We start from the raw sequence: 56,911 nt of genomic DNA, 5'->3' as shown, positions 1-56,911 counted from the left end.
CACCGCTGTCTGCCGCGTGCTCGGCGTCGATGACGCCCGACGACGAATCACCGGAAGCGGTCGTGTACGGGTCGAGCGGCGTGTTGCCGAAGAGATCGTTCCAGTCGACGGCACCGTCGCTCTCCATGTCGCCGTCGATCTCGAAGCTCGTCGAGATCGGGCCCAGGTCGGCCGCCGCCGCCGACGTCGCCGGCGCGACCGCCATGAACACGGCACCGCCGGTCGCGAGCAGGCCGGTGATCGCCAGGGCGCTGATGAGACGCTGTCTCGCTCGCCTCGCCTGCAGCCTGAGTGACCGGATGCCGGTCGCCGGGTCGGTGGAACGGTTGCGGAGAGATCGCGTGGCGTTCATCATCAGCCTTCGGGTTTCGGAAGCGGGTGGCTTCCGGCTGTGTTCCGGCCCGGGCGACCGAGCCTCGGGAGTCGCGGGCACGCCCCCCGTTTCGCCCGCCGAGGCGGGCATGCGAACGCGCAGGTGCGGGTTCGCGCTCATCCTCGCACCGGGATTCCACAGCGAACAGGGGTCCACTGGCACCAAAACGGGGGGATCCTCACTTTTGGGGTACAGATCCTTCACCGTTGCGTCCGAAACGGGGGACAACTCCGATGCGTTCGGATGATTCGGCACCGGACGGGGCCGAATGCGACGGATGTCCCCCGGTGGGCGATCAGACGGATGCCCCGCCGAGATCGCTCCCGACGAGGCATCCGATCATCGACTCAGCTCTCGCGTCGGCGGCGCAGACCTCGCGCGATCGCTGCGGCCCCGAGCAGCACGAGCATCGCGCCGATCGGCAGCATCGCCGAGGTGTCGACGCCGGTCTCGGCGAGCCCGACGGGCTTCGACGGCTGCGACGGCGTCGACGGCTGGTCGGGCGCCGCGTTGCAGTTCGGCGTCGGCGGCGGGTAGACCACGTCGGCGTCGTTCGACGGGTTGATCCGGATCTCGGCGACCGCCTCGGCCCGCAGGTCGTAGAACGGCGCAGCCGGATCGAGGATCCAGGTGCCGTCCGCGAGGAGCGTCCACCCTGGCCAGTCGGTCGGGTTGCCGTCAGCGTCGACCTCCGCCCCAGGCCAGAGCTGCTGACCCGAGATGGTGTCGCCGCTCGCCCACCCGGCCGGGTACGCGATCGGGTCGACCTGCGAGGCGCCATCGGCGAGGAGTGCCGCGACGTCATCGGCCGGGATCGACGGATCACGGTTCGCGAAGGCCTCGGGCGTCCACCAGATCAACGCGATCGGGTTCGCCGCCGGGTCGGTGATGTTGAACGGCGTGATCTCGTACGTGAACCACGGGGTGTCGTTCACGCACTGGGCGAAGCCGACGAGCCCGATCGCCTTGACCGGAGTCTCGGCATCGTCGCAGTTGTTCTCGGGGTTCGAGTCGAACCCCGGTCCGCCCGGTTCCTCGGCCACCGCATCGTCGAGGCCCGCTGCGACGATCGAGGGCACCTGGGGCTCCGGATACTGCTCGCCCGCGACGCACGCACTGTTCACGAGGTCGTCGATCGGCTCATCCGGCGCCGGCTGCGAGAGCCCGCCGACCGTGACCTCGAAGGTGATCGTGATGACGTCGCCCGGGAAGATCCAGCCGTTGTGCTGGGCGCTGAGCACACCGTCCGCGACCTCGACCGGCTCCCATTCTCCCGGGTTCGGCGCAATGACCGCCGAACCGTCGACGTAGCTCACGCCGTCGGGCAGGGTGTCGGTGACGAGGCTGCGATACGCGGGGTCGGTTCCCTCGTTCGTGATCGTCAACGTGTAGGTGATGACGTCGTCCTCGCCCGAGTCGACCGGCTCGTCGCCCTCGGTGGCCTCGTCCTTCACGAGCACGAGGTCGATGTCGATCACCGGGTGGTCGACGACGCACGGGTCGTCCACGACGACCGCGTTCACCGCCGACTTGAGCACGGGGCCCTCGTCGACCGGGCATTCTCCGCCGGGACCGGGCGTGACGACGTTGTGCAGCAGTTCACCGAACACGTCCTCCCCCACCTCGACGGTGTACGTGACGGTCACGTCCTCGCCGGGGTCGAGGTCGGGGATGTCCCACGTGAGCACCTCACCGACCGGGCCCGAGAGGCCCGCGCCGAGGTCGACGATGATGCCGTTGTCGAGCACGTCGCTCACGTCGTCGAACGCCTGCGCTCCGGTCACGACCGCGTCCGAGTCGTTGTGCGCCCGGAGCGTGTAGGTGATCAGGTCACCGGGTTCGACCTTCTCACCGTCGGCGGGCCAAGACCACTTCATGAGCCACCAGTGCGGCACCGGAACCTCGGGGCACTCCCCCACGGTGACCGTCCCGTGCAGGTCGTTCTCCTCGTCGTCACCCGTGCGATGCAGCGTCACGTCGTAATCACCGGGCGGCAGCTCGAAGTCCCGATCCAGGCCTCCAGCGCCCGCAGTGAAGGTATGCGTGCCGACGACGGTGTCTGTGCCCGCCTCGGTCACCGTGATCGTGTACTCGAAGCCGAGCAGCAGCCCGAGCAGTGCGACCTTCAAGGGAGGCGGAGTCCCGCCGACCTCGACGCAGGGCGCCGCGCTCAGCTGGAGCGTCGGCGGAGCCGGATCGCAGTCCTCCTCGGTGATCTCGGTCTTGGTCGTGTTCTGCCCTGGGAAGTGCTGCGGGTCGCCCTCCGCATCCAGGTAGTCGAACACCGGGATGATGTCGCGGTCGTCCTGGTGGTCGGCGTGGGCATGCGAGGGATCGGTCGGGTCGCCCGGGTCGCCGTTCGGATCGATGATCGACCGCACGCTCGGGTTGATGAACACGTACGGGTTCGACTCGCTGCTCGTCGCATGACAGATCGCGACGTGGTCGTTCCACTCGGGCACCTCGACCGGCGGACCGCCGTTCTCGTCGCCATCCGTCGCCGCGACCGTTCGCGCGGCCGGTGCGGGCGCCGTCGCCTCCGCCGCGGGCGGCCCTGAGACCGCGGTCGGCGCGGGCTCCGTGACCGGTTCGGCCGCAGGCTCGGGTTCGGGCACAGCCGCCGGCTCCGGTTCGACCGTGGGCTCCTCAGCGCGCTCGGCCTCGGGCTCCTCGGCGGGCTCCGCCACGGGTTCGGCGACCGGTTCGGCCGCGGGCGCTTCAGCCGGCTCCGCCGCGGGAACCGTCGCCGTGGGCTCGGGGCTCGGCGGCAGCTCTTCGGCCGCGGCGAGCGCGGGCGCTCCGAAGAGCACGAGGGCGGCGACGGTGAGGCCGGCCAGCGCGGCACCCGGGCCGCTTCGGCCCGCTCGGGCGGCGCGATGGGCAGGTGGATGACGGTGCATGACAACTCCAGACCTCGAGGTGGGAGCCGGCTCGGGTAAACCGGGTCAGCACTGCCAGTGTGCGCCGCCGTCCACGCAGGAGACAAGGAACCCTCATGATTTGACCCCTGAACTCGGGGTACGTCGCCGAACCCTCCACGCTCGATGCGAGAGGGATGTCGCGGCGCGAGGTGCGCCGCGACATCCCTCTCGTTCCACTCGCTCTGCGATCACGTCATCCGGCGGTCACCCGTCGCCGAACCCTCGCCGCGATCGCAGCGCCATTCCGGTCGCGCCGAGCGCGAGCAGCGCCACGGCGAGCGGCACGAGCCATCCCCCCTCGAAGCCGGTGCTCGCGATGCCCGACGGCGTCGACGGGGTGTCCGGGTTCTCGGGCGGCGCCGCGTTGCAGTTCGGCGTCGGCGGCGGGTACACCGTGATCACGTCGGTCGACGGATTGATGCGGATCTCCACCACGGCCTCATCGCGGAGGTCGTAGAACGGCGCATCCGGATCGAGGATCCAGGTGCCGTCGGGCAGCAGCGTCCACCCCGGCCAGTCGGTCGGGTTGCCGTCGGCATCGATCGCCGCACCGGGCCAGAGCTGTCGCCCGTCGATCGGGTCGCCCGGCACCCAGCCGTCGGGCGCCTCGATGTAGTCGACCTGAGACGCCCCGTCGGCGAGGATCGCGGCCTCGTCGGCCGCATCGATCGACGGGTCGTGCCCGGCGAAGGCGTCGGCCGTCCACCAGATGAGGGCGATCTCGGGCAGCGGATCGACGTTCACCGGCGTGATCGAGTACTCGAACCACGGGGTGTCGTTGATGCACTGCGCGGCCCCGTCGAGCGCGATGGACTTCACCGGCGTCTCGGCGTCGTCGCAGTCGTTCTCGGGGTTCGCGTCGCGACTCGGCCCTTCTGCGCCCGGCCCGACCACGTCGAGCGCGGCCACCAGCGACGGCGGCTCGGGCGGAGGCACCGGCCCGCTGAACACGCAGACCGTGTTCACCAGATCGGGGATCGGCACCATCGGGTCGGGCTGGTCGAGCTCGCCCACCTCGACGTCGAAGGTGATCGTCGCCGTGTCACCCGGGTTGAACGGCCCGGGGTAGCCGAAGGTCAGCTCGCCGGCCACCGAGTCGTCGACGGTCCAGTTCGCCTCCTCCCCCGGCGGCACCGTGACGATGAGCTCCGAACCGGGAACGAACGTCACCCCTTCGGGCAGCGCATCGGTCACCTCCACGCCGTACGCCGGGTCGTCACCGAGGTTCTCGACGAGCACCTCGTACGAGATCGCGTCGGGGGGTGCCGCCCCCGAGTCGACCGGCTCGTCGTCGACCGTGGACTGCTCCTTCGTGACCGAGAGGTCGACGAACGGCGTGCGGTGCTCGGTGGTGCAGTCGGTGATGTCAGGCACCTCGACCTCGGCAACGGCCTGGGCGTCCGACAGCTCGAGGATCGGCGGTTCCTCGGTCTCGTCGGGCGGGCAGATGCCAGGCGGCTCGGGGGTCACGACGTTGACGAGGTCCGCGTTCCACGCATCCTCGTCGACCGTGACCTCGAACGAGACCGTCACCTCGGCGGAACCGACCGGCAGCGACGGGATCGCCCACTCGAGCGAGGTCCCGTCGAGCGTCAGCGATGCATCGAGGGGCATGGTGAGTTCGGCGTCGTCGAGCACGTCGGTGAGGTCGTCGATCGCGACCGCTCCCTCGACGTCGGCCTCCGAGAAGTTCCACGCGTGCAGCGTGTACTCGATCGTGCTGCCGGGCTCGACCGTCCCTTCGGCCGGGACGCTCGTCTTCCACATCACGAAGCCGGGTGTCGGATGCTCCGTGATGCACGGGTCGACGATCGGTTCCTGTTCGACCGGGGCGGCCTTCAGCACGGGCGGGTCCGGCTCTCCGGGGCAGTTGGTGAGCACGTGGTTGCGCAGCACCGTGCCGGGCGGGGTGTCGGCCTGCACCGTGACCAGGTACGAGATGTCGAGCGTCTCCCCCGGGTCGAGGGTCGCGAGCTTCACGAAGAGCTTGCCGGGATGGAGGGCGTTCCAACTGTGCTCGGTCGGCGGCGTGCCGACGAATCCGTCGAAGTCGACGAACGGCGCCAGGCCGGTCACGTCGTCGAAGATCTCGAGGTCGGTCGCGGCGGGGCCGCTCACGTGCTCGATCGACAGCGTGTACTCGATCTGGTCACCGGGTTCGACCGCGGTGCCGCTCGGCGGATCGGCGCTCTTCTGGACGCGCCAGACCGGCGCCTCCACGTCGTTCACGACGTAGCAGTGCACGATCGCCTCGATGCCGACTTCGACGGTCCAGCCGAGGTCGCCGACGAGACCGACGGGCACATCTCCATCACTGTCCTCGCAGGTGACCGAGTCCATCGAATGGAACGGCCGATCCTCCTCGGCGAACTCGACCTCGCGGGTGTCGCTCGTGAAGCCGCTCACCTCGAAGGCCCCGGTCACGCCGGCGTCATCCGTGAGCTGCGAGGCGGGGGTCACCTCGGCGTCCTCCGTCGAGAACTCCCAGCCCTCGACCGGCTCGCCGGCGATCTCCTTGTGCACGAACACCGAACCGCCGCAGAGCTCGAGCGCGATCTCCTTGAGCTGCGCGCCGAGCGTGCCGTAGTCGTCGGTGACGACGTAGTCGGCGCTCGAGAGATCGCCGACGTAGGCGTCAGAACCGGTGATCGCCTGGATGGGGGCGAGATCGAGGTCGTCGCCGACGGCGATGCCGAACATGTGCGAGGGCGACAGCTTGATCGAATTCGCCTCCAGCACGGCGGGGTCGAGCGCGCCGGGCGAACCGTCGGGGAACTCGCCCCCGTTGCCCGGGTCCACCGTGTTCGGGTTGCCGTCCGTGATCATGATCGTGAGTTCGACGGCATCGTCGAAGCCGGCGAACGTGCCGTGTGCGAGTTCGAGGCCGCGCTTCCAGTTCGTCCATCCGTCACTCGTCAACCCTGCGTAGGAGCCCTGCACCGCCGCGAGATTGGCGCTCGTGAGGTCCGTCGCGCCGAGCAGCACCGCGGCATCCTGATCGAAGGCGGTCACCGACACCTGCGAGCCGGTGTCGACGAGTGCCGCGGTGAATGCGTTCGCGGCCGACTTCAGGTTCGCAATGCCGGCGCCGCCGATCGAACCCGACTTGTCGAGCACGAGCGCGAAGTCGATGCCGCAGCTCGGCTGGAGGTCGGGGTTCGTCACCGTCCCGACCTGCGAAGCGGCGAGCGACCGGAGTCCTGCCTGCTGTGCGGCGAGGCAGTCGTCTCGAGCGCTGCGATCATCGTTCGCGATCGGAATGCTCTCGCAGTCCACGGGCGCGGGTTCGGGCGCCGTCGGCGCCACGAGCTTCGCGCTCGGGGCAGGCGCCGGTGCTGGCTCGGGCTCTGCTGAGGGCGGAGAATCCGAACCGGGTACCGGCTCCGCGGGCTCGGGTTCGGGAGCGGGCTCTGCGGGAGCGGGCCCTGCGGGAGCGGGCTCTGCAGGCGCCGGCTCGGCAGGCGCGGGTTCTGGGGCGGGCGCCGGCTCTGCGGGCACCGGCTCGGTCGGCGTCGGTTCCGCGCTCGCGGCGGGCGCGGCGACGACGGGGGCGACCGGATCGACCGCCTCGGCGGCGGCGATCGTCGGGGCCCCGACGAGCACGAGGGCGCCGGCGACGACGACGGCGAGAATGCCGTTCGCGCGACGGCGCGTACCCCTTGGCGGCTCGCCGGTTCGCGTGCGTGTTCGGGTGCGCAGTGCCATGACTCTCTCGCTTCCGTGTGAATCCGCCGGCTCGGCATTTCGGGTCAGCGTCGCCAGTCTGCGCCGCGTCGCCACCAGTTTTCAAGGAATCCTCAGTTGATACCCCCCGAATTCGGGGTACGTCGAGCGGGCGTTTCGGGGTACGCGGCCGGCGCGCCCGGGAGTGAGTCCGGAGCACCGGCGCCGTCGTCCGCCGACCGGGCGCCTCCGAGGCATCCGCGCGCACCTCGATAGTGTGGAGGCGTGAGCGAGCGAACGACCCCTGAGCCCCCCGGCCAGGCGCGCGCCACCGCCGGCGAGAGGCATCACCGTGGCACCGCACCCTTCCCCGAGGGCGGCGATGGAGTCGACACCGACCGGCACTCGGCGAAGGCCCGGTTCGAGGCCGTGAGCCAGCCGCTGCTCGACCGCTTCGAAGAGCCGATCAGCCGTGTGAACACCATCACGCAGAAGACGCTCGCACTGTTCCCGGTGCGGGTCTGGCGGCACTTCCTCGCCCGCAACGGCTTCATTCTCGCCGCCGGGCTCAGCTACCAAGCGCTGTTCGCGATCTTCGCCGCCGTGTACGTGGTGTTCGCCGTCGCCGGCATCTGGCTCACGAGCAACGACGAGACCCTGAATGCGTTCATCGCCCTCCTGAATTCGTACGCGCCCGGACTCATCGGACCCGACGGGATCATCTCGAACGAGACACTCACCGAGATCGCCCAGTCGAGCGCCGGGGTGTTCGGCTGGACGGGTGCGGTCGCGCTCGTCGGCTTGATCTGGACGGCGATCGGCTGGATCACCTACGCCCGCATGTCGGTGCGGAGCATCTTCGGCCTCCCGAAGGACACCCGCGCCTACGCGCTCCTCAAGGCCCGCGACTTCCTCGCGGGCCTGTTCTTCGGCGCCGTCCTGCTCGCCGCCTCCGTGCTCACGGTGGCGTCGACCTCGTTCGTCTCCTGGGTCTTCGATGTGCTCGACCTCCCGAACGCGAGCGGCTGGGAATCGTTCCTCGTCCAGTTCGGCTCGATCCTCGTGGTCTTCGTCATCGACACTCTCGCCCTCGCCGTGATGTTCCGGTTCCTCTCGGGCGCCGCGATGCCCTGGCGGCGCATGTGGGTCGGCTCGCTGCTCGGTTCGGGTGCGATCTCGGTCATGCAGATGCTGAGCGGCCTGCTCGTACAGGGCGCGAGCCGGAACCCCCTCCTCGCGACCTTCACGGTGTTCATCGCCCTGCTGCTCTGGTTCCACCTCACGAGCATCGTGATCCTCACCGCGGCGAGTTGGATCGCGGTCGAGGCGGCCGACGCGAACGAGACGCTGCGGAACGTGAGCGCCGAGCAGCTCGAAGCCGAGGCTCGCCAGCGCGAACGCGACGCCCTGCTCACCGCGGCACAGGTCCGCGTGCGTGAGGCGCGTGGCGAACTCGCCTCGTCGAACTGGTTCGAACGGCTGCCCGCCAAGCGGCGACTCGCCCGCGCTGAGCAGTCCCTCGCCGATCTCGAGGCGCAACAGCGCGCCGAGCGCCCCCGGGCGAAGCGCGTCGGAGGGCTCCCGTAGGATCGAGGGCATGCCCTCCGCGAAGCCCCTCCGTCTCGCCAGCGTCAACGTGAACGGAGTGCGAGCCGCATTCCGCAAGGGCATGGGCGAGTGGCTCGCCGGCCGCGACGTCGACGTCCTCGCCCTGCAAGAGGTGCGCGCCTCGACCGAAGACCTCCAGGGCCTCCTCGGCGACGAGTGGGACATCCTGCACGACCCGGCGACCGCCAAGGGTCGCGCCGGAGTCGCCATCGCGAGCCGCCGCCGCGCGCACATTCACCGGGTCGAGCTCGGCGCCGCCGACTTCGACACCGCCGGCCGCTGGCTCGAGGCCGACTACGAGGTCGGCGACCGCGTCATCACCGTCGTCTCGGCCTACGTGCATTCGGGCGAGGCGGGCACCCCCAAGCAGGTCGAGAAGTTCAAGTTCCTCGACGCGATGGTCGAGCGGTTGCCGAAGCTCGCTCAGCATTCCGAGCTCGCGGTCGTCGTGGGCGACCTCAACGTCGGCCACCGCACCCTCGACATCAAGAACTGGAAGGGCAACGTCAAGCGCGCCGGCTTCCTCCCCGAGGAGCGCGCGTACTTCGACCGTTTCCTCGGCGCCGAGGGCGACGAGGGGTACAACGCGGGTGCCGGCCTCGGCTGGGTCGACCTCGGCCGCCGCGACGCGGGCGAGGTGCCCGGCCCGTACACGTGGTGGTCGCAGCGCGGCAAGGCGTTCGACACCGACACCGGCTGGCGCATCGACTACCAGCTCGCGACCCCCGCACTCGCGGCGACGATGCAGCGCTACACGATCGACCGGGCGGCCGCCTACGACCAGCGATGGTCCGACCACGCCCCCGTCGTCGTCGACTACGCCATCTGACCTGCCGCGCCGCGGCCGCACACCTCGAAGGAACACCCAATGACGCAGAAGCCCCGCCTCTATTCGGGCATGCAACCCTCAGCCGACTCGCTGCACGTCGGCAACTACATCGGCGCCCTCCTGCAGTGGAAGGAGCTGCAGTCGACGCACGACGCCTTCTTCTCGGTCGTCGACATGCACGCCATCACCGTGCCTCAAGACCCGGCCGAACTCCGCGAGAAGACTCGCCGCACGGCGGCGCAGTACATCGCCGCCGGCATCGACCCCTCGAACTCGACGCTGTACGTGCAGTCGCACGTGCCCGCGCACGCCGAACTCGCCTGGGTGCTCAACACCATCACGGGCTTCGGCGAGGCCGGTCGCATGACGCAGTTCAAAGACAAGTCGCAGAAGCAGGGCGCAGATGCCACGAGCGTCGGCCTCTTCGCGTATCCCGTGCTGATGGCCGCCGACATCCTGCTCTACCAGACCGAGGTCGTCCCCGTCGGCGACGACCAGAAGCAGCACGTCGAGCTCACGCGCGATCTGGCGGCCCGGTTCAACGCGCGCTTCGGCGCCGACACCTTCGTGCTGCCCGAACCCGCCATCCAGCGCGCGACCGCTCGTATCTACGACCTGCAGAACCCGACGTCGAAGATGTCGAAATCGGGCGAGACGCCCGCCGGCATCCTCTGGCTGCTCGACGAGCCATCCGTCACTGCGAAGAAGATCATGCGCGCGGTGACCGACACCGACGGCGAGGTGCGCTTCGACCACGAGCACAAGCCCGGCGTCTCGAACCTCCTCACGATCTTCTCGGTGCTGTCGCGCCGTTCGATCGCCGACCTCGAACAGGAGTTCGCGGGTCGAGGCTACGGCGACTTCAAGAAGGCACTCGCCGAGGTTGTCGTGGGCGAGTTCGAACCGATCCGTTCGCGGGCGCTCGAGCTGCTCGACGATCCCGCCGAGCTCGACCGGCTGCTCGCCGTGAACGCCGATCGTGCGAGCGAGGTGGCCGAGACCACCCTCGCGACGGTCTACGACCGCATCGGGTTCCTCGGGCGCGCGCGCTGACCATGGTGCCCGTCGAACTGCGCACGACCCGCCTCGTCCTCGACCCCCCGTCGAGGCCGATGTCGAGCGCATCGCACGATACTGCCGAGACCCCCTGTTCGAGCAGTTCCTCACGACGCCCTGGCCGTACACCGAGGCGCATGCAAGTGGATTCCTCACGGAGCATGTTCCCGAGGCGTGGCGGTCGGGCAGCGAGCTCACCTGGGCGATCCGCACCGAGTCGGGCGGGCCGCTCATGGGTGTGATCAGCCTGCGTGCCGCCGGCCGCGAGGTCGGTTACTGGCTCGGCGCCGAGCATCGCGGTTCGGCGTACATGGCCGAAGCCGTCGGCGCGGTCTGCGCCTGGGCCTTCGACGAACTCCCCGAGACCGAGACAGTGACGTGGCGCGCGAACGCGGGCAACGTCGCCTCGGCGATGGTGGCGCGGGCGGCCGGGTTCCGGAATACGACGACGGCGACGACGACGGCGCCCGGGCGCGACGGTGTCGAGCTCCAGGGGTGGTCCGCCGAGCGCGGGCGCACCCGCGCGACCGATGCCGCCGAGAGCTGGGCGCCGCTCCTCGGCGACCGGGCATGAGTTCGACCCACGGCGCGGGGTCGCCGCTCGTGCTGTTCGATCTCGACGACACGCTGATGGCGCACCGTGCAGCAGTGGCGGCCGGCATCGCCCTGCACATGCGCGAACGCGCATACGCGATCGACGACGCGCCGGCCCAGCGGCTCTGGCACGAGCTCGAAGAGCAGCACTACCACGAGTACCTCGCGGGGCGGCTCTCCTTCGAGGGCCAGCGGCGCGCCCGCGCCCGCGATTTCGCCCTCGCCCACGGCGATGAGCTCGACGACCTCGCGGCCGGGGCGTGGTTCGACCGGTACTTCGAGCGGTACCGCGAGTCGTGGACCCTGCACGCCGATGCGCTCCCCGCGCTCGACCGGCTCGCCGCCCGGTCCCCCGAGGTGCGCCTCGGCATCATCACGAACGGCGAACTCGACTTCCAGCTCGCGAAACTCGACCGACTCGGCATCCGCGGGCGCTTCGCACACGTGATCGCGTCGGGCGCGGTCGGCGCCACGAAGCCCGGCCGGGCGATCTTCGACGTCGCGGTCGCCCGGTTCGCGGCGGAGCATCCGGTCTCGTGGGCCGCCTACGTCGGCGATCGTCTCGCGACCGACGCGATCGGCGCTGCGCGCGCCGGGCTCGTCGGCATCTGGCTCAACCGTTTCGGCATCGAGCCCGGCGCCGACGAACGCGCCGAGGCCGCGGGGGCCGGCGTCATCGAGATCACTTCGCTCGACGAACTGCCGGCGGCGCTCGCATCGCGACAGCGCTAGCCCCGCCACCGCTTCGCCCGCTTCGCCCGCTTCGCCCGCTTCGCCCGGTTCGCTCGACCAGGACGGGCCGAGCGCACCCCCATGCGCCCGGCCCGTGAATCCACCGTAACCCGCGGTGGAGGTGCTCGATGTCAGATGACGTCCTCGTCGACCCAGTCGAGGGTCTTCGAGACGGCCTTCTTCCAGCTGCGGTCGAGGCGTGCCCGCGCGGCCTCGTCCATCGACGGGGTCCAGCGCCGGTCCTCCTGCCAGTTGGCCCGCAGCTCGTCGAGGCTCGACCAGAACCCGACCGCGAGACCCGCCGCATAGGCCGCGCCGAGTGCGGTCGTCTCGGCGACGACCGGCCGCACGACCGGCACGCCGAGGATGTCGGCCTGGAACTGCAGCAGCGTCTCGTTGGCGGTGGCGCCGCCGTCGACGCGGAGCTCGGTGAGGTCGACCCCGGCATCGGCGTTCACGGCCTCGATGACATCGCGTGTCTGGAACGCGATCGCCTCGAGTGCCGCGCGGGCGATGTGGCCCTTGTTGACGTAGCGGGTGAGGCCGACGAGGGCACCGCGGGCGTCGGGCCGCCAGTACGGCGCGAACAACCCCGAGAACGCGGGTACGAAGTAGGCCCCGCCGTTGTCCTCGACCGACTTCGCGAGCTCCTCGATCTCGGGGGCCGTGGAGATGAGGCCGAGGTTGTCGCGCAGCCACTGGATCAGCGATCCGGTGACGGCGATCGAGCCCTCGAGCGCGTAGTGCGGCGGCTGGTCGCCGAGCTTGTAGCCGACGGTCGTGAGCAGTCCGTTCTTCGAGTGGACGATCTCCTCGCCGGTGTTGAAGATGAGGAAGTTGCCCGTGCCGTAGGTGTTCTTCGCTTCGCCGGTCTCGAACGCGGCCTGTCCGAAGGTCGCGGCCTGCTGGTCGCCGAGGATGCCGGCGACCGGCACCTCGCGGAGAAGGCTCGACGGCTCGACCGTGCCGTACACCTCCGACGACGACTTGATCTCGGGGAGCATCGAGCGCGGCACGCCGAACGCGGCGAGGATGCCGTCGTCCCATTGCAGCGTCTCGAGGTCCATGAACATCGTGCGGCTCGCGTTCGTGACATCCGTCGCGTGCACACCGCCCTCAGTGCCGCCGGTGAGGTTCCAGAGCACCCAGGTGTCGGTCGTGCCGAACAGGAGGTCGCCGGCCTCGGCCTTCTCTCGCGCGCCGGGCACGTTCTCGAGGATCCACACGATCTTCGTGCCCGAGAAGTACGTCGCGAGCGGCAGACCGACCTGCTGCTTGAACCGCTCGACGCCGCCGTCGGCCGCGAGACGGTCGACGATGGGCTGGGTGCGGGTGTCCTGCCAGACGATCGCGTTGTACACCGGTTCGCCGGTGTTCCTGTCCCACACGACGGCGGTCTCGCGCTGGTTGGTGATGCCCACCGCGGCGATGTCGTGCCGGGTGAGGTCGGCCTTGCCGAGGGCCTGCCCGATCACCTCGCGGGTGTTGGTCCAGATCTCGGCGGGGTCGTGCTCGACCCAGCCGGCCTTCGGGAAGATCTGCTCGTGCTCGAGCTGCCCGGTCGAGACGATCGATCCGGCCTTGTCGAAGATGATCGCGCGCGAACTCGTCGTGCCCTGGTCGATCGCCAGGATGTAGTCGGCCATGACTTCCTCTCATACACGCGTGGGCGGCCCGTCGCCGCGCACGCTCGATTCACTGGCTGGGTGTGCGGCGGCGGGGCGATTCCGCCCCGCCGCCCCGAATCAGCCGAGCACGGGGAGCAGGGCGAGTGCCGCCCATCCGGCGATGAGTCCGCCGATGATCGGGCCGACGACGGGGACCCAGGAGTAGGACCAGTCGGATCCGCCCTTGCCCTTGATCGGCAGGATCGCGTGCGCGATGCGCGGGCCGAGGTCACGGGCCGGGTTGATCGCGTAGCCCGTCGGACCGCCGAGCGAGGCACCGATCGCGATCACGAGGAACGCGACCGGGATCGCACCGAGCTCGGCCGGCGTACCGCCGTAGCTGAATCCGAGGATGACGAAGACCAGCACGAACGTGCCGATGATCTCGGTGACGAGGTTCCAGCCGTACGAGCGGATCGCGGGCCCCGTCGAGAACACTCCGAGCTTGTTGGCCGCGTCGGGCTCCTCATCGAAGTGCTGCTTGTAGGCGAGCCAGCAGAACACGGCACCGAGGATTGCACCGACCATCTGCGCCCCGATATAGGTCGCGATGGATGCCCCGTCGATGGCGATGCCGGGAACGAACTCCGTCTCGCCCTTGCCGAGGAAGTTCGCCGTGAGCCCGAGCGTGACCGCCGGGTTGATGTGAGCCCCGGACGCGTACGACACGATGACGCCGGCGAAGACCGCGAGGCCCCAGCCGATGTTCACCATGAGGAACCCGCCGTTATGACCCTTGTTCCTGATGAGCGCGACATTGGCGACCACGCCGCAACCGAGCAGCACGAGCATCGCCGTGCCGACCATCTCCGAAAGGAAGATGACTCCGAGATTCATTTCAACCCCCTCAGATGCGGGAGCTTCGTCGCCCCCGCTCACTGGTCACGATAGCGGCGCGGCACCGTCGCGGGGAATGCCCACACCCGAATCGCCTCGAAGCCCCTTACATCGGAGGTGGCCTCGGGCGTAGGTTTGCGGGGGAGTGCTGCGTCGGGGTCGATGCACGGTCGCACGATCGCACGATCGCACGCAGCCGCGGCGGAAGGGGTGTCCGTGAAGAAGATCATCAACGACCCGAAGCGGGTCGTCGACGAGTCGGTCGCAGGGTTCGCGCTCGCGCACACCGACCTGGTGAGGGTCGAGACCGACCCGATCCGCATCGTGCGCGCCGATGCGCCCATCGCCGGCAAGGTCGGCATCGTGAGCGGCGGCGGCAGCGGGCACGAGCCCCTGCACGCAGGCTACGTCGGCTTCGGCATGCTGGATGCCGCGGTGCCGGGTGCGGTGTTCACCTCGCCGACGCCCGACCCGATCCTGGCCGCGACGCAGGCGGTCGACGGGGGAGCGGGCGTGCTCCACATCGTCAAGAACTACACCGGCGATGTGCTGAATTTCGAGACGGCGGCCGACCTCGCCGAAGTCGAGGGCATCACGGTGCGCGCGGTCGTCACGAACGACGACGTCGCCGTGAAGGACTCGCTCTACACGGCCGGGCGACGCGGCGTCGCGGGCACCGTGCTCGTCGAGAAGATCGCGGGCGCCGCCGCCGAGCGCGGCGACTCGCTCGACGAGGTGGCCTCGATCGCCGAGCGCGTGAACGCCGGCGCCCGGTCGATGGGACTCGCCCTCACACCGTGCATCGTGCCGCACGCCGGCGAGCCGAGCTTCACGCTCGCGGAGGACGAGATCGAGATCGGCATCGGAATCCACGGCGAGCCCGGCCGCGAGCGCGTCGCGCTCGAACCGGCCGACCGCCTCGTCGATCGACTGCTCGAACCGATCCTCGACGATCTGCCCTACGCAGCCGGCGAGCGTACGCTGCTCTTCGTCAACGGCATGGGCGGCACGCCTCAGCTCGAACTCTACGTCGCCTACCGCCGCGCGGCGGAGGTGCTCGCTGAGCGTGGCATCCTGATCGCCCGATCGCTCGTCGGCAACTACATCACCGCGCTCGAGATGCAGGGGATGTCGATCACACTGCTGAAGCTCGATGACGAGATGATCGAACTCTGGGATGCCCCGGTGCAGACGACTGCACTTCGATGGGGTCGGTAGACGGGGAAGGCGAGGGGGAACCGGTGGGATTGGACATCACGTGGGCGGTCGACTGGGTCAGGCGGAGCGCGGATCGCATCGCCGAGCATCGGGTCGAGTTGATCACGCTCGACCGGGAGATCGGCGACGGCGACCACGGCGAGAACATGGACCGCGGGTTCCAGGCGGTCGCGGCGAAACTCGATGACCTGCCTGCGGGCTCGACCCCCGGTGACGTGCTCAAGCTCGTTGCGACGACCCTGATCTCGACGGTCGGCGGGGCGGCCGGGCCGCTGTACGGCACGGCGTACCTCAAGGCGTCCGGTGCGATCGGCGGAGCGACCTCGCTCGACGGACCCGCCGTCGCGGGACTCCTCGTCGCGGCCCGCGACGGCATCGTCAGCCGGGGCAAGGCGGAGCCCGGCGACAAGACGATGGTCGACGCGTGGACCCCGGCCGTCGACGCCGCAGAGGCTGCCGCGGGCGCGGGCGCCGATGCCGCCGAGGTGTTCGCGGCCGCAGCCGATGCCGCAGAAGCCGGCGCCGTCGCCACCGAACCGCTCGTCGCTCGCAAGGGTCGCGCGAGCTATCTCGGCGAACGCTCCGCGGGGCACCGTGATCCCGGCGCCGAGTCGAGCGCGCTGCTGCTGCGGGCTGGCGCGGATGCTGCGGCCGACGGAGCCGGGGCATGAGCGAAGGGGTCTACGGAAAAGTCGGTCTCGTCTTCGTCTCGCACTCGTCGCAGATCGCCGCGGGCCTCGTCGAACTCGCCCGCCAGATGGCGCCGACGGCGGCCCTCGAGCCCGCGGGCGGCACCGACGACGGTCGCATCGGGACGAGCTTCGACCTCGTCTCGGCGGCGATCGTCGCGGCAGACTCGGGCAACGGGGTCGTCGTGCTCTGCGATCTCGGGTCGGCGATCCTGACGACGGAGACGGCGCTCGACTTCCTCGATGACGAGTTGCGCGCGCGCACACGCCTCGTCGATGCACCGCTCGTCGAGGGCGGGGTCGCGGCGTCGGTGGCCGCCGAGGCGGGCGACTCGTTGGAGGCCGTGGTGGCGGCGGCGGAGTCGGCGCGGGGCGATGGCGGGAGTGGCAGGACTTCTCCGAAGCCGGCCGCGGAGGACGCCGGGGTCCCGAGCGCCGGCACCGGGGCATCCGGCTACTCGCGGACGGTGACGCTCGTGAACGCCGACGGCCTGCATGCCAGGCCGGCCGCCGAGATCGTGAAGCTCGCGGCGACCTTCGAACATCGCGTGACCGTCAACGGCGCCGATGCGAAGAGCCTGCTCGGAATCATGTCGCTGGGGCTCACGAAGGGCGCCGAGGTCGAGATCGCCACCGACGACGCCGCCGGCTCCGGCGAGGTCGACGCCCTCGCCGCCCTCGCCGCATCGGGCTTCGGCGAGCACTGATCGTCGGTTCGTCGTCGCGTGCCGTCGCGCGGAGGGGTCAGTTGCCGCCGGCGATGCGGATGTCGGCCCCAGAGGTGTAGCTCGCGTCGGAGGAGAGCAGGTAGGCGACCGCGCCGGCCATCTCATGGGCTTCGCCCGGGCGGCGCATCGGGATACCGGGGGCGCGCTCGTCGGGCGCGTCGGGGCGGCCGGCCGCCGCGTGGATCTCGGTCCGGGTCGTGCCGGGGGAGACGGTGTTCACGCGCACGCCGACCGGGCCGAACTCCTTCGAGGCACCCGTCGTGAGGGCGTTCAGCGCGGCCTTGCTCATCGCGTACGGGATGTAGGTGTTCGGCGAGCCCGACTTCGCCGCGCCCGAGGAGATGTTGACGATCGACCCGCCGGCGCCGCCCCGGTCGGTCGCCATGTGCTCGACCGCCGCACGCGTGAGCACGATCGGCGCGAGCACATTCACGCGGAAGAGGAGCTCGGTCTCCTCGATCGGGGCGTCGATGAACGGGCCGATGCGGCCGGTGATACCGGCGTTGTTGACGAGACCGGTGACGCGCCCGAATGCGGCGATCGCGGCGGGGACGACGTTCGCCGCCGCGACGAGGTCTCCGAGGTCGGCCTGGAGGAGCAGCACCTTCGCGCCCGTGGCACTGCAGCGCTGGGCGACGGCATCGGCCTCGTCGGCGCGTTCGCGGTAGGTGAGCACGAGGTCGTGGCCCTCGGCGGCGAGGCGTTCGGCGATCGCCGCGCCGATACCGCGGCTCGCACCGGTGATGATCGTGACCGGGCGGGGGAGCGAGGCATCCGTCATACGGCCAGCCTACGGCCGCGACACTGGCGTTGAGGATGCCTCAGGGCGTAGCATCTGGCGTATGGCACGCGACGCGGCGAGCCGCCCAGATGACGGCAACGCATTCACCCGGTTCTTCGATCGAGTCGATCACGCACTCGAGCCGATCTTCGGCCCCCCGCCCATCACCGACGGAGGCGAGCAGATCGACCCCGCGGAGTTGCAGGCCAGGCCATGTCCGGTCTGCGGGCACGCGATCTCGGAGCATCGATTCGACGAGACGGCGGGCAACATCGTCATGACCTGCCCGACCGACGAGCGATTGCCCGAGCGGCCCACGAATGTGCCGTTGAACGAGCTCGGCATGCCCGTGAGCGGTCGTCGCACAGAGCGAGTGGCGCAGTCTCCCCAGGCCTGAGGGTCGTCGGCGCCGTGGTGCCGCGGCGCTCGGCGGTGCGATTCGATACATTCCGAATCCGGTATGCTCGTCAGGGCCGCTCGAGAGGGTGGTCGCAGGGGCGCCCCCTCTGCGGACGTAGCGCAGCTGGTAGCGCGTCACCTTGCCAAGGTGAAGGTCGCGGGTTCGAACCCCGTCGTCCGCTCCATTTCACTCGACCGTCACCGAGGTGCTGTGCCAGCATGGCTCGCATGGTGACGGTGACCGTACGAATGATGGCTCCGGTCGAGTACGCCGACTGGCAGCGCGATATCGCCGAGGCGTACGCCGAGGAACAGGTCACGGCCGGGCGCTGGCCGCGCGAGGGCGCAGTGCGGCGGGCACTCGAAGAGAACGCGGCCGCGCTCCCGCAGGGCGTCGACACGCCGCGCATGCTCGTGCTGCGCGGCGTGGACGCGGCGGGCGAACCGGTCGGCCGCGCCTGGGTCGGGCTCGACCACCCGCGCGGGGCACCCGATGTCGCGTTCCTCTACGACCTCGAGGTCGTTGAGGAACGGCGGGGGAGCGGGTTGGGAAGAGCGCTGCTCGCTGCCGTCGAGGAGGAGGTGCGTCAGGCGGGAGTCGGGGCGCTCGAGCTCAACGTGTTCGGCCCGAACGTCGTCGCCATCTCGCTGTACGACTCGGCGGGCTACGAGGTCACGACCCAGCAGATGCGAAAGTCGCTCTGAGCGGGCGACGCGGCGGGATCGTGCGCGGCGCTTGAGGGCACCGCACGATCTCGGGAAGCGTCACGTCGTCTCGGTGCGTTCGACCGGCAGCCACAGCTCGCAGGACGCTGCGCTGAAGTCGGGGGAGCGGTCGAGTATCGACACGATCGAGGGCCCGGGCCGCAGTCGCCACGGATTCGACGGGAACCACTCGGTCGCCGTCGCGGCCCAGGTCGCCTGCAGCATCGCCGGGTACGCGCCGTCGCTGCGGAACACCGCCCAAGTGCCGGCCGGCACGTCGATCCGGTCGAGATCCTCGGGTGCGTCGGTCGCATCGTCGACGGCGACGCCGTGCAGATAAGTCAGTTCGCTGCCCTCCACGGCGTCGGGGTCGACGTCGGCGGTGACCTGCAGCAGGCCGGCGGGCTCGGCGGTGCTCAGCGCTTTCAGCCGGGCATGCTCCTCGAGGGTGAGGGCGGCGATGTGCGCCTGGATATGCGGATTGGCGCCGTGGTGGATGAGCGGCACTCGCGCGGCGTGGCCGATCAGCCGGAAGTTCGGGCGGTCGACGATTCGGGTGTGCATCGGGGCGGTCCCTTCGACGGTCAGGCGGAACCTGAGTTGCGGTTGTGTGCGAAGGGGGCCTCCGGCTCGGCGAACCTCGCCTGGAATGGCGCCGTGCACCGCCCGGAACGCCCGGCTGAACGCCTCGGTCGAGCCGTATCCGTAGCGAACTGCGATGGTGAGCAGTTCGTCGCCGTCGAGCACCTCGGCCGCGGCGATGGTCATTCGCCGTCGTCTGACGTACTCGGACACCGGCATGCCGGCGAGCGACGAGAACAGCCGCCGGAGGTGGTACTCGGTAGTGCCGAGGTCGCGCGCGAGCTCGGCGAGGTCGAGGTCGTCTGTGAGATGGGTCTCGACGGCGTCGATGACCCGGTTCAGTGCTGCGATCACAGTGCCTCCTTCGTCATCAACACTCGTCGTTCGGGCGGTGCTGCACCCGATCTTCGCGGACCGGATCGATCATCGGACATCGCGGGGCGGTGCGGCGCCGGACGCGGGAGGTCGGCGGAGCTCTTTCGCCTCCGAGCCCGGACGCTCATTGCCATCCTCGGACAGTCAGCCGCCGCTCGCCGATCGGCTACTTTACAAGCGCGACAGCTCACGACACGCTTGCTCTGGGGCACCCAACCCAGAGGAGAGCACCGTGGGCAAGATCGTCATGTACGCCTCCGTGTCGGTGGACGGCTTCATCGCGGACGAGAACGACCAGCCAGGACCACTGTTCGACTGGTTGACCAGCGGTGACGTCCCGTTGGACGAGAGCGGAGTGCTGAAGGTGTCACAGGCGTCCTACGACCACACCCGGCAGTACTGGGACCAGATCGGGGTGACGATCGCCGGCCGGCACGTCTTCGACCTGACGGACGGCTGGGATGGCACGCCTCCGAGCGGGATCGACCACGTGGTCGTCGTGACGCACCGACCCGCGCCCGAGGGCTGGGATCCCGAGGCGCCGTTCTACTTCGTCGGTGGTGTCGAGGCAGCCGTGGCCAAGGCGCAGGAGCTCGCGGGGGACCGCATGATCGAGGTCGCCGCCGGTGACGTCGGCGGCCAGATGATTGCCGCGGGTCTGGTCGACGAGGTGCGTATGGACGTCGTACCCGTCGTGTTCGGGTCCGGCAAGCGCTACTTCGGGTCGGTCGACGCGCAGCATTTGCTGGGGGATCCCGAGGTGGTGATTCAGGGCAACCGGGTGCTCCACCTGCGCTTTCGGGTGCGCCGCTGAACCCGAGGACTTCGACTGCACCGGGGCATTCTCGTCCGCTCAGGATCCGTGCACCGTACGCAGTTGCGCGCGTGGACCAGACGGTCATCATGGAGGCATGGTCGAAGTTCGCTGGGTCGGGTGGGCGTTGGACAGCACGGAGAAATGCCGCGTCGACGAATCTCGCGAGGGCGTTCGCATCGAAAGCGTCATCGAGACGGTCTTCGGGACGTGCACCTACGGCGTGATCGCCGACAGGAGCTGGCAGTTCCGCTCCCTGACCATGAGGCTCGGTCCTCGCTCGCTTCGGGCCGACTACGGCGGCGCGGCTTGGGTGGTCAACGATATCGTGCGACCCGACCTCGACGTCGCACGCGAGGTCGACATCGCGATCTCACCATTGAGCAATTCGCTGCCCATTCGACGCCTCGGGCTCGCCATCGGCGAGAGTGCCGAAATCACGACGGCCTACGTCTCGGTGCCCCATCTGACGGTGGCGACGGACCCGCAGCGCTACACCCGTCTCGCAGAGCGCGAGTACCGCTACGAGTCGCGCGACTCGGATTTCGTCGCGACGCTCGCGGTCGACGCGCACGGGCTCGTGATCGACTATCCGGGACTCTTCGTACGGAGCGACCACTGATCGATTCGCTCTCGAGAAGGTCAGAAGGAGGGGTGAGCGTTCCGGCCCCTTCCGATGCGACGACCACCCGGATCGTCGCTGCTATCGAGGAGGTCGCCGTCGGCGCAGAGCAAGCCACTTCTACGGATGAGGGTTCCTTCCGACATAATGTGCATTATCGGCGCGTTGTCGGGTTGCGGAATCGGCACTGAACTTCCGCCGATTCAGCGTCGTGGGTCGTCTCTCGACGAACGGGTTTCAGCCACTGCCGACGAACGGGTTTCGCGCCCTCACAGCCCTCATCCGAAACGCGGCATCGACTGGCCTGTTCTTCGGTCGCGGGTGCCGGCTCGCGGCTCGCGATTCGGACATAACGTCAACCCGGCGCGCTGCGTCGAGCAGCTCGCTCGCGGAGGGACCAGATGCAGCATCCTCATCGATCGACGCTCGAACCGAGTGATTGCGAAGCGTGAGGGCGACCGCGACACCTGCGATGACGACGCCGAAACCGATCAGCCAGAGGAACAGGTCCATCGCGACTCCCCTCGATCGAGCTGATCGGAGCGGTTAGGCATCGGCGATTCCAAGGAAGGCCGTGAACAAAGCAGCCGGAACAGTGTGAAGCCGGTTCCGACATGCAGAAGCCTCTTCACTATCCTCGCAGGCTCCCCCGGACGTCACGCGACGGCGCGCGTGATGAGTTCGACGAAACGGGCTTCGTCGGCTTCGCTGAGCGAGGTGATCGCGAACGAGGTCGCCCACATCGTGCCGTCGTCGAGCTTCGCGACGTCGTTGAAGCCGAGCGTGGAATACCGCAGTTTGAACTTCGTCGACTCCTGGAAGAAGCACAGCACCTTGCCGTTCAGCGCATACGCGGGGCTGCCGTACCAAAGACGCGGTGCGAGCTGCGGCGCGTGCTCGAGCACGAGGGCGTGAATGCGTTCGGCGACGACGCGATCTGCCTTCTCCATCTGGGCGATCTTGTCGACGACCTCCTGCGCCGACGCAGCCGCCTTCTCCGCGGCCGTACCGGCTCGTGCGCTCTTCTTGAGTTCAGTTGCGCGCTCCTTCATCGCCGCGCGCTCCTCCTCGGTGAACCCGTCGTACGACTTCGTCTTCGCTGCCGTCGTCTTCGTCTCGGCCATGTCGATCCCCTTTCGCTCGGTTCGGTGTTCGAAGCTGTCGTCTCCGACATTATCGATCGGGCCTGCGGGTGGCTTCTCCGAAACTGACCGGTCGAGGATCGGCCGGAATTCCCCGGTCAGTCGGCGATGCTGATGCCCATGTTGCTCGCGAGAGTCGGCGCCAACTGCGCGACCTGCCTGCTGTCGAGCGTCACGCCGCGAAGACCGGCGATGCCGTCGAGCGTCGACAGCGCGGTGAAGTCGAGCCCCCTGAGATCGACATCGCGGAGCGTCGCCCCGGTGACGGCGAGCGCTCTGAGTTCGCAACCCTCGAACGCGACCCGCTCCGCGCGAGCGTTGCCGAGATCGAGCTCTTCTATGTCGCAATCGGTGAAACGGAGGTCACGGAGTTCGGAGCCGCGGAGGTTCACGAAGCCGAGTTTGCAGCCGATGAAGTGCACCGACTGCCACTGGTTGTCGATGAACTCGACCGAGCCGAGGCGCGATCCCGCGACGACGACCTCGCGTAGCTCGGCGCGCGGCACGTGCAGCACCGGTGCTTCGAGCCGCTCGATGAGCGCCTCTCGAATGACTGCGCCGCGAAGCCTCGCCTCATGAGCGACCACTCCCCTGAACTCGCACTCGCTGACACGGAGACCGCTGAGATCGCGTTCGCTGAGATCAACGCCTGCGAAGCGGAGACCTTCGAGCGTGGCGCCTGCCGACAGCTCGAGGTCGTCGCCGTCGACGAGGTCTGGCAGGATGAGCTCGTCGATGCGGGGTGCGTTGAGACGAGAGCTCTTCATGCGCCGACATACTCTGCGAGGTGCTCGCCCGTGAGTGTCGACCGTGACGCGACGAGATCGGCCGGAACTCCCTCGAACACGATGCGGCCACCGTCGTGGCCCGCGCCGGGACCGAGGTCGATGATCCAGTCGGCATGCGCCATGACCGCCTGGTGGTGCTCGATCACGATGACCGACTTGCCCGAATCGACCAATCGGTCGAGCAGGCCGAGCAGGTTCTCGACGTCGGCGAGGTGCAGGCCCGTCGTCGGTTCGTCGAGCACGTAGACCTCACCCGGCTCCCCCATCGAGATCGCGAGCTTGACGCGCTGACGTTCACCGCCGGAGAGGGTGGAGAGCGGCTGCCCGAGCGTGAGATAGCCGAGCCCCACGTCTTCGAGACGACTGAGGATCTTCACCGCGGCCGGGAGCTTCGCCTCGGCCGAGTCGAAGAAGCGATGCGCCTGGGCGACGGGCAGGTCGAGCACCTCGGTGATGTCGAGTCCGCCGAGTCTGTACTCGAGGACTCCGGCCTGGAACCGCTTGCCGCCGCAGTCTTCGCAAGGCGTCTCGATCGTGTCCATGAAGCCGAGCTCGGTGATGATGACGCCCGCGCCCTTGCAGCTCGGGCAGGCACCCTCTGAGTTCGCGCTGAACAGCGCCGGCTTCACGCCGTTCGCCTTCGCGAATGCCTTGCGGATCGGTTCGAGGAGCCCGGTGTAGGTCGCGGGGTTGCTCCGCCGCGAGCCCTTGATGGCGCTCTGGTCGATGGAGACGACGCCGTCGCGCCGGGCGACCGACCCGTGGATGAGCGAGCTCTTGCCCGAGCCCGCGACGCCCGTCACGACCGTGAGCACACCCAACGGGATGTCGACGTCGACGTCCTCGAGATTGTTCTCATCGGCGCCGCGGATCTCGATCGCACCGTTCGGAGTGCGAACGGCAGCCTTCAGTTTCGCGCGGTCGTCGAGGTGCTGGCCGGTGAGCGTTCCGCTCGACTTGAGGCCCTCGACGGTGCCCTCGAAGCAGATCTCACCGCCGTTGCGGCCGGCCCCGGGGCCGAGATCGACGATGTGATCGCCGATCGCGATGGTCTCGGGCTTGTGCTCGACGACGAGCACGGTGTTGCCCTTGTCGCGCAGTTGCAGGAGGAGCGTGTTCATGCGCTGGATGTCGTGCGGATGCAGCCCGATGGTGGGTTCGTCGAAGACATAGGTCACGTCGGTGAGCGAGGAGCCGAGGTGCCGGAGCATCTTGATGCGCTGCGCCTCTCCGCCCGACAGGGTGCCGCTCGGCCGTTCGAGGCTGAGATAGCCGAGGCCGAGCGTGACGAAGGCGTCGAGGTTCGCGCTGAGGGCAGAGAGCAGCGGGCCCGCCTCGGGCAGGTCGAGCCCGCGCACCCAGGCGGCGAGATCGGTGACCTGCATGCGGCAGGCGTCGGCGATGCTGACGCCGTCGATCTTCGAGGATCGGGCGCCCTCGGTCAAGCGCGTGCCGTCGCAGTCGGGGCATCGCGCGAACGTCGCGACCCGCTCGACGAAGGCACGGATGTGCGGTTGCAGTGCGTCGAGGTCTTTCGAGAGCATCGACTTCGTGATCTTCGGGATGAGCCCCTCATAGGTCATGTTGATGCCGTTGATCTTGACCTTGGTGACCTCTCCGTAGAGGAAGAGATGCCGCTGCTTCTCGGTGAACCGCTCGATCGGCTCGTCCGCCGGGTAGAACCCCGACTGCGAGAACCCCTTCACCATCCAGCCGTCGGCCGTGTAGCCGGGCACCATGACGGCGCCGCCGTCGAGCGACTTGGACTCGTCGACGATCTGCGAGAGGTCGAGGTCGGAGACCGAGCCGCGACCCTCGCAGCGCGGGCACATGCCGCCGAGGTAGATCGCGTCCTTCACGATCTTCTTCTCTCCGCCGGGGCCGGTCATCACCCCGCTCGCCCGCTGCGTCGGGATGTTGAACGAGAAGGCCGTCGGTCCGCCGATGTGCGGCCTGCCGAGCTTCGAGAAGAGGATGCGCAGCATCGCATTCGCGTCGGTCACGGTGCCGACCGTTGACCTGGGGTTCGCGCCGAGTCGCTCCTGGTCGACGAGGATCGCGGTCGTGAGTCCCTCGAGCACATCGACGTCAGGCCGCGGCACCGAGGCCATGAACCCCTGAATGAACGCGCTGTACGTCTCGTCGATCATTCGTCGGGACTCGGCGGCGATCGTGTCGAACACGAGCGAGCTCTTACCCGAACCGGACACTCCGGTGAACACCGTCAGCCGTCGCTTCGGGAGCACGACGTCGACGTTCTTCAGGTTGTTCTCACGCGCGCCTTGCACGCGGATGAGGTCGTGGCGGTCGGCCTGGTGCGGTGAGGCGGTGCTCATCGTGTCTCCATCGCGAGTCGTGGGTCGGGCACGAGCGCAGCCGGCACCTCGTGCGCACCCGGTTCGAGGTCGATCACTCGATCTAAGCAGTTCGCGCCGACATCCTCGGATGTCGCGGCGGGCACGGCGGCGGACGACGCGGACGCTTCGGCGGGCAGTTCGCGGGCACGGATGATGAGGCACATGTCGTCACGGTAGTTCGCACGAGGCATCCATCGCTTCTCGATTCATGACGGATCACCGACGGACGCTCGCCGAGGCGATGCGCCCCGACGCGCTTCGTCGCATTGCGACGCGCGCATTCACATCCTTTGCACAGCTTGCATTCGGCCATAGCCTTGCCTCAACTCGCCCCACGAAAGGACACACCATGTCGAACCCGCAGAGCACCGGGCTCTTCGCCACCTTCTCGCTCGACTCCGAGGAGCTCTCGAAGTCGGCGATCAACACCGTCCGCGCGACCCTCGGGATCAGCGGCGCGGTGGCGCTCATCGTCGGAATCCTGATCACCTTCTGGCCGGAGCGCTCGGCCGTCGTCCTCGCGGCGATCCTCGCGGTGTACTTCCTCGTCGCGGGCATCGCCTACCTCGGCCTCGGCATCTTCTCGAGGGGGATCTCAGGCGGCGCGAGGGCGCTGGACATCATCCTCGGCGTGCTGTTCATCCTCGCCGCTGTGCTCGCCTTCGCGAACCTCGGGGCGACGACCGCGTTCCTGGCGGTCTTCATCGCAATCCTGATCGGTGTGCTGTGGATCGTCGAGGGCGTCGTCGCGCTCGTCCAGATCGGCGATGCCCCCTCGAAGGGATGGGCGATCTTCTTCGGCCTGCTCAGCATCGTCGCCGGCATCGTGCTGCTGTTCTCGCCGATCTGGGGGGCCGTCGTGCTCTTCATCATCGCGGGCATCGGCCTCATCGTGCTCGGCATCGTGCAGATCGTGCGCGCGTTCACGTTCGGTCGCGGCACGACCGCGACCGCCTGACCGCTCGCCTCACGGCGATGAGAAGGCCGGCCCCGGATGCTCCGGGGCCGGCCTCTTCTCGTTCTCGACGGGTTCGGGTCAGGCCTCGGGGGCGAAGCCCGAGACATCCCCCACGTAACGCGTGTGGCCGGCCGGCACGGGGTCGACGACGGCCGCGGAGACCTCCGCCGCGAACTCGGCCACGTTGTACAGGCGGCCGGCGTCCTGCTTGCGGGCGTCGATGGCGCCGGGGTTCGCACGCTCGAGCAGGGTCGCTGTGATCGTGCCCTCGATCATGTCGCCCGACACGACCACGAACTCGACGCCGGCCGCGTCGAACTCGGGGAGCTTCGCGCGCAGGGCGTCTTCACCGGCGCGCTTCGAGAGCGCGACGGGCTCGTACTCGGGCATCGTCGGCGTCGTGCGGATGAAGTGCGCCTGGTGGCTCGTGACGAAGACGATACGAGCGCCCGCGGCGAGGTGCGGGAGGGCGCCGTCGACGACGTTGACCTGCGCATCTTTGTTGAGGCGCATCGCGTAGTCCTCGCCCATGCCGCTCTCCATGCCGCCCGAGGCATTCAGGACGAGCACGTCGATCGGACCGAGTTCGACGACCGTGCGCTCGAACATCGCGGCGACCGAGGCCGGGTCGGTGAGGTCGGCCCCGATGGCGATCGCGGTGCCGCCCGCTGCGACGATCTCGGCGACCACCTTGTCGGCGCGCGGCGCCTTGCTGCGGTAGTTCACGACCACCGCAGCACCGGCGGCGGCGAGGGAACGGACGGTGTCGGCACCGATTCCGCGCGACGAGCCGGTCACGAGCGCGACGCGGCCGGCGAGCGAGCCGGGGGCGAGAGGGTTGGTCACGGGGTCTCCTCGGAGTTCAGAGCGGGCCGGCGCACGAGCGTCGGCGCGGCGAACCGAGACTATCAACTCCACCGTGCCGCGCCCGGCACTGATAGTTTCGAATCAGCCGACCCGCGTGCGAAGGAGACCCGACTTGGATGTGCTGACCCAGTACGCGTGGATCGCCTGGCTCGTGCTGATTCTCGCGTTCGCGACGATCGAGGTGTTCACGCTCGAGATGACCTTCCTCATGCTCGCGCTCGGCAGCGTGGCCGGGCTGCTGTCCGGCCTCTTCGGCATTCCCTGGTGGGCCCAGTTCGTGATCGCCGCGATCGTCGCGGTCGCGTTGATCCTCGTGCTGAGGCCGCCCCTGCTCCGAGTGCTCCGGCGTGGCTCCGATCCGGCTCGCAGCAACATCGACGCGCTGATCGGCGCGGAGGGCACCGTCGTGCACACACTCGGTGCGGCGGGCGGGCAGGTCAGGCTGCAGAACGGCGAGACCTGGACGGCCCGGTTGTCTCCGGCGACCGAGCAGGCGGACGTCGCGGTGGGCGGGCGCGTGCTCGTCACCGGTATCGATGGTGCGACGGCCGTCGTCGTACCGATGGAGAGAGGGGCCGCCGAGTAATGGACGTGTCGGGCATCATCGTGACGATCGTCGTCGCTGCGATCGTCATCTTCGTGATCGTCGTCATCGCGCGATCGGTCCGCATCATCCCGCAGGCGTACGCGGGCGTCGTCGAGCGGCTCGGCCGCTACCACAAGACGCTCACGCCGGGCCTGAACCTCCTCGTGCCGTTCATCGACCGGCTCCGCCCGCTCGTCGACATGCGCGAGCAGGTCGTCTCGTTCCCGCCGCAACCGGTCATCACCGAAGACAACCTCGTGGTCTCCATCGACACCGTCGTGTACTTCCAGGTCACCGATGCTCGGGCCGCGACCTACGAGATCGCGAACTACCTCGGTGCGGTCGAGCAGCTCACGACGACCACCCTCCGCAACGTGGTCGGCGGCCTGAATCTCGAAGAGGCGCTCACCTCGCGCGACAACATCAACGGGCAGCTCCGCATCGTGCTCGACGAGGCCACCGGCAAGTGGGGCATCCGCGTCTCACGCGTCGAGCTCAAGGCGATCGATCCGCCCATCTCCATCCAGGACTCGATGGAGAAGCAGATGCGCGCCGAGCGCGACCGTCGTGCGCTCATCCTCACGGCCGAGGGCACGAAACAGTCCGCCATCCTCACCGCGGAGGGGCAGCGGCAGGCCGCGATCCTCCAGGCGGAGGGCGACGCGAAGGCGGCCGTGCTGCGCGCCCAGGGCGAGGCCGAGGCGATCCTCACGGTCTTCGACGCCATTCACCGCGGCGACGCCGACCCGAAGCTGCTCGGCTACCAGTACCTGCAGATGCTGCCGCAGCTGGCGCAGGGCGACGCGAACAAGCTCTGGGTGATTCCGAGCGAGCTGACCGAGGCGCTGAAGGGCATCGGCCGCGCCTTCACACCGGCGGCCGGTGCTCCCCCGGCAACCGGTGCCGCGCCTGCCGCCGCTGCCCCGCCCCTAGCGCCGCAGCCGGGCACATTCCCGCCGCAGGCGTGAGCCCCGGCGTGGCCTCCGGCTACTTCGCGCCCGCAGGGCCTCGTGTGCTCGCGCACCGGGGACTTGCGATCGACGCACCCGAGAACACGTTGCTCGCCTTCGCGAAGGCGATCGCGGTCGGCGCCGACTACCTCGAAACCGACGTGCACGCGAGCCACGACGGTGCCGCCGTCGTCGCGCACGACTCGACGCTCGACCGGGTCGCGGGGCGCAGCGTGGCCGTCGGTCAGCTCACCATGTCTGAACTGGGACGCATCGATCTCGGCAGCGGGCAGGGATTCCCCTCGCTCGAAGCGACGCTCGACGCGTTTCCCGACGCCCGGTTCAACATCGACGTGAAAGAAGAGGCGGCGGTCGAACCGACCGTCGCCGCGATCGCACGCACGCGATCGGCGAGCCGACTGCTGTTGACGAGCTTCTCGGAGCGCCGTCGGCGGCGCCTCGCCCGACTCGTTCCGGAGGCCGTCACCTCGGTGGGCGGCGCCGGGGTGCTCAGGTTCCGGATCGCCGCGTTCCTCCGCTCCCCCGCGTCGGCCAGACGTGCACTCCGCGGTGGGCTCGCACTCCAGATCCCCGAGCGCAGCGGGCCGTTGCGACTCGTGACGCGCCAGTTCGTCGACCTCGCGCACCGGGTCGGCGCCGAGGTGCACGTCTGGACGGTGAACGACCCGGCCGACATGACCCGGCTCCTCGATCTCGGCGTCGACGGGCTCGTGACCGATCGTGCCGACGTCGCGATCGAGCTCATCGCCGCCCGAAGCTGAGAATTCCCCGCAAAACCTCAGGCGGCGGAAAGGGAACGCCCAGCTTGATCGTTGACAATGACAGACGATCGAGTAGAGGAGCACACCATGGCGGACCGGAGCCTTCGAGGCATGCGCATCGGCGCACAGAGCCTGCAGAGCGAAGACGGCGTGGTGTTCGCCGACCGTGCGGAGCACACGTACCGATGCGAGGCCTGCGGCCACGAAACGGTCATGACCTTCTCGGCCGACGCCGAGCTCCCCGAGACGTGGGAGTGCCGCCAGTGCGGCGCAGCAGCGACCCTCCTCGTCGACTCGAAGCCGGTCGAGATCGACCGATCGGGCGAGAAGGTCGCCCGCACCCACTGGGACATGCTGCTCGAGCGCCGCACGCGCGCCGAGCTCGAAGAGTTGCTCGAAGAGCGCCTCACCTACCTGCGCGCCCGTCGCGGACAGCAGAAGATCGGCGCCTGAGCCGAGGGTTCAGCGCTCAGCCACGCGAACCCGAGGCGACCCCGACCGGGTCGCGAGTACGCCCGCCGCGATGAGCCCGGCGAGTGCCGCGAGCACGATCGTGATCGGCACCCATCCGGCGAGCGCCACCGACGGGGTGATGCCCTGCCGCAACTCGACGTCGGTCACCATCGCGCCCGGCTCGTCTGCCGGCAGGGCGTCGATCGTCCGACCCGCCGGATCGATGACCTGGCTCGTGCCCACCGTCGAGATGTTGACCACGGAGCGACCCGTCTCGATCGCCCGAAGTCGGGCGATCGCGAGTTGCTGCTGGTTTTCGTCGGTTCCGCGGAAGTCGGCGTTGTTCGTCTGGAGCAGATAGACCTCCGCACCGTCGCGGGCCCCCTCCCAGATGACTTCGTCGTAGATGACGTCGAAGCAGATCGCCAGGCCCGCCACGGCGGTGCCGAGGTCGAACACCGGCGGGTTCACGCCGGGCGAGTACCCGCGCTGCACGAGGCCGGTCAGGTCGGGCACGATCGCGTCGTAGAACCAGCGGTCGGGGATGTACTCGCCGAAGGGCACCGGATGCCGCTTGTCGTAGCTGTCGACGGCGCCCTCCCCCGCCCGCCAGAGCAGTGAGGTGTTGAAGTACTCCTCGCCACGCACGGTGACCGTGTTCAACACGACCGGGGCGTCGAGCGCGGTGCCGAGCGAGTCGAACACCTCGGCGGCGGCCCGACTGCGGGTCGGGTCGATGTCTGAACCGCCCTCGGGCCAGAGGAGGACGTCGACGCCCTCCTCGTCGAGGATCGGCTCGGTCGCCGCGAGCTGGGCCGCGAGCACTTCACCCGGGGCTCGCTCGTCGAAGTACCCGGAGGGTCCGTTGCCCTGAACGCTCGCGACCCGGAGTTCGCCGACCGCCGTGGTCGGCCACGCCGGCAGCGCGACGGCCACGACGAGGAGGGCGCCGACCGGTGCGGCGGTGCGGAAGTCACGCCACCCGGTCATGCGAACCCATTCGACGACGCCGGCGACGAGCGCGACCATCACGAAGCCGAGACCGGTCGAGCCGACCCATGAGACGAGTTCGGCGAAAGGACTTTCGGCCTGGCTGAGCGCCGCGCGCCCCCAGGGGAAGCCGCCGTACGGGAGGCTGCCGATCGCCGTCTCGCGCGCGATCCAGAGGCCTGCCACGAGCAGGGGAAGCGCGACGAGTCGAACCCAGCGGGACTCGCTCGCCCGAGGCACCCATCGGTAGGCGAGGGTGATGAGCACAGCCCCGCCCGCGACGAAGAGCGACTCGAGGAACGAGAGCGCGAGCCACGGGATCGGGCCGAGGTAGAGCGAGGTCCACGAGACCTGCTGCAGGTAGAACGCGAGCCCGAACGCGAACCCGACGAGCGCCGCACCCCACGCACGTCGACCGATGAGGCTGACGAGCGCGAGCGCGATGCCGACGAAGGCGAGCGGCCAGATGCCGAGCCCCGGGAACCCCATGTCGTAAACCGAGCCGCCCACTGCAGCGGCGAGGACGGCGGCCCAGAGTGGCAGCGGCAGGAGGCGACGTGTGGGGCTCTCGGGCACCAGATCAGCCTATGCGACGCATCACCGGGTCATGTGCCGGGGCCGTCCTCAGGCGACCGCGCCGTAGGCGACGACGCCTCGACGGACGGCGTCGATCGCGGCGCGGGCGGTGGCACCGAGTTCGGCGTCGGCGACGATCGAGATCTGGTCGAGCAGATCGACGACCTGCTTCGTCAGCCGCACGAAATCTCCGGCCGCGAGCTCGGTGTCTTCGAGTACCCCGCCGAGGTCGCCGCCGCGCGCCCATGCATGCATCGCCGAGGCGAGCGCCGGCGACGGCTGGTCGCTGCCCGGCAGTCGGTGGTCGCGTTCGAGGTCGTCGAGTTCGCTCCAGACGTCGAGGGTGCGATCGAAGGCCTCGCGGAATCCGCCGCGCGGCAGCCGGAAGTCGACGTTGCGGTCGTCGCGGCGCGGCTCGTAGACGAGCGACGCAGCCATCGCAGCCACCCCCGCGACGTCGAGGCCGTTCCACAGGCCCTTCCGGAGACATTCGGCGACGAGCAGGTCGCGTTCGCCGTAGATGCGCTTCAAGATGCGCCCGGCCGGCGTCGAGACCACCGCTCCCTGCGCATCGCGTGCGAGGTAGCCCAGTCTGGTCAACACCTCGGCGACCTTGTCGAAGCGCTTCGCGACCTGACCCGTCCTCGTGCGGATCTGCCGGAGGAGTTCGTCGTGCTCCTGCTTCAGTCGCCACCAGCGTTCGGCCCAGCGCGCGTGCTGCTCACGTTCGGCGCAGCCGTGACACGGGTGGGCGCGCAGCGCCTTGCGGGCGGCGACGAGCGCGCGCTGCATTCGCTCGCGCTGGGCGTGCGAGGGATTGCCCTTCGACGACTGCCGCTCGAGTCGGCCGATCTCACGGCGCAGCGTCGCGTACTCGGCGAAATCGCCGAGGTGGCAGCGCATCGCGTCCTCGAATCCCGCCATCGACTCCTCCTGCTTGCGGAGGGTCCTCGCGAGGTCGACGACGGCGCGGTCGGCCTGGAACTGGGCGAAGGAGAGTTCGAGGATCTGGCGGGTGCGTTCGCGCCCGAACTGGTCGATGAGGTTGACGGCCATGTTGTACGTCGGCCGGAAACTCGAGTTCATCGGGTAGCTTCGCCGCGAGGCGAGCGCCGCGACCGATTCGGGGTCGAGCCCGTCGACCCACTGGATGACCGAGTGCCCCTCGATGTCGATGCCGCGCCGGCCGGCGCGACCGGTGAGCTGCGTGTACTCCCCCGGCGTGATCGGCACGCGCGCCTCGCCGTTGAACTTCTCGAGCTTCTCGAGCACGACCGAGCGGGCCGGCATGTTCACGCCGAGGGCGAGCGTCTCGGTCGCGAAGACCACTTTCACGAGTTTCCGCTGGAAGAGGTCTTCCACGATCTCCTTGAACGCGGGCAGCATGCCCGCATGGTGGGCGGCCACGCCGCGCTCGAGCCCCTCGAGCCATTCCCAGTAGCCGAGCACGGCGAGGTCCTCGTCGCGAAGCATCCTCGCGCGTTCTTCGACGATCGCGCGGATCTCGCTGCGCTCGTGCGCCTCGGTCAGTCGGATGCCCGACCGGAGCACTTGCCGTACCGCCTGGTCGCAGCCCACCCGCGAGAAGATGAACACGATGGCGGGCAGCAGGTTCTTGCCCTGCAGCAAGGCGACCACCTCGGGGCGGTCGAGACGCCCCGACCCCGGGCCACCCTGGTGGAACCGGCCACGGTCGCCGCCGCGCCGGCCGCGCTGGGAACGCTGGGAGATCGAGCGCCCGCCCATCCGCGCAAGCTGCTTCAGTTCGGGGTTCACCCGGTGTGTCGCCGCCTGCCCCGAGGAGTCGAAGAGGTCGACGAACTTCTGCTTGACGAGCACGTGCTGCTCGAGGGGCACCGGCCGGTCTTCGGACACGATGACGTCGGTGTCGCCGCGTACGGCCTGCAGCCAGTCGCCGAACTCCTCGGCGTTCGACACCGTCGCGCTCAGCGAGACGAGCCGCACCGCCTCGGGGAGGTGGATGATGACCTCCTCCCACACGGCCCCGCGGAAGCGGTCGGCGAGGTAGTGCACCTCGTCCATGACCACGTAGGCGAGGCGATCGAGCAGCGTCGACTCTGCGTAGAGCATGTTGCGCAGCACCTCGGTCGTCATGACGACGATGCGGGCGCCCGAGTTGACGTTGGTGTCGCCGGTGAGCAGGCCGACGTTCTCGGCGCCCCATGCGTCGACGAACTCCTGGTACTTCTGGTTGGAGAGCGCCTTGATCGGCGTCGTGTAGAAGACCTTCGCGCCGGGCTCCTGCATGGCGAGGTAGACCGCGAACTCGGCGACGACGGTCTTGCCCGCGCCGGTGGGAGCGGCGACGAGCACGCTGCGGCCCTCGTCGAGCGCCGCGCAGGCGGCGCGCTGGAACGGGTCGAGGTCGAAACGCACCGACGCGGCGAATTCGGCGAGCCGAGGCTGCCGGCGTTGTTGGCGGGAGAGCGCGAAGCGCTCGGCCGGCGAGAGGCTCATCACCCCTCCAGCCTAGACAGCGTCGCCGAACTCGAGGCGGTTGCGGCGCTCGACACGGCGATCATGCAGGCTCGCGATGAACCAGGCCGCGAAATACAGCCCGATCATCGGGATGGCCAGCATGAACATCGAGACGACGTCGGCCGACGGCGTCGCGATCGCGGTGAACAGGACGATCACGAGGATCGCGACCCGCCAGGACTTGATGATCGCCGCCGCGCTGATCACGCCCGCGAAATTCAGCAGCACGATGAACACCGGCACGACGAAGGCGATGCCGATCGCGACGACGAGCTTCAGCACGAAGTCGATGTACTCCTTGGCGGTGAGCAGCGACATCGCCCCTTCGGGCACGAAGCTCGTCATGAGCTTCACGATGTTCGGCAGCACGAACCAACCCGCCGCGCAGCCGGCGAAGAAGAGCGGGATCGCGGTCAAGAAGAACGCGAGCGTGAAGCTGCGCTCCTTCTTGTTCAACCCGGGTACCAGGAACGCGAAGATCTGGTATAGCCAGACCGGGCTCGAGATCACGAGACCCAACGTCAGCGCGATCTGCAGGCGCAGGTCGAATGCGCTCGAGATCGTCGGGAAGACGATCGCGGTCGCCGCGTCCTGCCCGCGGGCCTCTGCCACGCGGACGACCGGCTCCTGGATGGCGTCCCAGACGTACAGGTCGGTGAGCACCCAGCCGCCGACCATGCCGACGACGATCGCGATCGCGGAGATGAACAGCCGCTTGCGCAACTCGATGAGGTGCGCGCCGAGCGACATCCGCTTCTCGCGGTTCTTCTCCCCGCGATCCTTCACCGCGGTCATCGAGGTCAGGCGCTCTTGCCGGAACCCGGCTCTTCGGGCTTCGTCTGCTCGTCAGCCGGCGCGGCAGCATCGCCGTCGCCCTTGTCGGAGCGCACCTCGGTCTTCAGGATCTTCATCGACTGCCCGAGGCTGCGAGCGAGCGCCGGAAGCTTGGGGGCGCCGAACAGCAGCAGGATGACCACGAGGATGATCAGCGCGTGCCAACCGGTGAAGCCTTGCCACATAGGTTTTCGTCCGTTTCTCGGGAGATGTTGGCGACAGTCTACCTGTCGGAGGTTTCCGTCCGTCCACTCCTGTGGACGGATGCCCGCGACGCATCGAAAGGTCGGCGCGGAGGCTCAATCGAGGCGGTCGGATGCCTCCGCGTCGGCGTAGCCCGCAAGGCCCGCGTCGGCCCATCCGGCCACTGCGGCGCGCGCCTCGGCTGGTCCGACGACGGTCACGAGGCCGGGCAGTCCGGCCACGAGCCGCTTGAGGCCGTGCACGTGCGCGAGACGCAGGGTCACGCGCAGACGACTATCGACCTCGACGGTTCTCGCATCGGCGAGGTAGTCGGCGAGGAGCGGCAGCGCCTCTGGCGCGACATCCACGACGACGTCGAAGTCCGAATCTGAGGTCTGGAACAGCGTGTCGGGAACCTCGCGTTCCGGGTGCTCGTCGATCGGCACCTCGGAGACGACGAGTTCGCTCATGCGGTCGACGCGGAAGTTGCGCACGTCGTCGCGGGTGTGGCAGTAGGCCTGGAGGTACCAGTCGGCGTCCTGGGAGAGGATGCGCAACGGATCGACCCGGCGTCGCCCCGCGATGCCGAGCGCATTGCGGTAGTCGAACTCGAGTTGGCGGCCTCCCGCGACGGCCTCGCGGATTCGCGCGAGCGAGGCGTCGGCCTCGGACTCGGCGACGGCGAGGCGACTCGGCGTGGCGGACGCCCCGGCGGTGAGCTTCTGCATGAGCGCGGCGAGCGAGGCGCTCCCGGCGTTCTCGGGCAGCGCCGAGAGGTACTGGAGCCCCGCGATGAGGGCGGACGCCTCGCGTGCGGAGAGTCTCGGCGCGTCGTCGATCGCGACGTGATGCACGATGACGATGACATCGTCGTCTTCGAAGCTGTCCCAGTCGATGTCGAACAGGTCGTTCGGCTGGTAGGTGCCGGTCGCGCCGGGCAGCCCTGAGGTCGCGATCAGCCGCACCGCGTCGCGGATCTCCTCTTCGCCGATGCCGAAATGTGCGGCCGCCTCGTCGACGTCGACGACCTGCTGCTCGAGCAGGTACGGCACGAACGAGAGCAGGAACACGAGCTTGTCGGGCGCCTTCAGCGGACGCGCGCGCTTCGCGCTCATCGGGCGCCTCCTTCGCGATGGGCCTCGGCCACCGACTGGAGCCGTGACCGCACGGCATCGCGGAGCGAGCTCGGCGAGAGCACCCGGACCTCGGGCCCGTAGGCCGCGAGCTCATCGGCGAAGATCGCCGCGTCGGTGTAATGCAGCCTGATCACGCCCGCGTCCTCGTCGCGCAGCGCAGCGCGCTTGCCGAGTCGCACCTCGGCATCGCTGCCCGCGGTCACCGCGAGATCGGCGGCGTTCGCGAGACGCAAGGCATTGAGGTCGGCGATCACCTGATCCTGGATACCCGGCGGCGGGGCCTCGAAGCTCGAACCGGGCACCGCGCTCACCTCGCCGACGATGCGCGAGAGGAGGAAGGTGCGGGGCTCCTGCGCGTCGAGGTCGAAGGCGTGCAGATGCCAACGGCCCTCGTGCAGCACGACCGCGAGCGGGTTCGCCGTGCGCTGACGCGGCGCCTGCTCACCGGGCTTGAAATAGCGGAACCGCACCGCCTGTCGGCGATCGAGCGCCTGACGCAACGGCTCGAACGCCGCATCGCGCACCCGAAGGCGCGGCGCGTAGCCGATGACCGGTTCGTGCGGCTCGATCCCGAGCGAGCGCAGCTTCGTGAGGGCGCGCTGCGAATCGGCCGACAGGGATGCCTCGCGCCACACCTCGGCCGCGAGGCCGAGGAGTGCGAGCTCGTCGGGCGTGAACCGCACCTCGTCGGGAAGCTCGTACTGCCCCTTCGGGATGCGGTAGCGCAGCGCCTGGTTGTCGCCCGGACGATCGGGCGACTCCACCGTCTCGAGCGGGATGCCGAGCTCACGGATGTCGTCTTTGTCGCGCTCGAACTGCCGCTCGAGGTTCGCGTTCGCCCCCGATGAGTCGAAGCGCTCGGCGTAGCCGCGCACCGACGAGAGGATCTCGGACTTCAGCAGACCCGTCTCGGTCGCGAGCAGCGCCAGCACCAGGCTGAACAGTCGGTCTTCGACCGGCACCTTCACCTCGCCCCTGCGCTCTCCCCCGGTCACACGAGCGATCATACTGAACCGCTCGCGTCGACCGGACGTGCAGCCGCGATCAGAGCACGCCCAGGATGTCGACGACGAAGAAGAGGGTCGAGCCCGCGGGGATCTTCTCGCTCCCCTGCTCGCCGTAGCCGTCTTCGGGCGACACGATGACCCCGACCTGCGAGCCGACGGTCTGGCCGATGATGGCCTTCGAGAATCCGGGGATCACCTGCGAGCCCTCACCCTCGGCGACCGTGAAGGTCACGGGGCTGCCGTTCTCCCAGCTGGAGTCGAACACGCTGTTGTCGTCCCAGAGGACCCCCGTGTACTGCACGACCACCGTGTCGCCGGACTCGACGACTTCACCGGACCCGCGCTTCAGCACCTCGACCTCGGTCTGCTCGGGCGGGTCGTTCTTCGGCACCGTGATGCCGGGTCGCCCGTCGGGCGCGAGCACGACAGCCGGGAACCCGTCGCGGCTGAGCCGCACGGCACCGTCGGCGCGCGAGGGGAATGCGCGTTGCACGTCGAGGACCATCACGAGGCTGTCGCCGGGGGCGATGCCGATCGACTGGTTGCCGTTCGGCCCGAAGCCGTCTTTCTCGGGAACGACGACCGCGACACGGGAACCCTCGCGGGCGCAGGTGAGGCCCTTCTTCAGGCCGGGCAGTGTCGTGTCGGAGACGGTGAGCGGCACCGCGTCTTCGTCGCCGAAGCCCGTGACCTGCACCTCGTCACCGGTGGCGCCGTTGTAGACAGCGAGACCGATGAGGGCCATCTGCCCCTCGGTGAGCAGCGGCCCCTCGCCCTCGATGATCTCGGTGCACTCGGTCTCGCTCGGCACGAGCGGCGTCGGGAAGTCGACCTTCGGCGCCGAGCCGAACTCACCGGTCGCGTCGACCAGTTCGGACGAGGCGCCCGTGGCGGCTTCAGGTGCAGGTGCCGGAGCGGTGCAGCCGGAGAGGGCGACGGCGACGAGGCCGGCCGTGGCGATGAGCGCGAATGACGAGCGCACTGATCCTCGATTCTTCGATGGGTCGCGGAGGGGCGTTGAAAGCCTACCCGTCCGGCTGGGCTGGATCGGCCTGGTCGGCGGGGCCTGTGGAACCGGACTTCCGCGCGGCGGCCCCCGCGGCGCGGACGCGCTTGCGGAGGCTCTTGTCGCTGACCTGCCGTTCGCCGAGTGCGCCGGGCGTCCACGCCTCGACGTCCTCGTCGCTGAACTCGGTCTTCGACGGCCGGCGCTTGAGCTCGGGCAGCACCGTGTCGGGCGCGAGGCGGCGGGCCGTGATGAGGAACCCGGTGTGGGCGATCATGCGGTGATCGGGGCGAACGGCGAGGCCCTGCACGTGCCAGCCGCGCACCATCGTCTCGGAGGACTGGGGCTCGGTGTACTCCCCCGTGGCCCGGATCGCCTCGGCGACGCGCGAGAGCTGGGTGGCGGTCGCGATGTAGCAGAGCAGCACACCGCCCGGTTTCAGTGCGGCCGACACGGCGTCGAGGCACTCCCACGGAGCGAGCATGTCGAGCACGACCCGGTCGACGCTGCCGCGCTCGACCGCCTCGGGCAGCACCTCGGCGAGGTCGCCGAGGTCGATCGACCAGTTCTCGGGCACGGCGCCGTGGAAGGTCGCGACGTTGCCTCGGGCGACCTCCGCGAAGTCGCCGCGTCGTTCGAAGGAGTGGAGGCGCCCGCTCGTGCCGATCGCCCGGAGCAGCCAGAGCGAGAGCGCCCCCGAGCCGACTCCGGCCTCGACGACGGTCGCGCCCGGGAAGATGTCGGCCTGCGCGAGGATCTGCGCGGCGTCCTTCGGGTAGACGATGGCGGCACCGCGGGGCATCGACATCACGAAGTCGCTGAGCAGGGGGCGCAGTGCGAGGTACTCGATGCCGACCTGGTTCGCGACGACCGAGCCGTCGGGCAGGCCGATGAGGTCGTCGTGCGCGATGAGGCCCTTGTGCGAGTGGAACATCTGCCCCGGCTCGAGGGTGATGGTGTGCATGCGACCCTTGGGACCGGTGAGCTGCACCCGGTCGCCGACGCGGAACGGCCCGCTCTGCTCGCCACGGCTCGCGTTCATCGCGCGACCTCCTCGGCCGCGAGGAGCGCGGCGACGTCGGCGACGGTCGTGCCCTCGAGCGTCGGCCAGACGGCCGACGAGGGCACGTCGTCGAGCTCGAGGATGTTCGGGATGCCGACGGCGATCGCGCCGGCGGTGAAGGCGGAGGTGAGCCCGGCCGGCGAGTCCTCGAAGGCGACGCACCGGGCGATGTCGACGCCGAGCAGCTCGGCGGCCTGGAGGTACGGCTGCGGATGCGGCTTCGCGTGCTCGACCGAGTCGCCCGTGACGATCACGTCGAACGCGGTGAACGGGATCGCCGAGATGATCTCGTCGGCCATCGAGCGCAGCGACATGGTCACGAGCGCGGTGGGCACGGATGCCTCGCGCAGCGCCTCGAGGAGTTCGCGGGCGCCGGGCCGCCAGGGCACACCGTGCTCGACGAGCATCTCGCTGACGCGGCCGGTCAGGCGGCTCACGATCGTGTCGGCGTCGAGGTCGACGCCCTTCGCCTGGAAGACCCGGGCCGACTCCCAGAGACCGCTGCCGACGAGCGCGAGCGCCTCTTCATGGCTCCAGCTGCCGCCGAAGGCCTCGACGAGTTCCTCCTCGGCGGCCATCCAGTAGCGTTCGGTGTCGACGAGGGTTCCGTCCATGTCCCAGAGGGCGGCGGCGGGCAGGCGTGTGGTCACAACCCCCAAGTCTACGGGCACGCCCTATTGTGGAGGGGAACCCGGGCGTCCGGGGCGGGAAGCGGGGCACCAGCAGTGAATCAGCCGGCCGGATTCGAAGGTCGAAGGCTGCTCGTCGTCGCCTTCGAAGGCTGGAACGACGCCGGTGAGGCGGCGACCGGGGCCGCGAAGCTGCTCAGTGAGCGACTCGGGCTCGTCGAGATCGCCGCGGTCGACCCCGAGATCTACTTCGACTACCAGTTCACACGCCCCACGATCGTGACGGGCGACGACGGCGCGCGTCGACTCGAATGGCCGGGCGCCGCGATCCAGGGGCCCAGCGGCCGGGTCGATCTCGACGACCCCGTGACCGGCCCCGGGGCATCCGAACTTCATGTGCTCATCGGTGCAGAACCCGCGCGGAGCTGGAAGGGCTTCGCCGCCGAGCTCGTCGACGCGGCCCTCGCCGCCGACATCGACGGAGTCGTGCTGCTCGGCGCGATGCTCGCCGATGCCCCGCACACCAGGCCCCTGACCGTCTTCGCCTCGAGCGAGAACCCCGAGGTGCGCGGCGCGCTCGGCGTCGAGCGTTCGACGTACGAGGGGCCCGTCGGCATCCTCAGCGTCATCGCCGACCAGGCTGAGCGGGTGGGCATCCCGACGGTGTCGCTCTGGGCGTCCGTTCCCCACTACGTCCACAATGCGCCGTCGCCGAAGGCCGTGCTCGCGCTCCTCGGGAAGCTCGAGGAGCTCACCGGGCTCTCCATCCCGCGCGGCAGCCTCGAGGTCGACGCGCAGGCGTGGGAGGCCGGCGTCGACGCGCTCGCCGCCGAAGACGAGGAGATGGCCGGCTACATCACGCAGCTCGAGCAGGCCCGCGACGCGGTCGACGCCCCTGAGGCGAGCGGCGAGGCGATCGCGCAGGAGTTCGAGCGCTACCTCCGTCGCCGTGGCGACGGCCCCGAAGGGCGCGCCGACGGGCGTGGCCCTGGCGCCCCCTGACGCGCGCCGACGCCTCCGCCGGGCGACCGCCGCTCAGGCCTGGATCGCGCCAGTGCCGAGCAGGACGAAGATGAAGCCGCCGAGCGCGATGCGGTAGATCACGAACGGCAGGAAGCTGCGCTTCGAGATGTAGCTCATGAAGAACGCGATCACGAGGATTCCGACGACGAAGGCGACGAGCGTCGCCGCCGCGGTCTCGACCGGGCCGTACACGGAGGGCTCGTCGAGGCTCTTCACGAGCTGGAAGAGCCCGCTGCCGAACACGGCCGGGATCGCGAGGAGGAACGCGTAGCGGGCGGCCGCGGCGCGTTCGTAGCCGAGCAGCAACCCCATGGTGATCGTGCCGCCCGAACGCGAGACGCCGGGGATGAGCGCGAGCGACTGCGCGAAGCCGAACAGCACGCCGTGCGGCACCGTGAGCTGGTCGAGCTTGCGACGCTTCGCGCCGACCCAGTCGGCGATGCCGAGGATGAGGCCGAAGACGATGAGCATCGTCGCCGTGATCCAGAGTGAGCGGAGCGTCGTCTCGATGGCGTCCTGGAAGAGGAGGCCGAGCACGACGATCGGGATGGAACCGACGATGATGAGCCAGCCCATGCGCGCGTCGGGGTCGTTGCGGGGCACGCGCCCGGTGAACGAGCCGAACCAGTGCGAGATGATGCGTACGATGTCGCGCCAGAAGAACACGACCACGGCGGTCTCGGTGCCGAGCTGCGTGATGGCGGTGAACGCGGCCCCCGGATCCTGTGCACCGGGCAGGAACTCCCCCAGGATGCGCAGGTGGGCGCTCGAGGAGATCGGGAGGAACTCGGTGAGGCCCTGGACGAATCCGAGGATGAGCGCTTCGATCACGTGGTGCTGTGCCTTCCGTCTCCGCGCGCGGCGGATCTCTGCTTCGGCCGGATGACGGGCCGGGTCAGTACTCGAGGAGCAGGTCGCGGAGGACCTGCCTCCCGAAGACTAGTGCGTCGAGCGGCACCCGCTCGTCAACGCCGTGGAACATCGCAGGGAAGTCCAAGCCTTCGGGCAGCCGCAGCGGCGCGAAGCCGTAACCGGCGATGTCGAGCCGGCTGAGCGCCTTGTTGTCGGTGCCGCCGGACATCAGGTAGGGGAACACCGGTGCTCCCGGATCGTGCGCCTCGAGCGAGCGCTTCACCGCATCGACGAGGCTGCCCGAGGTGGAGCTCTCGAGCCCCACGTCGCGGTGCACGATCTCGATCTCGATGTCGTCGCCCACGAGTGCCTGCACTTCGGCGAGCACCGCCTCCTCCTCGCCGGGAAGGGTGCGGATGTCGATGAGCGCCTCGGCCCGGTCGGGGATGACGTTGTGCTTGTAGCCCGCCTCGAGGAGCGTCGGGTTCGAGGTCGTGCGGAGCGTCGCCGTGATGAACCCCGAGGCGGAGCCGGTCGCGAGGGCGAGCTCATCGGGCGAGACCTGCTCGGGGTCGACGCCGAGCACGCCCGCGATCTCGCCGAGGAGCTCGCGCGTCGTGTCGGTGAGACGGATCGGCCAGTCGGTGCGACCGAGCACGGAGACGGCCTCGGCGAGGCGCGTGATCGCGTTGTCGCGGACGCGGCGCGATCCGTGCGCGGCGACGCCGCGGGCGACGAGCTTGATCCAGAGCAGCGACTTCTCCCCCGTCTGGAGCAGGTACGCTCGCCGCCCGCCGACGGTGATCGAGTAGCCGCCGACCTCGCTGATCGCCTCGGTCGCCCCCGCGAAGAGCTCGGGGTGGTGGTCGACGAGCCAGCTCGAACCGGCACCGCCGCCGGCCTCTTCGTCGGCGAAGAACGCGACCACGAGCTCGCGCTCGGGCAGTCGCCCCGAACCCAGGATGTCGCCGAGGGAGGCGAGCATCATCGCGTCCATGTCTTTCATGTCGACCGCGCCGCGGCCCCACAGCATGCCGTCGCGGACCTCACCCGCGAAGGGATCGACGCTCCAGTTGCGGGCGTCGGCGGGAACGACGTCGAGGTGGCCGTGCACGACGAGGGCGGGCTTCTCGGGGTTGCGCCCAGGCACCCGCGCGACCACGCTCGTGCGCCGAGGCTCGGGTTCGAACAGCTGCGGGGCGAGCCCGAGGGCGGCGAGCTTCGCCTCGACGTACTCGGCGGCCTCGCGCTCGCCGTTGGCCCGGCCGGAGCCGTAGTTCGAGGTGTCGAAACGGATCAGGTCGCGGGCGATCTCGGCCGTCTCGTCGAGCGCGGTCACCGCCGGCGTCGTCACGGGGTTCGTCGTTGAATTCTCGGATGCCTCGACCATGCGTTCCACGCTAGTGCCTGGCCCCGATCCGTGGCCCCAGACGTCGGAGAAGGTCGCTCGGAGCCGGCTTTTCGGCGTGCCATCCGGGGTTTCACCCGGGTGGGCGAGCACGGGGCGCCGTTTGGTCGGAACGGCCCCGGAAACCGTGCTAATCTCTTCTACGGCCGCTGAGAGATCAGCGGCAGACACACAAGCGCGGGTGGCGGAAATGGCAGACGCGCTAGCTTGAGGTGCTAGTGCCCTAACGGGCGTGGGGGTTCAAGTCCCCCCTCGCGCACGCTTGTGTCGAGAAGGCCGGATCAGATTCTGATCCGGCCTTCTTGCGTTGCGGCCTTCCTCTCGCGACCGGGTCGGAGCTGCTCCGGTGCCCGGAGCCGGTCAGAGCTGCTCGCTCGGCTCGACGGGCTCGATGAGCTCGGGGCCGTTCTCGCCGAGCGGGGCGACCTCGTGGAAGCGCAGCTCGGGCACCATCGGCCGCGACGCGGCGACAGCCTGGTCGACGAGCGACTGGTCACCGGTCGCCTCGGGGTCGAGCCAGGTCGACCAGAACTCGGGCGGCAGCATCACCGGGATGCGGTCGTGGATGTCGGCGAGCCCGCCCGTCGCGTCGGCGGTGAGGATCGTCGCGGTGAGCACCCAGCGGGCCGGGTCGTCGTCGGCCTTCGTGCGGTCGCGCCACCACGAGTAGAGCCCGGCGAAGGCGATGGGGCCCTCGTCGGAATGGATGAAGTACGGCGTCTTGCGCTTGTCGACGGTGTGCCACTCGTAGTACCCGTCGGCCGGGATGAGTGCCCGCTTGCCCTGAAGCGAGGCGCGAAACGCGGAGGCGGTCGCCACACCCTCGGACCGGGCGTTGAAGGTCGGGTACTTGAGCTTCAGTTCTTTGGAGAACGAGGGCACGAGCGACCAGCGCGCCGACTCGAGGCGCCGCACCACCGGCCCCTCTTTGTTCGACTCGATGACGACGGGGATCTGCTCGGTCGGCCGCACGTTCCAGCTCGGCTCGGGAAGCCCTTCGCCGACCGTGTCGACGTCGAAGAGCGCCACGAGGTCTGGGGTCGTATCGGAGATGACGAAGCGTCCGCACATGGCGTCAGGCTATCCCGCCCCGCCGACATCAGGACGGGGCGTCGGTGTCTTCGTCGCGATGACAGCTGGGAGAAGTCCGTACCCGATGAGCAGGGGTGTGGCGAGTGCCCAGGGTGACACACTGTCGGGCGACGCATGCGAGAGGCCGGCGGTCGCGATGAAGAACCAGATACCGCCGACCATGGCGGCGATTCCCGCGGAGATCGCAATCCAGCGGAAGGATCGCGAACCGACGATGCCAACGGTCGAGGCGGCCGAGGCGGCTGTGCAACCGGCGAGCACGAGCGTCGCGAAGACCCCTCTCGGCGCGAACTCCGTCGGGCCGTCCGGCCCCCATTTCGTCGGGATCTCGAGCGGAAGGTGATTCCACCACACGACGGCGCTCACCAGTATCACGACGGGGATCCACAGACGAGGAGCAGACTTCCCACAGGGCCGCTCCGGTGTCTCGTCACCGGTTCAGGCTAGTCGCTGCGGGGAATCCTCGCCGAGTGGACGCACGGTGCATCCGACTTGCCGTATTCGAACATTTGTTCGAAACTGAGATGGTGACACTGGCTGCTCCGCTCCGCTCCCCGACCGCTCGCCTCGAGCGCGTCGACGAGCTGCAGGCGCGCATCCAGGGCATGCAGTCCACCCGGCTCGAGACCCGCGCGGTGCCCACCCACCCGGCCTTCGCGGGGCTCCTGCCGGGCGGCAGCCTGCGCGAGGGCACCGTCGTCGAGGCGCAGGGCTCGACCACCCTTGTGATGGCCCTGCTCGCGGCGCCCTCGGCGAGCGGGCGCTGGGTCGCCGTCGTCGGCATGCCCGAGTTCGGCGTCGAGGCGGCCGCACGGTTCGGCATCGACCTCGACCGGCTCGTGCTCGTCCCCGAGCCCGGTCGGCAGTGGCTGGCGGTGGTGGCGGCCCTGGCCGACGTCATCCCCGTCGTCGCCGTCCGGCCGGCCCAGCGGGTCGCCCCGGCCGAGGCGTCACGGCTCGGAGCGCGCCTCCGCGAGCGCGGCACCACGCTCATCGCCGCCGGAGCCTGGCCGGGCGCCGACGCGAGCCTCGGCGTCGAGCTGAGCGAATGGCACGGCCTCGAACTGGGGCACGGGCTGCTCGACGAGCGCGAGGTCGTCGTGAGTGCGGCCGGCCGGGGCGGGTTCGCGAAGCGGCGACGCTCGAGGCTGCGCATGCCCGATCGTGCGCTCGGGTTCGCGGTGGCCGACGACGCGGCAGACGACCGCGGCGGGGCGGGCACGGGGCATCCCACCGCCGCACCGAGGCTCACCCCAGTGCTCCACGCCGACTTCGCGAGGCCGGCATGACCGCCGTCTCCCCCGCCCGCGCGATCGTGCTCTGGTGCCCCGACTGGCCCGTCTTCGCGGCCGCCCGCGAGGCCGGGCTCGACCCTGCGGCGCCGCTCGCGCTCACCGAGGGCGGCGCGGTGCACTCGTGCTCGGCGGCCGCCCGCCGCGACGGGGTCGTGCGAGGGTTGCGGCTGCGCGAGGCGCAGTACCGCTCCCCCGCGATCACGGTGCTGCCGTACGACCCGGTGCTCGACGTGCGCGCCTTCGAACCGGTGGTGCGGCAGGTCGAGCAGACCGTTCCCGCGGTGCAGATCGTGCGGCCCGGCACGCTCGCGATGCGGGCGCGCGGGCCGGCGAGGTACTACGGCGGTGAGGATGCCGCGGCGCAGGCGCTCCTCGAGACCGTCGAGCGGCTCGGGGTGGCCGGCGCCCGGGTGGGCATCGCCGACGGCCCATTCGCGGCCGAGCAGGCGGCACGGGCCGTGCGTTCCTCGCCCGTGGGCATCGTGGCGCCCGGTGGCTCCGCCGCGTTCCTCGCCCCGCTGCCCGTCGGTCTCGTCGTCGACGAGCGCACCCGCACGCTGCTCAACAGGCTCGGCGTGCGCACCCTCGGCGAGTTCGCGGCGCTGCCGCCGGGCGACGTGCGCCGGCGTTTCGGCGCGGCCGGGGCTTTCGGCCATGATCGGGCCGCCGGGCGCGAGGCGACCGGGGTCGCGGCGCGCACCCCGCCGCCCGAGTTCGAGATCACCGCCGAGTTCGAGCCGCCGCTCGACCGCATCGACCAGCTCGCCTTCGCCTTCCGGGTGCGCGCCGAGGAGTTCATCGACCGCATGCGGGCGGCACGGCTCGTGTGCACGGCGATCCGGGTCGAGCTCGACGACGAACGGGGCGGGCACTCCGCCCGCAGCTGGCTGCATCCGCGCTGGTTCACCCCGGCCGATGTGGTCGACCGGGTGCGCTGGCAGTTGCAGGGCGCAGGCACCGCCGACACCGGGCTCGTCTCGCCGATCACGAAGCTGCGCGTGATCCCCGAGCGGGTCGACGGCACCGCGAACCACGAGGCCGGGCTCTGGGGTCAGGGGCCCGACGAGCGCGTGCACCACGCACTGACCCGGGTGCAGAGCATGCTCGGGCACGAGGGGGTCGTGACGGCGGCGGTCGGAGGCGGTCGTATGCTCGCCGACCGTCAGGTGCTCGTGCCGTGGGGCGATCGCCCGCCCGAGCATCGTGAGGCGCCGTGGCCCGGCAGCCTGCCCGCACTCGCACCGGCGAGCGTGTTCCGCGAGCGGCATCCGGTCGCCCTGCTCGACTCTGCCGGCGACCCTGTCGCGATCGACGAGCGCGGGGCGATCTCGTCACGGCCCGAGCGCTTCGCGGTGGCCGGCGGCGCCCCCGCGCAGGTGCGGGCGTGGGCGGGGCCGTGGCCCGTGGTCGAACGCTGGTGGGACGCCGAGCGCGCCCGCCGCGTGCACCGCTTCCAGCTCGTCGACCACGACGGCTGCGCGTGGCTGCTCGTACGCGACGACGAGGGCTGGTGGGCCGAGGCGAGGTACGACTGATGGGTGGGCCCTGATGGGGTGGAACAACCCCGAGATCCCCTGGTCGGAGCTCGAGCGCACGCTCTCCGACCGGCGTCGCCCGAACCCGGGCACGTCGAAACTCATCGCCGACGGCGGCGACGGGCCGGCATTCAGCCGCAAGCGCCAGCCGTACCGCCCGAGCGAGGGCCTCGCCGCCCCCGACGGCCCGGTGGTGCCCTACGCCGAGCTGCATGCGCACTCGAACTACAGCTTCCTCGACGGGGCCTCGGCGCCCGAACAGCTCGTCGAGGAGGCGCATCGGCTCGGCCTCGCCGGGCTCGCGATCACCGATCACGACGGCTTCTACGGCATCGTCCGCTTCGCGGAGGCCGCCGAGAGCTTTCCCGAGCTCACCACCGTCTTCGGCGCCGAACTCTCACTCGGGCTCAGCGCACCGCAGATGGGCTCCGCCGACCCCGAGGGCGAGCACCTGCTCGTGCTCGCCCGCCGCGAGGAGGGCTATCACCGGCTCGCCGCAGCGATCACCGCAGGGCAGCTCGCGGGGGGCGAGAAGGGCCGTCCGGTCTACGAGCTCGAGGCGCTCGCCGAGCGCGCGGGCGGCGAATGGGTCATCCCCACCGGGTGCCGCAAGGGCGCGGTGCGCCGCGCCCTCGCCGACGGCGGCGCCGACGCCGCGTGGCGCGAGCTCGACCGCCTGATCGCGCTCTTCGGGCGCGAGCAGGTGGTGGTCGAGCTCTTCGATCATGGCGCCCCGGCCGACCAGCGCGCGAACGACGTGCTCGCGGGGCTCGCCGAACGTGCTGGGCTCCCGCTCCTCGCGACGAACGCCGTGCACTACGCGACCCCGCCAGAGCACCGGCTCGCGAACGCCCTCGCCGCGGTGCGCGCCCGGCGCAGCCTCGACGAGCTCGATGGGTGGCTGCCGGCCTCCGACGGCATGCACCTGCGCAGCGGCGCCGAGATGCAGGCCCGCTTCGCCCGCTACCCGGGTGCAGTCCCGCACTCGGTCGTGCTCGCGGGCGAACTCGGCTTCACGCTGCGCAGCGCCCGCCCGCGCCTGCCCAGGCAAGAGGTGCCCGAGGGGCACACCTCGATGAGCTGGCTGCGCGAGCTCGTCCGGCAGGGGGCCGCCGAGCTGTACCCGGGGGTGCCCGAGCATGTGCGCGCGCGGCTCGAGCACGAGCTCGCGGTGATCGAGCAGAAGGACTTCCCCGGCTACTTCCTGATCGTGCACGACCTCGTGAGCGAAGCCCGGCGGCGAGGCATCCTCTGCCAGGGGCGCGGCTCGGCGGCGAACTCGGCCGTCTGCTACGCCCTGCGCATCACCGCCGTCGACTCGATCAAGTTCGATCTGCCCTTCGAGCGCTTCCTCTCGGCGCTGCGCGACGAGGAACCCGACATCGACGTCGACTTCGACTCCGACCGCAGGGAGGAGATCATCCAGTACGTCTACGCGAAGTACGGCAGGCAGAACGCCGCGCAGGTGGCGAACGTGATCAGCTACCGGCCGAAGGTCGCGGTGCGCGACATGGCGAAGGCGCTCGGCTACGGCGCCGGGCAGCAAGACGCGTGGTCGCGGCAGGTCGAACGCTGGGGCGCCGTCGTCGAGACCGACGACCACGACATCCCCGCGCCGGTGATCGGGCTCGCCGAGCAGGTGCTCGGCTTCCCGCGCCACCTCGGCATCCACTCGGGCGGCATGGTGCTCACCGATCGCCCGGTGGGCGAGGTCTGCCCCATCGAGCACGCCCGCATGCCGAACCGCACCGTCCTCCAATGGGACAAGGACGACTGCGCCTGGATGGGGCTCGTGAAGTTCGACCTGCTCGGACTCGGCATGCTCGCCGCACTGCAGTACACCTTCGATCTCGTGCGCGAGCACACCGGCGAGGTGTGGGAACTGCAGTCGATTCCCAAAGAAGAGGCCGCCGTGTACGACATGCTCTGCCGGGCCGATTCGATCGGCGTCTTCCAGGTCGAGAGCCGTGCGCAGATGGGCACCCTCCCCCGGTTGAAGCCGCGCCGGTACTACGACCTCGTCGTCGAGATCGCGCTCATCAGGCCAGGCCCGGTGCAGGGCGGGGCGGTTCACCCGTACATCAGGCGGCGCACCGGCGAAGAGGCCGTCAGCTACCTGCATCCGAACCTGAAGCCGGTTCTCGAACGCACCCTCGGTGTGCCGCTCTTCCAGGAGCAGCTCATGCAGATGGCGGTCGCGGTCGGCGGCTGCACTGCCGCCGACGCCGACCTGCTGCGCCGGGCGATGGGCTCCAAGCGCGGGGTCGAGAAGATCTCGAAGCTGCGCGCGAAGCTCTTCGAGGGCATGGCGGCCAACGGCATCTCCGACGACGACGCCCAGGCGATCTACGCGAAGATCGAGGCCTTCGCGAACTTCGGCTTCGCCGAGAGCCATGCCCTCGCTTTCGCGCTGCTCGTCTACACGAGTTCGTGGCTGAAGCTGCATTACCCCGCCGCGTTCCTCGCGGCGCTGCTGCGCGCACAGCCGATGGGCTTCTACTCGCCGCAGACCCTCACCGCCGATGCGCGGCGACACGGGGTGCGAGTGCTGCGACCCGACGTGCTGCGCTCGGGTGCGCACGCGGGGCTCGAGGTGCTCGACCCGTCGAGCGGCGGCTCGGCGGCCGGCGCAGACGGCGGTGCGGATGCCACGTGGTCGCCCCGCGATCGTCGCCGCCCGCCGAGCGGGCTCCACACGTGCACCGACGCAGAGCAGCCGCCGATCGGCGACTTCGACCGCACGGCCCCCGACCGCTCCGCCGAGCATCGGCGCGACGCCGCCTTCGCCGTGCGGCTCGGCCTCGCCGAGGTGCAGGCGATCGGCGAGCAGGTCGCGCAGCGCATCGTCGACGAGCGCGAGGCGCACGGCCCCTACCGCGACATGGCGGACGTCTCGCGGCGGGCCGGGCTCGACACCGAGCAATTGGAGGCGCTCGCCGCGGCCGGCGCCTTCGACGGCTTCGGACTCGCCCGCCGTGAGGCGCTGTGGCTGGCCGGCGAGGCGGCGCAGGATCGCGCCGAGTTCCTGCCGGGCTCGGTCGTCGTGGTGCAACCGCCGCTCCTGCCGATGCTCTCGCCCGCCGAACAGGTCGTCTACGACCTCTGGTCGACCGGCATCTCCCCCGACGACCACCCGATCCGGCACATCCGCGAGCGGCTCGACGAGCGCGGGGCGATCCGCATCGACCGCCTGCGCGACGTCGAATCGGGCCGGCGGGTCGAGGTCGGCGGGGTCGTGACGCACCGGCAGCGACCGGCGACGGCCTCCGGCATCACCTTCCTGAACCTCGAAGACGAATCGGGCACCCTCAACGTGATCGCCGGGGTGGGCGTCTGGAACCGGTACCGGCGCATCGCCCGCGAGGCCCCCGCGATGGTCGTGCGCGGCATCCTCGAGCGTTCGAAGGAGGGGGTGACGAACCTCATCGTCGACCGTTTCGAGTCGCTCACCGTCGCCGCGCCCTCGCGGTCGCGCGACTTCCGATGACCATGGCTCGCAAGGCCGGCCCGGAATACCCTGAAGACGTGGAGGACAACGATCCACGAGCGTCAGGGAGGGGGCGGCGGGCGAGCACCCGCCGATCGTCCACCACACGCCTGTTCACGCGCGCCTTCATCGCCCTCGGCATCGCAGAACTCTGCTACTTCACCGCGACCGGCGTCGCCATCTTCGCGCTGCCGTTGTATGTGACCGGCCCGATCGGCGGCGACGAGGCATGGGCAGGGTTCGCGTTCGGGGTGTTCGCCCTGTCGGCGCTCGTGCTCCGTCCGCTCGCCGGCCGACTCGCCGACGCGATCGGGCGGCTCCCCCTGCTCCTCGGCGGGGCGATGATCGCCGCCGTGAGTCTGGCGCTGCTCGGTGTCGCCGACGATCTCGCCACCGTCATCGCGCTGCGGCTCCTGGCGGGCGTCGCGGAAGCGGCGTTCTTCGTCGCGGGGTTCGCCGCGCTCGCCGACCTCGCACCCGAGGAACGTCTCGGCGAGGCGCTGTCGTACAACTCGCTCGGACTGTATCTCGGCATCGCGCTGGGGCCACCGCTCGGCGAAGCCCTCGTCGCGAACGGGGGGTATCCGCTCGCCTGGACGGGTGCCGCCGCCCTCGCCGGGCTCTCGGCCGCGCTCGCGCTCCTCGTCGGAGAAACGCGGGAGAAGGCCCCGCCGGCCGACGCCGAGCGCCACCTCATCCACCGGCCCGCGCTGCCGATCGCACTCGGGTTCCTCGCCTCGCTCGTGGCGATGGGCGGATTCCTCGCCTTCGCCTCACTGCACTCCACCCGCGTGGGGCTCGAGAATGCGAGCCTCGCACTGTTCGTCTACGGCGCCGTCGTGGTCGCCTGCCGCATCGCCTTCGCCAAGGTGCCCGACCGACTGCCGTCGCTGGCGCTCGGCGCTGCCGCACTGACGACGATCGGCATCGGCCTCGTGTTCGTCGCGACCTGGCCGTCGCCAGCGGGGCTCCTGATCGGTGCGGGAGTCACGGCCGTCGGCGTGGCGTTCAGCACGCCGGCGTTCTTCGCCGCGATCTTCGCGACGGCTTCGCCGGCCGAGCGCGGCGTGGCATCCGGCACGGCGAGTGCGGCGATCGATCTCGGACTGGGGATCGGACCGATCGTCCTCGGCATCGTCGCCGACGTCGCCGGCATTCCGTGGGCTTTCGGCGTGGGGGCCGCGATCGCGGGCGCCGGTGCGCTCTGGACGCTCACCCTTCGGCGGCGCCAGACGGCAGCGGCCCGCGCGACGGAATGACCGCGGCCGGCGCGCGCGGGCGTGCGGGCGTGATCGCGGCATGTCGCCGTGTCGGCGCCGCACCGCGCACACATCGGCCCGCCGCTCCGATAGCCTCGATCGGTGCCCGCAACGCCTCCGTACGACCACGACCCGACCGACCGCTACGGCGGTGATGTGCTCTCGGGCGACTGGCGGGCGCGCGGCCGCACGGTGATCCCCACGGTCGAAGCCGAACGCGATCTCGTCGTCGAACTCGCCGAGTCGGGGTTCTGCGGTGCCGTGGTCGGCGTCGCGAAAGGCACGGTGACCCTCGAGGACCGCTTCGGCAGGCACCGGATGTTCCCGCTCGGTCACGGATTCCTCGTCGACGGCCGCGCAGTGCAGCTCGTCGCGCCGAAGCCGAAGGCGCCGAGCGGGCGACTGCGCACGGCATCGGGTTCGTTCGTCGCCGAGGCTTCGCCGGCGAAGGTCGCGCTGCCGAGCCGCATCTTCGTCGAGGGGCGCCACGACGCCGAGCTCGTCGAGAAGATCTGGGGCGCCGACCTCCGCGTCGAGGGCGTCGTCGTCGAGTACCTCGAAGGCGTCGATGTGCTGCCCGAGACACTCGCCGAGTTCCGTCCCGGCGCGGGCCGGAGGGTCGGCGTGCTCGTCGACCACCTCGTGCCGGGTTCGAAGGAGCAGCGAATCGCCGACGCCGTCTCGCGCGGCCCGCACGGCGCGCACGTGCTCGTGGTGGGGCATCCGTACATCGATGTGTGGCAGGCCGTGAAACCCGCCCGCATCGGCAAGGCCGAATGGCCGACGATCCCGCGCGGTACCGAGTGGAAGCACGGCATCTGCGAGGCCTTCGGCTGGCCGCACGACGACCAGGCCGACATCGCCCGCGCCTGGCAGCGCATCCTCGGACAGGTCCGCGGCTACGGCGACCTCGAGCCGGCCCTGCTCGGGCGGGTCGAGGAGCTCATCGACTTCGTGACGACGCCGGCCTGAGCCGTCGCGCGCAACGAGCCGTCACGCGCGGAGCCGACCCGGAGCCGGCTCAGATCGAGAAGCCGCCATCGCTGTGGATGAGCTGACCGGTCACCCAGCGTGCCTCGTCGGACACGAGGAAGCGCACCAGCCTCGCCGCGTCGTCAGGGGCGCCGAGCCGGCCCGTGGGCTGCTGCGCGGTGAGGGCGGTGCGGGTGGCCGCGTCCATCCAGCCGGTGTCGACCGGACCGGGGTTCACGAGGTTCGCGGTGATGCCGAGCGGGGCGAGCTCGCGCGATGCGGCGATCACGATGCGATCGAGGGCCCCCTTCGAGGCGCCGTAGGGCACGTTGCCGACGACGTGGTCGCTCGTGAGTGCGACGATGCGCCCGCCGGGCACGGCCTCGTCGTCGACGGCGAAACCGTCGTCGGAGCCCGACGGCAGTTGCGCGGCGAAGGCCTGCACCAGGAGCAGCGCGGCGCGCGCGTTCACGGCGAAATGACGATCGAAGCTCTCGATCGAGGTGTCGAGGATGCCGGAGTCGACGCTCTGCGCGTGCGAGAGCACGAGGGCTCGGACGGGGCCGAGCTCGGAAGCGGCGGCGATGAGACGCGCCGGCGCCTCGGGATCGGCGAGATCGGCGTCGAGCGCGATCGCGCGCGCACCGAGCGAGCGCAGTTCGGCTCCGAGCGCCGCGGGGTCGCGATCGGGGTCGCCACCGAGCGGCATCCGTCGGTCGTAGTCGCCGAGGTGGCTGAATGCGATGTCCCAGCCGTCGACGGCGAGGGCGGTCGCGATCGCCCAGGCGATCGTGTTGCGACGGCCTGCGCCGGTGATCAGGGCGACGGGGCGGGTCATGGTGCTCCTGGAGGTGTGAGGACTCGGTGGGAGCCGAGTCAGGGTGCGGCGGGCAGCGTCACGACGACGCGCAAGCCTCCACCGTCGCGACCCGCGAGGTCGAGGAAGCCGCCGTGCGCCCGAACGATGCTCTTCACGATAGCGAGCCCGAGACCGACGCCGCTCCGATCTGTCGTGATGCGTCCTCCGCCGCGGCGGAACGGTTCGGTGAGCGTCGAGACGAGCGCGGGGTCGAGCCGCTCGCCGGTGTTCTCGACGACGAGCACGGCCGCACCCGGTCGTGCGCCCGTCGTGATCCGCACGATCCCGCCATCGGGCGCGTTGTGCACGATCGCGTTGTGCACGAGGTTCGTCGTCAGCTGCAGCAGGAGCGTCGGCGAGCCGAGGGCGATGGCGACCTCGCCGGAGGCGTCGAGCGCGATGCCCCGCTGCTCGGCGAGCGGCAGCAGCGTCTCCGCCGCCTGCTCGGCGAACAGCGAGAGGTCGACGGCTTCGCGGGCGAACGACTGCTGGTCAGCCCGGCTGAGCAGCAGCAGCGCCTCGGTCAGGTCGATTGCCCGCGCGTTGACCATCTGGAGGCCTTCGATGAGGGCCGCGGTGTCGCGTCGCGGGTCGTCGCGGGCGACCTCCAGGAGCGTCTGGGAGATCGCGAGCGGCGTGCGCAGTTCGTGCGAGGCGTTCGCCGCGAACCGGCGCTGCTCGTCGAGGTGGGCCTCGAGCTGCGCGAGCATCGCATCGAAGCTGTCGGCGAGCTCCCGGAACTCGTCACGACGACCCTCCAGCTCGATACGGTGCGAGAGCGAGCCGGTGGCCGCCCTGCGCGTGGCCGTCGTGATGCCCTGCAGGGGCGCCAGCATCCGGCCGGCGAGGAACCAGCCCCCGGCCAGCCCGAACACGAGAAGGAAGAGCAGCGCCCAGGCGACCGCCGGAACGAAGGCGCGGATGAGGTCGTCGCGCCCCGGCTCGAAGCCGCCGACCGTCGACATCGCCTCGGCGGGCACGTATCGCAGGAGGAACAGCCAGACGACCGAGAGCAGCAGCGCCGCGCTCGAAGCGCTGCAATATGCGCTCGCCGTCGGCAGCACCGACTCGACAGACATGATCGCGAACGCGATCGGCGGCCTGACGGGTTACGGGCTGCTCGTGCTCGCCCTCGGTCAGGCGAGGCTCGTGCCGAACGCGAGTCCGAGCAGGTAGGTGACGGCCGCGGCGCCGAGGCCGATCGCGAGCTGGCGGAACGCTCGCTTGAGCGGCGATGCGCCCGAGAGGAGACCCACGGTCGCACCGGTCAGGAGGAGCGCGATGCTCACGAGCACCGTCGCCGTGATGATCGCGGCGAGCCCGGTCATGCCGAAGAGGTAGGGCAGCACCGGGATGAGCGCGCCCGAGGCGAAGAAGAGGAAGCTCGAGATCGCCGCGGACATGCCCGTGCCGACCGCCTCATCGTCGTGCTCGGTCACCGCGAGCGCGTCGGTCGGCGCGTGCACCTGCTCGGCCGCCTGCACGCGTGCGACGACGAGCGCGGCGTGCTCGACGGCCTCCTGCGCCTCCATGCCGCGCGCCCGGTAGACGAGGGCGAGCTCGTTGGCGTCGACATCGAGATGCGGCAGCGCCTCGCGGGCGGTCGGATCGGGGGCGGAGGCCTCCAGCAGCTCCCGCTGCGAGCGCACCGAGACGTACTCGCCCGCGCCCATCGAGAGCGCGCCGGCGAGGAGGCCGGCGATCCCGGTGAAGAGCACGACGCCGGGGGCGACGCCGGTTGCGCCGATGCCGAGCACGAGCGCGAGGTTCGAGACGAGGCCGTCGTTCGCACCGAACACGGCCGCACGGAAGGTTCCTGCGAGGCTGCGGCGTCCGCGGGCGGCGAGCCCGCGGACCACCTCGCCGTGGATGCGCTCGTCGGCCGCCATCGCCGGGGTCGCGTGCGGGTCGCTCGCGTAGGGCGACCGTGCCTCGGCTCGCTGGGCGAGGGCGAGCACGAAGATCGAGCCGAATCGCCGGGCGAGGGAAGCCAGCATGCGGGTACGGAGGTCGGCGCGGGGTACGCCGCCGTCGTCGCCGTCGAGCAGGCGCAGCCAGTGCGCCTCGTGCCGGCCCTCGGCCGCGGCGAGGGCGAGCAGGATGTCACGCTCCTCGCCCTCGCGGCGGGCGGCGAGTTCGCGGTAGACGGCGGCCTCTGCGCGCTCGGCGGCGAGGTAGCGGCGCCAGCGATCACGGTCGGCGGGGGTGCCCTGGGGCTGCTCGTCGGTCATGTGCTCTCTCTTCCCGCGTCGCGGGCGCACTGTCGGATGGGGCCGCCGGGTACCCGCGCCAGTGCGCGGCCGCGGTCACGGCCGACGTTCACGCTATCGGGCGCCGCCGCACCGGACGGCTGTTTCGCCCGGATTGACAGCATTTCGGAGCGCCGAACCGCTCGCATGGGCGGATGCCTCGCCGCCACGATCTCGGAGATCGCCACCGGTTCGGTGCGGTCGGCCCCAAGGATCCGAGATCGTGGTGATCGCCGAGGCCGTGGCGGCAGCGGAGCAGCCCAGCAGGCTCAGCCGACGAGCTTGTTCCAGCCGTCGCCGTCGACGTGCTCGAAGATGAGGTTCGTCTCGGTGTGGGCGACCGCGGGGTGCCCGGTGAGGTGCGAGAGCACGAACTCGCGCAGCTCTTCGGCGTCTCTCGCGGCGACGTGCAGCAGGTAGTCTTCGGCGCCGGCCATGTGGAACACGCCGAGCACGCCCGGCAGGTGCGGCACCTGCGCGCGGAACGCGTCGATCTCGCTGCGATCGTGCTTCACGAGCCGCACGGCGATGAGCGCCTGGAGCGAAACCCCGAGGGAGGCGAGGTCGACCTCGACCCGGTAGCCGCGCACGGTGCCGAGCGACTGCAGGCGACGGAGTCGAAGCGAGACCGTCGACTCGGCGACGCCCACCTCGGCTGCGAGCGCCGCGCCCGAGGCCCTGGCGTTCGTCGAGAGCGCCTGGAGGAGTGCCCGGTCGACGCGGTCGAGTTCTGGTTTCTGCGCCATGCGTGGACTCCAAGCGGATCGGTTCTGCAGATTCTGCGAGACATCCAGACTATCGCAATGATCGTGCAGGCTGAGTTGAGAGATTCGACAGAATCTGCTTCAGTGCGAGCCATGCAGACATCGTCGTCGCACCTC

Annotated in this window: 54 protein-coding genes and 2 tRNA genes (2 of these 56 running past the window's edge); 26 read left to right on the top strand and 30 right to left on the bottom strand. The window is 70.1% G+C overall.

Annotated features, from left to right (window positions below):
* From H516_RS0103095 to H516_RS0103085, 3 genes are all read right to left on the bottom strand, one after another.
* Positions 1-352, bottom strand: partial view of a prealbumin-like fold domain-containing protein gene (locus tag H516_RS0103095; RefSeq protein ID WP_157432122.1) — the 5' portion only. 6,800 nt of this gene lie to the left of the window's left edge; only the first 352 of its 7,152 coding nucleotides appear in the window; it begins with the start codon at positions 350-352; its stop codon lies off the left edge, out of view.
* Between the two features lie 368 nt (positions 353-720).
* A complete protein-coding gene (locus tag H516_RS21120) occupies positions 721-3,273 on the bottom strand; it encodes a DUF7927 domain-containing protein (protein ID WP_022888260.1) in 2,553 nt (850 codons plus the stop codon).
* Between the two features lie 225 nt (positions 3,274-3,498).
* Complete coding sequence (locus H516_RS0103085; RefSeq protein WP_022888259.1) at positions 3,499-6,999, bottom strand: DUF7927 domain-containing protein; 3,501 nt, start codon at positions 6,997-6,999, stop codon at positions 3,499-3,501.
* 243 nt (positions 7,000-7,242) lie between these two features.
* On the opposite strand from H516_RS0103085, the gene H516_RS17975 reads away from it, so the two are divergent.
* Genes H516_RS17975 through H516_RS0103060 form a run of 5 tightly spaced genes read left to right on the top strand, consistent with a single transcriptional unit; the run spans position 7,243 to position 11,776 of the window.
* Positions 7,243-8,544 (top strand): YihY/virulence factor BrkB family protein, encoded by a 1,302-nt coding sequence (locus H516_RS17975; protein WP_022888258.1) that lies wholly within the window; start codon positions 7,243-7,245, stop codon positions 8,542-8,544.
* A gap of 10 nt (positions 8,545-8,554) precedes the next feature.
* Complete coding sequence (locus H516_RS0103075; RefSeq protein ID WP_022888257.1) at positions 8,555-9,394, top strand: exodeoxyribonuclease III; 840 nt, start codon at positions 8,555-8,557, stop codon at positions 9,392-9,394.
* Between the two features lie 39 nt (positions 9,395-9,433).
* The gene (trpS, locus tag H516_RS0103070) at positions 9,434-10,447 is read left to right on the top strand and encodes a tryptophan--tRNA ligase (protein WP_022888256.1); all 1,014 of its coding nucleotides are present in this window, start codon (positions 9,434-9,436) and stop codon (positions 10,445-10,447) included.
* Positions 10,374-11,024, top strand: a complete 651-nt coding sequence (locus H516_RS21525) for a GNAT family N-acetyltransferase (protein ID WP_169513489.1) — start codon at positions 10,374-10,376, stop codon at positions 11,022-11,024. The genes trpS and H516_RS21525 overlap by 74 nt, the downstream gene beginning before the upstream one ends.
* Complete coding sequence (locus H516_RS0103060; protein WP_022888255.1) at positions 11,021-11,776, top strand: HAD family hydrolase; 756 nt, start codon at positions 11,021-11,023, stop codon at positions 11,774-11,776. Before H516_RS21525 ends, H516_RS0103060 begins: the two co-directional genes overlap by 4 nt.
* Positions 11,777-11,907: 131 nt before the next feature.
* Here the strand turns inward: H516_RS0103060 and glpK are convergent, their stop codons facing one another.
* Both glpK and H516_RS0103050 read right to left on the bottom strand, forming a co-directional pair.
* Positions 11,908-13,422: a glycerol kinase GlpK gene (gene glpK, locus H516_RS0103055; protein WP_022888254.1), complete on the bottom strand. Its 1,515-nt coding sequence runs from the start codon at positions 13,420-13,422 to the stop codon at positions 11,908-11,910.
* Between the two features lie 99 nt (positions 13,423-13,521).
* Positions 13,522-14,280: an MIP/aquaporin family protein gene (locus H516_RS0103050; RefSeq protein ID WP_022888253.1), complete on the bottom strand. Its 759-nt coding sequence runs from the start codon at positions 14,278-14,280 to the stop codon at positions 13,522-13,524.
* A 216-nt stretch (positions 14,281-14,496) separates the two neighbouring features.
* On the opposite strand from H516_RS0103050, the gene dhaK reads away from it, so the two are divergent.
* Genes dhaK through dhaM form a run of 3 tightly spaced genes read left to right on the top strand, consistent with a single transcriptional unit; the run spans position 14,497 to position 16,894 of the window.
* Positions 14,497-15,498, top strand: a complete 1,002-nt coding sequence (dhaK, locus tag H516_RS0103045) for a dihydroxyacetone kinase subunit DhaK (RefSeq protein WP_026378352.1) — start codon at positions 14,497-14,499, stop codon at positions 15,496-15,498.
* 23 nt (positions 15,499-15,521) lie between these two features.
* Positions 15,522-16,169, top strand: a complete 648-nt coding sequence (dhaL, locus tag H516_RS0103040) for a dihydroxyacetone kinase subunit DhaL (protein WP_022888251.1) — start codon at positions 15,522-15,524, stop codon at positions 16,167-16,169.
* Positions 16,166-16,894 carry a dihydroxyacetone kinase phosphoryl donor subunit DhaM gene (gene dhaM, locus H516_RS0103035; protein ID WP_022888250.1) on the top strand — a complete coding sequence of 243 codons (729 nt, stop codon included), beginning with the start codon at positions 16,166-16,168 and terminating at the stop codon, positions 16,892-16,894. The genes dhaL and dhaM overlap by 4 nt, the downstream gene beginning before the upstream one ends.
* 37 nt (positions 16,895-16,931) lie before the next feature.
* Here the strand turns inward: dhaM and H516_RS0103030 are convergent, their stop codons facing one another.
* On the bottom strand, positions 16,932-17,696 hold the full coding sequence (locus H516_RS0103030) for an SDR family NAD(P)-dependent oxidoreductase (RefSeq protein ID WP_022888249.1): 765 nt from the start codon (positions 17,694-17,696) through the stop codon (positions 16,932-16,934).
* A gap of 61 nt (positions 17,697-17,757) precedes the next feature.
* Here H516_RS0103030 and H516_RS17965 point away from each other — a divergent pair, with 61 nt between their 5' ends.
* The 3 genes from H516_RS17965 to H516_RS0103015 all read left to right on the top strand — a co-directional run bounded on the left by H516_RS17965 (position 17,758) and on the right by H516_RS0103015 (position 18,800).
* Complete coding sequence (locus H516_RS17965; protein ID WP_022888248.1) at positions 17,758-18,093, top strand: hypothetical protein; 336 nt, start codon at positions 17,758-17,760, stop codon at positions 18,091-18,093.
* Positions 18,094-18,204: 111 nt separating this feature from the next.
* Positions 18,205-18,280, top strand: a tRNA-Gly gene (locus tag H516_RS0103020).
* Positions 18,281-18,332: 52 nt separating this feature from the next.
* Complete coding sequence (locus H516_RS0103015; RefSeq protein ID WP_169513488.1) at positions 18,333-18,800, top strand: GNAT family N-acetyltransferase; 468 nt, start codon at positions 18,333-18,335, stop codon at positions 18,798-18,800.
* Between the two features lie 60 nt (positions 18,801-18,860).
* Here H516_RS0103015 and H516_RS0103010 read toward each other — a convergent pair whose 3' ends face one another.
* Positions 18,861-19,736, bottom strand: coding sequence for an AraC family transcriptional regulator (locus H516_RS0103010; RefSeq protein ID WP_022888246.1), 876 nt, complete (start codon positions 19,734-19,736; stop codon positions 18,861-18,863).
* A 253-nt stretch (positions 19,737-19,989) separates the two neighbouring features.
* On the opposite strand from H516_RS0103010, the gene H516_RS0103005 reads away from it, so the two are divergent.
* Both H516_RS0103005 and H516_RS0103000 read left to right on the top strand, forming a co-directional pair.
* Positions 19,990-20,571, top strand: a complete 582-nt coding sequence (locus tag H516_RS0103005; protein WP_022888245.1) for a dihydrofolate reductase family protein — start codon at positions 19,990-19,992, stop codon at positions 20,569-20,571.
* Positions 20,572-20,668: 97 nt separating this feature from the next.
* Positions 20,669-21,193 carry a putative glycolipid-binding domain-containing protein gene (locus H516_RS0103000; RefSeq protein WP_026378350.1) on the top strand — a complete coding sequence of 175 codons (525 nt, stop codon included), beginning with the start codon at positions 20,669-20,671 and terminating at the stop codon, positions 21,191-21,193.
* A gap of 237 nt (positions 21,194-21,430) precedes the next feature.
* Here H516_RS0103000 and H516_RS0102995 read toward each other — a convergent pair whose 3' ends face one another.
* The 5 genes from H516_RS0102995 to H516_RS0102975 form a co-directional block, all read right to left on the bottom strand.
* Complete coding sequence (locus H516_RS0102995; RefSeq protein ID WP_022888243.1) at positions 21,431-21,706, bottom strand: hypothetical protein; 276 nt, start codon at positions 21,704-21,706, stop codon at positions 21,431-21,433.
* A 143-nt stretch (positions 21,707-21,849) separates the two neighbouring features.
* A complete protein-coding gene (locus H516_RS0102990; protein ID WP_022888242.1) occupies positions 21,850-22,317 on the bottom strand; it encodes an iron chaperone in 468 nt (155 codons plus the stop codon).
* A 116-nt stretch (positions 22,318-22,433) separates the two neighbouring features.
* Positions 22,434-23,102, bottom strand: coding sequence for a pentapeptide repeat-containing protein (locus tag H516_RS0102985; protein ID WP_022888241.1), 669 nt, complete (start codon positions 23,100-23,102; stop codon positions 22,434-22,436).
* Positions 23,099-25,459 carry an ATP-binding cassette domain-containing protein gene (locus tag H516_RS0102980; protein WP_022888240.1) on the bottom strand — a complete coding sequence of 787 codons (2,361 nt, stop codon included), beginning with the start codon at positions 25,457-25,459 and terminating at the stop codon, positions 23,099-23,101. Before H516_RS0102980 ends, H516_RS0102985 begins: the two co-directional genes overlap by 4 nt.
* Complete coding sequence (locus H516_RS0102975) at positions 25,456-25,671, bottom strand: hypothetical protein (RefSeq protein WP_022888239.1); 216 nt, start codon at positions 25,669-25,671, stop codon at positions 25,456-25,458. The genes H516_RS0102980 and H516_RS0102975 overlap by 4 nt, the downstream gene beginning before the upstream one ends.
* A gap of 158 nt (positions 25,672-25,829) precedes the next feature.
* On the opposite strand from H516_RS0102975, the gene H516_RS0102970 reads away from it, so the two are divergent.
* Entirely contained in the window at positions 25,830-26,438 is a 609-nt protein-coding gene (locus H516_RS0102970; protein WP_022888238.1) for an HdeD family acid-resistance protein, read from the top strand.
* A gap of 78 nt (positions 26,439-26,516) precedes the next feature.
* Here H516_RS0102970 and H516_RS0102965 read toward each other — a convergent pair whose 3' ends face one another.
* Positions 26,517-27,284 carry an SDR family oxidoreductase gene (locus tag H516_RS0102965; protein WP_022888237.1) on the bottom strand — a complete coding sequence of 256 codons (768 nt, stop codon included), beginning with the start codon at positions 27,282-27,284 and terminating at the stop codon, positions 26,517-26,519.
* Between the two features lie 139 nt (positions 27,285-27,423).
* Between H516_RS0102965 and H516_RS0102960 the strand changes: the two genes are divergently transcribed.
* The 4 genes from H516_RS0102960 to H516_RS0102945 all read left to right on the top strand — a co-directional run bounded on the left by H516_RS0102960 (position 27,424) and on the right by H516_RS0102945 (position 30,076).
* A complete protein-coding gene (locus H516_RS0102960; protein WP_245561713.1) occupies positions 27,424-27,891 on the top strand; it encodes an NfeD family protein in 468 nt (155 codons plus the stop codon).
* Positions 27,891-28,859, top strand: a complete 969-nt coding sequence (locus H516_RS0102955; RefSeq protein WP_026378347.1) for an SPFH domain-containing protein — start codon at positions 27,891-27,893, stop codon at positions 28,857-28,859. Before H516_RS0102960 ends, H516_RS0102955 begins: the two co-directional genes overlap by 1 nt.
* Positions 28,856-29,623 (top strand): glycerophosphodiester phosphodiesterase family protein, encoded by a 768-nt coding sequence (locus tag H516_RS0102950; RefSeq protein ID WP_245561695.1) that lies wholly within the window; start codon positions 28,856-28,858, stop codon positions 29,621-29,623. The genes H516_RS0102955 and H516_RS0102950 overlap by 4 nt, the downstream gene beginning before the upstream one ends.
* Positions 29,624-29,710: 87 nt before the next feature.
* Complete coding sequence (locus tag H516_RS0102945; RefSeq protein WP_022888234.1) at positions 29,711-30,076, top strand: RNA polymerase-binding protein RbpA; 366 nt, start codon at positions 29,711-29,713, stop codon at positions 30,074-30,076.
* Between the two features lie 9 nt (positions 30,077-30,085).
* On the opposite strand, the gene lnt is transcribed toward H516_RS0102945, so the two are convergent.
* The 9 genes from lnt to H516_RS0102900 all read right to left on the bottom strand — a co-directional run bounded on the left by lnt (position 30,086) and on the right by H516_RS0102900 (position 40,020).
* The gene (lnt, locus tag H516_RS0102940) at positions 30,086-31,642 is read right to left on the bottom strand and encodes an apolipoprotein N-acyltransferase (protein ID WP_022888233.1); all 1,557 of its coding nucleotides are present in this window, start codon (positions 31,640-31,642) and stop codon (positions 30,086-30,088) included.
* 48 nt (positions 31,643-31,690) lie between these two features.
* Positions 31,691-34,120 carry a DEAD/DEAH box helicase gene (locus H516_RS0102935; RefSeq protein ID WP_022888232.1) on the bottom strand — a complete coding sequence of 810 codons (2,430 nt, stop codon included), beginning with the start codon at positions 34,118-34,120 and terminating at the stop codon, positions 31,691-31,693.
* 12 nt (positions 34,121-34,132) lie between these two features.
* On the bottom strand, positions 34,133-34,891 hold the full coding sequence (gene tatC / locus H516_RS0102930; RefSeq protein WP_026378345.1) for a twin-arginine translocase subunit TatC: 759 nt from the start codon (positions 34,889-34,891) through the stop codon (positions 34,133-34,135).
* A gap of 50 nt (positions 34,892-34,941) precedes the next feature.
* Positions 34,942-35,160, bottom strand: a complete 219-nt coding sequence (gene tatA, locus H516_RS17960) for a twin-arginine translocase TatA/TatE family subunit (protein ID WP_022888230.1) — start codon at positions 35,158-35,160, stop codon at positions 34,942-34,944.
* Between the two features lie 114 nt (positions 35,161-35,274).
* Positions 35,275-36,273: a helix-turn-helix transcriptional regulator gene (locus H516_RS0102920; RefSeq protein WP_022888229.1), complete on the bottom strand. Its 999-nt coding sequence runs from the start codon at positions 36,271-36,273 to the stop codon at positions 35,275-35,277.
* On the bottom strand, positions 36,270-37,289 hold the full coding sequence (locus H516_RS0102915) for a helix-turn-helix transcriptional regulator (protein WP_026378343.1): 1,020 nt from the start codon (positions 37,287-37,289) through the stop codon (positions 36,270-36,272). Before H516_RS0102915 ends, H516_RS0102920 begins: the two co-directional genes overlap by 4 nt.
* A gap of 49 nt (positions 37,290-37,338) precedes the next feature.
* On the bottom strand, positions 37,339-38,283 hold the full coding sequence (locus H516_RS0102910; RefSeq protein WP_022888227.1) for an FKBP-type peptidyl-prolyl cis-trans isomerase: 945 nt from the start codon (positions 38,281-38,283) through the stop codon (positions 37,339-37,341).
* Positions 38,284-38,326: 43 nt separating this feature from the next.
* Positions 38,327-39,349 (bottom strand): tRNA (adenine-N1)-methyltransferase, encoded by a 1,023-nt coding sequence (locus tag H516_RS17955; RefSeq protein ID WP_022888226.1) that lies wholly within the window; start codon positions 39,347-39,349, stop codon positions 38,327-38,329.
* Positions 39,346-40,020 (bottom strand): HAD family hydrolase, encoded by a 675-nt coding sequence (locus H516_RS0102900; protein ID WP_026378342.1) that lies wholly within the window; start codon positions 40,018-40,020, stop codon positions 39,346-39,348. Before H516_RS0102900 ends, H516_RS17955 begins: the two co-directional genes overlap by 4 nt.
* A 75-nt stretch (positions 40,021-40,095) precedes the next feature.
* Between H516_RS0102900 and H516_RS0102895 the strand changes: the two genes are divergently transcribed.
* Positions 40,096-41,001, top strand: a complete 906-nt coding sequence (locus H516_RS0102895) for a proteasome assembly chaperone family protein (RefSeq protein ID WP_022888224.1) — start codon at positions 40,096-40,098, stop codon at positions 40,999-41,001.
* 33 nt (positions 41,002-41,034) lie between these two features.
* On the opposite strand, the gene H516_RS0102890 is transcribed toward H516_RS0102895, so the two are convergent.
* Positions 41,035-41,853 carry an undecaprenyl-diphosphate phosphatase gene (locus H516_RS0102890; RefSeq protein ID WP_022888223.1) on the bottom strand — a complete coding sequence of 273 codons (819 nt, stop codon included), beginning with the start codon at positions 41,851-41,853 and terminating at the stop codon, positions 41,035-41,037.
* A gap of 64 nt (positions 41,854-41,917) precedes the next feature.
* The gene (locus tag H516_RS0102885; protein ID WP_051138660.1) at positions 41,918-43,264 is read right to left on the bottom strand and encodes a M20/M25/M40 family metallo-hydrolase; all 1,347 of its coding nucleotides are present in this window, start codon (positions 43,262-43,264) and stop codon (positions 41,918-41,920) included.
* Between the two features lie 193 nt (positions 43,265-43,457).
* Here H516_RS0102885 and H516_RS0102880 point away from each other — a divergent pair.
* A tRNA-Leu gene (locus H516_RS0102880) sits at positions 43,458-43,541 on the top strand.
* A gap of 101 nt (positions 43,542-43,642) precedes the next feature.
* On the opposite strand, the gene H516_RS0102875 is transcribed toward H516_RS0102880, so the two are convergent.
* On the bottom strand, positions 43,643-44,353 hold the full coding sequence (locus tag H516_RS0102875; protein WP_022888221.1) for an SOS response-associated peptidase: 711 nt from the start codon (positions 44,351-44,353) through the stop codon (positions 43,643-43,645).
* A 9-nt stretch (positions 44,354-44,362) separates the two neighbouring features.
* Positions 44,363-44,749, bottom strand: coding sequence for a hypothetical protein (locus H516_RS0102870; RefSeq protein WP_157432121.1), 387 nt, complete (start codon positions 44,747-44,749; stop codon positions 44,363-44,365).
* Between the two features lie 152 nt (positions 44,750-44,901).
* Here H516_RS0102870 and H516_RS17950 point away from each other — a divergent pair, with 152 nt between their 5' ends.
* From H516_RS17950 to H516_RS0102845, 5 genes are all read left to right on the top strand, one after another.
* Complete coding sequence (locus H516_RS17950) at positions 44,902-45,663, top strand: hypothetical protein (RefSeq protein WP_211217058.1); 762 nt, start codon at positions 44,902-44,904, stop codon at positions 45,661-45,663.
* Positions 45,660-47,204: a DNA polymerase Y family protein gene (locus H516_RS0102860; protein ID WP_022888218.1), complete on the top strand. Its 1,545-nt coding sequence runs from the start codon at positions 45,660-45,662 to the stop codon at positions 47,202-47,204. The genes H516_RS17950 and H516_RS0102860 overlap by 4 nt, the downstream gene beginning before the upstream one ends.
* 13 nt (positions 47,205-47,217) lie before the next feature.
* Positions 47,218-50,691, top strand: coding sequence for an error-prone DNA polymerase (locus H516_RS0102855; protein WP_022888217.1), 3,474 nt, complete (start codon positions 47,218-47,220; stop codon positions 50,689-50,691).
* A 38-nt stretch (positions 50,692-50,729) separates the two neighbouring features.
* Positions 50,730-51,950 carry an MFS transporter gene (locus tag H516_RS0102850; RefSeq protein ID WP_022888216.1) on the top strand — a complete coding sequence of 407 codons (1,221 nt, stop codon included), beginning with the start codon at positions 50,730-50,732 and terminating at the stop codon, positions 51,948-51,950.
* 102 nt (positions 51,951-52,052) lie between these two features.
* Positions 52,053-52,922 carry a DUF3097 domain-containing protein gene (locus tag H516_RS0102845; RefSeq protein ID WP_022888215.1) on the top strand — a complete coding sequence of 290 codons (870 nt, stop codon included), beginning with the start codon at positions 52,053-52,055 and terminating at the stop codon, positions 52,920-52,922.
* 49 nt (positions 52,923-52,971) lie between these two features.
* Here the strand turns inward: H516_RS0102845 and H516_RS0102840 are convergent, their stop codons facing one another.
* The 4 genes from H516_RS0102840 to H516_RS0102820 form a co-directional block, all read right to left on the bottom strand.
* Entirely contained in the window at positions 52,972-53,760 is a 789-nt protein-coding gene (locus tag H516_RS0102840) for an SDR family oxidoreductase (RefSeq protein ID WP_022888214.1), read from the bottom strand.
* Positions 53,761-53,798: 38 nt separating this feature from the next.
* The gene (locus H516_RS0102835) at positions 53,799-54,860 is read right to left on the bottom strand and encodes a sensor histidine kinase (RefSeq protein ID WP_022888213.1); all 1,062 of its coding nucleotides are present in this window, start codon (positions 54,858-54,860) and stop codon (positions 53,799-53,801) included.
* Between the two features lie 57 nt (positions 54,861-54,917).
* Positions 54,918-56,012 (bottom strand): VIT1/CCC1 transporter family protein, encoded by a 1,095-nt coding sequence (locus H516_RS0102825; protein WP_022888211.1) that lies wholly within the window; start codon positions 56,010-56,012, stop codon positions 54,918-54,920.
* 287 nt (positions 56,013-56,299) lie between these two features.
* Positions 56,300-56,776 carry an Lrp/AsnC family transcriptional regulator gene (locus H516_RS0102820; RefSeq protein WP_022888210.1) on the bottom strand — a complete coding sequence of 159 codons (477 nt, stop codon included), beginning with the start codon at positions 56,774-56,776 and terminating at the stop codon, positions 56,300-56,302.
* A 111-nt stretch (positions 56,777-56,887) separates the two neighbouring features.
* On the opposite strand from H516_RS0102820, the gene H516_RS17945 reads away from it, so the two are divergent.
* Positions 56,888-56,911, top strand: the start of a protein-coding gene (locus tag H516_RS17945; RefSeq protein ID WP_022888209.1) for a trans-sulfuration enzyme family protein. The gene runs 1,245 nt beyond the window's last position; only the first 24 of its 1,269 coding nucleotides appear in the window; it begins with the start codon at positions 56,888-56,890; the stop codon falls past the right edge of the window.

Origin of the sequence: Agromyces italicus DSM 16388, from assembly GCF_000421545.1 — a bacterium.
Lineage (GTDB): Bacteria > Actinomycetota > Actinomycetes > Actinomycetales > Microbacteriaceae > Agromyces > Agromyces italicus.
This window is presented reverse-complemented; position numbering and strand designations above follow the sequence as displayed.

Coding starts and splice junctions, on each gene's coding strand:
- H516_RS0102985 (WP_022888241.1), bottom strand. CDS start 23,102: ATGAAGAGCTCTCGTCTCAACGCACCCCGCATCGACGAGCTCATCCTG.
- H516_RS0102995 (WP_022888243.1), bottom strand. CDS start 21,706: ATGGACCTGTTCCTCTGGCTGATCGGTTTCGGCGTCGTCATCGCAGGT.
- H516_RS0102945 (WP_022888234.1), top strand. CDS start 29,711: ATGGCGGACCGGAGCCTTCGAGGCATGCGCATCGGCGCACAGAGCCTG.
- H516_RS0103050 (WP_022888253.1), bottom strand. CDS start 14,280: ATGAATCTCGGAGTCATCTTCCTTTCGGAGATGGTCGGCACGGCGATG.
- H516_RS21120 (WP_022888260.1), bottom strand. CDS start 3,273: ATGCACCGTCATCCACCTGCCCATCGCGCCGCCCGAGCGGGCCGAAGC.
- H516_RS0102855 (WP_022888217.1), top strand. CDS start 47,218: ATGGGGTGGAACAACCCCGAGATCCCCTGGTCGGAGCTCGAGCGCACG.
- H516_RS0102860 (WP_022888218.1), top strand. CDS start 45,660: ATGACCGCCGTCTCCCCCGCCCGCGCGATCGTGCTCTGGTGCCCCGAC.
- H516_RS0103030 (WP_022888249.1), bottom strand. CDS start 17,696: ATGACGGATGCCTCGCTCCCCCGCCCGGTCACGATCATCACCGGTGCG.
- H516_RS0102980 (WP_022888240.1), bottom strand. CDS start 25,459: ATGAGCACCGCCTCACCGCACCAGGCCGACCGCCACGACCTCATCCGC.
- H516_RS0102990 (WP_022888242.1), bottom strand. CDS start 22,317: ATGGCCGAGACGAAGACGACGGCAGCGAAGACGAAGTCGTACGACGGG.
- H516_RS0102820 (WP_022888210.1), bottom strand. CDS start 56,776: ATGGCGCAGAAACCAGAACTCGACCGCGTCGACCGGGCACTCCTCCAG.
- H516_RS0102970 (WP_022888238.1), top strand. CDS start 25,830: ATGTCGAACCCGCAGAGCACCGGGCTCTTCGCCACCTTCTCGCTCGAC.
- H516_RS0102875 (WP_022888221.1), bottom strand. CDS start 44,353: ATGTGCGGACGCTTCGTCATCTCCGATACGACCCCAGACCTCGTGGCG.
- glpK (WP_022888254.1), bottom strand. CDS start 13,422: ATGGCCGACTACATCCTGGCGATCGACCAGGGCACGACGAGTTCGCGC.
- H516_RS0102835 (WP_022888213.1), bottom strand. CDS start 54,860: ATGTCTGTCGAGTCGGTGCTGCCGACGGCGAGCGCATATTGCAGCGCT.
- tatA (WP_022888230.1), bottom strand. CDS start 35,160: ATGTGGCAAGGCTTCACCGGTTGGCACGCGCTGATCATCCTCGTGGTC.
- H516_RS17955 (WP_022888226.1), bottom strand. CDS start 39,349: ATGAACGCGAGCCGTGGCGAGCAGAGCGGGCCGTTCCGCGTCGGCGAC.
- H516_RS0103000 (WP_026378350.1), top strand. CDS start 20,669: ATGGTCGAAGTTCGCTGGGTCGGGTGGGCGTTGGACAGCACGGAGAAA.
- H516_RS0102840 (WP_022888214.1), bottom strand. CDS start 53,760: ATGACCCGCCCCGTCGCCCTGATCACCGGCGCAGGCCGTCGCAACACG.
- H516_RS0103075 (WP_022888257.1), top strand. CDS start 8,555: ATGCCCTCCGCGAAGCCCCTCCGTCTCGCCAGCGTCAACGTGAACGGA.
- dhaM (WP_022888250.1), top strand. CDS start 16,166: ATGAGCGAAGGGGTCTACGGAAAAGTCGGTCTCGTCTTCGTCTCGCAC.
- trpS (WP_022888256.1), top strand. CDS start 9,434: ATGACGCAGAAGCCCCGCCTCTATTCGGGCATGCAACCCTCAGCCGAC.
- H516_RS0102975 (WP_022888239.1), bottom strand. CDS start 25,671: ATGCCTCGTGCGAACTACCGTGACGACATGTGCCTCATCATCCGTGCC.
- H516_RS0102885 (WP_051138660.1), bottom strand. CDS start 43,264: ATGGTCGAGGCATCCGAGAATTCAACGACGAACCCCGTGACGACGCCG.
- H516_RS0103085 (WP_022888259.1), bottom strand. CDS start 6,999: ATGGCACTGCGCACCCGAACACGCACGCGAACCGGCGAGCCGCCAAGG.
- H516_RS0102920 (WP_022888229.1), bottom strand. CDS start 36,273: ATGAGCGCGAAGCGCGCGCGTCCGCTGAAGGCGCCCGACAAGCTCGTG.
- H516_RS0102955 (WP_026378347.1), top strand. CDS start 27,891: ATGGACGTGTCGGGCATCATCGTGACGATCGTCGTCGCTGCGATCGTC.
- tatC (WP_026378345.1), bottom strand. CDS start 34,891: ATGTCGCTCGGCGCGCACCTCATCGAGTTGCGCAAGCGGCTGTTCATC.
- H516_RS0102935 (WP_022888232.1), bottom strand. CDS start 34,120: ATGAGCCTCTCGCCGGCCGAGCGCTTCGCGCTCTCCCGCCAACAACGC.
- H516_RS0103060 (WP_022888255.1), top strand. CDS start 11,021: ATGAGTTCGACCCACGGCGCGGGGTCGCCGCTCGTGCTGTTCGATCTC.
- H516_RS17965 (WP_022888248.1), top strand. CDS start 17,758: ATGGCACGCGACGCGGCGAGCCGCCCAGATGACGGCAACGCATTCACC.
- H516_RS0102825 (WP_022888211.1), bottom strand. CDS start 56,012: ATGACCGACGAGCAGCCCCAGGGCACCCCCGCCGACCGTGATCGCTGG.